Here is a 49,586-nt window from a genome sequence, read left to right on the forward strand (position 1 = left end):
GAACAAACGCAGTGTTTAGAAGTGCTTTATGACTTTAACCATACCAGACCATCTGAGCAGAAAAAGCGTCAAGAAATTATGTCCAAGCTCTTTGCTGAAGTTGGTCATGATTGTTACATCGAGCCACCGCTACACGCAAATTGGGGTATTCATACCCACTTAGGAAACAATGTGTATGTGAACTTTAATCTCACTCTGGTTGATGATACTCATATCTATATTGGTGACAACGTTATGATTGCCCCCAATGTGACCATTTCAACTGCTGGTCATCCCATTGAACCAGAGCTTAGACGAAAGGTTGCTCAGTTTAATATTCCTGTGACTATAGGAAATAATGTCTGGATTGGTGCGCATTCCGTAGTGCTACCAGGTGTCACTATTGGTGAAAATTCGGTAATAGGTGCCGGTAGCATAGTAACGAAAGATATTCCCGCCAATGTTGTGGCTGTGGGCAATCCATGTCGCGTAGTGCGAGAAATCGGTGAACATGACAAAGAGTTTTACTTCAAAAATCATAGACTAGAAGTACCAGAAGTATAATTTAATTTCATATTCTAGCTGTTCACTACGATGGGTTCGATATTTGTGGCCTACCTTTTAAGTTAGTGGCGAAAAAGATTCGACGAAGTAAGATATGTCATTAAAATACTAACTAAATCGACCAATAAGAAGTACAAACCCATGTCATTTCCTCCTTGTCTAAATTGTAACTCGGAATTTGTTTATCAAGACCAAGCAAACTTGGTGTGCCCAGAATGCGCATTTGAGTGGAATCCAGCAGAAGAAGCTGAAAATCAATTTACGGTATGCGACATAAATGGGAAGCCTTTAGAGCAAGGCGATAAAGTCACTTTGGTTAAAGATCTCAAGGTGAAAGGCAGTTCATTAAACCTAAAAGTGGGTACAAAAGCGGTTATAAAGCGAATTATGGAAGGAAAAGACCATCAGTTAGATTGCAAGGTTGATGGTGCTGGTGAAATCCTTGTGACGGCTAAATACGTGAAAAAAGCTTAAGTAGCATACTGCTTAAGTTAAGGTTAGTTGAATTTAATTTGGATATAGTCTCAATAGCTTGAGGTGATAGGATTTTCCACTTAAATATTGAGTGGGATTCCTGCTTTGTAGCTTATTGAATTAAAATGTGGTTTGTCTAGAGATAGAGTAATTAGAGGGATTTATGATTTTAGAAAGTATTCATCACGTTGCTATTATTTGCTCCGATTATGACAAATCAAAGGCGTTCTATACCCAAACACTTGGTCTACGGATTATTTCAGAAATCTATCGAGAGCAAAGGGATTCTTATAAGTTGGATCTTGAACTTCCTAATGGTAATCAAATTGAGCTATTTTCATTTCCCAATCCACCAACAAGAGTGAATAGCCCTGAAGCTCAAGGACTTCGCCATTTAGCTTTTGTTGTTTCGTCAGTTAAAGAAGCAGCGCACTATTTACAATCGCAAGGTGTGGCTGTCGAAGAAATACGAGTGGATGAGTTGACTGGTAAAGACTATACATTTTTTAAAGATCCAGACGGACTTCCACTAGAGCTCTATCAAAAATAACGAACATGGCGAGACTTTGCCTTATCTCGTTGTGATTGATGATGACGGTATTCTATGTGAGGAGCAGTCTTGTGGTTATCAATAAGTGCCTTAAAACGCTATTGTGTTTGCTGAGTAATGTATTGATAAAATTCAGTGTTTTCGCTGATGGGTTTGATTTAAAATAGGCCTGTTTGGCACGCCATTTGCGTGTTGCTTGTAGCTATGAATTTTGAGGGGCTAGAATGAAAAAATATATTACTGCGTTAATGTTAGTAACAGCGTTGTCTGGTTGTGATGATGCAACTAAAGTGATCGATCAAGCCCAAGAATCAGCGAATAAAGCAGTAGATTCATTACAAGAAAAAATGGACTCTGTTGATTTAAGTAAACTCAACCTGGATGATCTTGGAGAGGCAGCCGAATCGGCGAAAGAACTCGCGTCGTCGGTTGATGAAGCGTTAAATGTTGATTTTAGTGATTCTGAAGCTTTAGCTGACGTGAAAGACCATATTGCTAACGCATATAGCTGCTTAGTTGATGCTTCATCAGAGTCAACAGCAGAGAAACTGCTAGATAAAGTCCTCGCGACTATCAGTAACGAAGAAGCGCAATCTTTGATTGAGAAAGGCATTGATAAAGCCAAAGAAGCAAAAGAGTGCGTGATGTAAACACCTGATATGCAGTGAAAGCTTGTGTCTAACCGAAAGCTTTCACTGTTCTATTTAAGAAACGATGAATTGAATTGAATTGATGTGATGTGATGTGATGTGATTTGTTTGCTGTATTTAAGAGGCAGATTTTTAGCGAGTTAATTCGCTCAATAGAATGATCTAGTTGTTTCGCCTATTGTTGTATACCAAGATTCTCAGGGAGAGATGATGGACATTTGGACGTTACTTTTTTTTATTCCAGCCTGTTTTATGCTTAACTTGACCCCTGGTCCGAACAACCTATTGTCGATGAACAACGCAAGGTGTTACGGATTTAAATCCGCTTTTATCGCGGGTCTTGGACGAATTACCGCATTCTCAGGCATGATTGCGTTGGCCGCTTCAGGCTTGGCGGTCGTGCTCTATGCATCAGAAACACTATTTTTCTTAATTAAACTCTTTGGCGTTGTTTATCTGCTTTGGATTGCATTTCAACTTTGGAACTCAGAGTCTAGCCCAATCTCTGAAATCGATAGTCATAGAAATCATTTTGAACTCGCAAAGCAAGAGTTTGCCTTAGCGTCAGGTAACCCTAAAGCCATCTTAATTTTTACTGCTTTCTTACCTCAATTTGTCGATGTTTCAGCCGACGTTAATCAACAGTTTTTCGTATTAGGTAGCACATTTCTCTTATTGGAAATGTTGGCCATTGCTATCTACGCCGTATGCGGAATATATTTAAGAAAATGGTTTTCACAACCAGCAGTAACAAAGCGGTTTAATAAAGCTTGTGCTGCATTTTTGGCATTTTCGGGCGCTCGTTTACTAATGAGTCGACAGTAGTTCATTATTCGTGATGTATTTGTCGTGATGGATAGATGCTAATGATTTCGTGTCATGTAATAGTGTCAATGTACGGAAATATGAATGTAAGAATAAGGGTTGTTAAGGAGAGCGTGGATGTTAGATAGATCAAAAACAGGGCTTATCGTTGTCGATATTCAGGGAAAACTGGCGCGTTTGGTTCACGATAGTGACGCATTGATTACAAACTGTAGTAACCTGATTCAGGGTTTCCAAACTCTTGGTTTACCCATTATCGTACTAGAGCAAAACCCAGAGAGGTTGGGTGCAACGGTTGATGAGTTGCGTCCATTATTGGCTGACATTACGCCCATTCCCAAGCTCACATTCAGTGGTTGCCTAGAACCAAAATTTGTTGATGCGCTCAATGCTGAAAACGTTGATACGTGGTTAATTTGCGGGATTGAAACGCATATTTGCGTCTATCAGACCGCAATGGGCTTGCTTGATCTTGGGTATAAAGTGGAACTGCTTGGTGATTGTGTTTCTTCTCGAACGCAGGAAAATAAGCAGCTTGGCATCAATAAATTGATGACGCATGGTGTGGAAATTTCTGGTGTAGAAATGGCGCTGTATGAATTACTGCAAGATTGTAAAGCACCGGAGTTTAAGCGGATTCTGACTTTGATTCGCTAACTGGTTTGTTGTTTTAATCACGTTTACCAGATTATTTTAGATAAGAGAGCGGATAGTAATAAGGCAGCACGAAAATCGAGTGTTTTCGTGCTGCCTCAAATGAACCATCGGGCATGTCTATACGAGCTTATGCACAACACTTCTTGTATTTTTTGCCGCTACCGCATGAGCATGGATCATTACGGTTTGGAGTTTTATCAAACGTAGTTGTTTTAGGCTTGTTAAATAGAGCGTCAAACTCAACCGTGTTCTCTGCTTGATCAGCATCCACAACCATATCAATGACAATTGAGTGCTCAGCAGCTAACGCTTCGATTTCAGCTTTACGTTCGTCAGTGTTGACGATAACTGTCACAGGTGCCGCTTTTGTTCCAGCCTTTACCACTCGGTTAACATTGTAGCCAGCAAGAACGTGGTTTTGTCTTGCATCTATACGGCCTTTGAAAAATAATTTCGACATGAGAGACTCACTAAAAAAGTAGATATGACGCTATAAGGGTGGCGATTATACCCACTTATGCCAATTGATAAAGCAGCAATCAAAGAAAGAATCAAAGAAAGGATAGAGCGGGTGTTTGGAGTGCTCTTTTAGGAACTAAACGTGAAAACACATCACTAATAGCGAGAAAATAGAAAGAGATTTATATTGAGTAGAAATAGAGGGTTAGAGAAGAACCACGCCAATAAAATCAGCGTGGTTAAGAAATTTTACCACATCAAATCATCAGGAACGACGAAATCAGCATATGGGTCATCTTCTGCTGGGATTTCAGTTTCAGGCGCTTTTAGTTCAATGACACAATTTTCATCGCGTAATGAAATCTTGTTCGCTACGCCGCTTGGAATCAACACGTAGCTATCTTCATAACGTGCAATAGCCAAAATACCTTTGATTAGCTGCTCGCGGATCAGTGGCTCAACGTATAATGACTTCACAAGCGTGCCGTCAGTAAAGTTGTATTTAATGTCACCTTGTTTTTGGTCAAGCTTGTTCATTTCAAGTAGTTGCTTGATTTGAGCTCGTACTTCTTTCGTCAATAACTCTTCTTTTTGCTGAGAGCTGAGCAACTTATCACGTTCTTGTTGTAAGCGTTTGTTTTCTTCAACTGCCGCTTTTACTTCACGAGCTTGAACACGTGATTTTTTAGAGCCTTTCTTTGCTTTTTTTAGCTTCTTCTCGTTAACCAAGCCAGCTTTTAGCATTTGCTCTTGAAGGGTTAGTTTTGCCATGATCTTTCCACATTATTCATACTGACGATATTTTAACGTTTAAGTTTGAGCAAATAAAGAATCGTCTTGTTCGATTCAACCGTTATCCAGATGTTTTTGTCGCAAGCTCAACTTTCTCTAGGTATGCTGTGGGAAATATCGCTGTTTAGTCAGTTTTTAGTTATGAATTTTCAAATAGGTGGTAACCGTGATGTACGAAACGCAGCGATTGCAAATACGTGAATTTGCTCTTAGTGATACTGAATTTATCGTTGAGTTATTAAACGATCCCTCATTTATCCGTTATATCGCGGATAAGCAAGTCCGAACGAGTGAGGATGCAGAACAATATTTACGCAACGGGCCAATATTGAGTTACCAAACCTATGGTTTTGGTTTGAAATTAGTTTGTCTTAAAGCGACTCAAGAGGCTATCGGTATGTGTGGCATTCTTAAACGCGCAGAGTTGGATTCGCCAGATCTTGGCTATGCATTCTTGCCTCGTTACTGGAAGCAGGGCTATGCATTGGAGGCGGCAACTGCCGTGATGGAGCACGAAACAAAACAGCATTCGTTAGCTTGTGTTCAAGCGGTAACGCTGCCAGATAACCTTGCATCGAATCAATTATTGCATAGATTAGGTTTCACTATGATGGAGACGATTTCGCTTTATGGGCAAGAAAATAACCTTTACCAACATGCGTAAAGGTTATTTAAACGAAACTAAAGCAACTAGTAACTGGAAACTAGCAACTAGCAGCTTCAGTGTCTAGTCTCTGTGGCTTTTTCGTAATACGCTGTATGTATTATTAATATGCCGGAATTAATTTAGCTCGATACGCTTAAATACTAGGTTGATAGTGACAGGTACCGAGGTTGAAATTGCAATGTCACCAACCGTTGCGGATAGTTCATTGAGGTTGTCTTTAGGAATGCCAAAAGTATCAGCAGAAACGATCACTGATTTACTGCTGTATACCATGACCCACTCGCCAGTGTTGACGATACTTACTGGGAATACGACAGGTTTGGTGCTGCCATAAAGGGTTACATCTAAGGTCACTGAGGCTTTTGAAATAGGCGTTGAACCTTTTAAGATCTCAAGAGGAATCTTTCCGCCGACATGTACCGCAGGGTATTGGGCTACATGGAAAAACAGATCTTGAACGCGAGTATCTCGAATTTCTACGCCAGTATTGATGTTATCAAGATTGGCTGAGATAGACACCAATCCCTCATCGTCGATGCTGCCAGTCAATTGACTGATCGTTGCCGGCTCTACAATGTATTGCTTTTTAATTGTGGCAAAGTTGATAACAGAGGCATCACTATCAACGAGATAGAGATCGTCAGCTAGTGCTGAGCTTGACAGAAGAGCAAGAGCTAAGGTTCCAAGTAGAGTCCGCATATGAGTTCCTTATCAGTAAGTTGTAATGGATATGGTTAGAATAAAATATTGGCGTGTAAGCAAAGATTAGTTCATCAACTCTCGGTTTACCTGATAAAAAACAATGAGGCTATGGGTACTTAGTATTTTCTGGTGGGAATCTTTAAAGTGAGCAAATTTTCACGGTTGGTTAATAATTGTCGGGCTCTAACCGTGTTTTGTTTGAAAAAAACCAGCGCTGATGCGCTGGCTATTATTGGTAAGGGGCCTGGAAATAAGCCCCTTACGCTATATAAGCGGTTAGCTTATAGCTAGATGAGCGATAAACCGCTTGGTAGCGCATCACCAAAGACGCGCTTTGATTCACTCTCTGATAAGGCTTTTACTTCCTCGACGAGAGAAATCCACGCATCAGGTACTTTGCTTTGCTTTAACTTAGCTAAAACTTGTTCACGATAGTCATCTGAAATATCAAATAAACGATCACCGGTTTTACGGCAAATCATCACAGCGGCAAACGCGATCATTGGTTCTTTTAGCCAATCTTGCTCAAGTAATTTTGGTAGCCATTGCTCGGTTTGTTCACGGGATATCACATTATGCTGACTGCCATAAAGTGGTGTGCGCGACGCTAGACGTCCAACCGCCCACCAATGCGCTTGTTCAAATTGGTTACTGTTTAATGCTTTGCTTAAGAACCAACTGGTGAGCAGAACCTTATCCTCCACATCTAAGTGTTCGAGAGATGCAGCTAAACGCACCATGGATTCATAACCCATATCTTGTGCCGCTTTCGCTGATTGCGGGTTTTTCATTGCACCAGGATGCAAATATTTCGCAATATCGGCCAAGATAGTTTCTTGTTGTTCTTGATTTAGGCCACCGGAAATACGACGCCAGAATACCCACCAATCAGTCCAGCCTTGGTGGTTTTTAAACTGAATACCTTGTTGGTATAAGCTCCAAACCTGCTCCATTCGCCATGAATCTGTCGCATCGCCAAACCCGGGGCGTAGCGAAAAGCCAGCTAAACGTAGCCAGTTCTTTTCATGCTGCTCTGAACGACGGCGACGCTTTCGACCTTGAGAAAAAGTATCGAAAAGTTGACGTAGTGTGGTGAAGTCCCATTCGTCCCGTTTGCCCAATTTCTTTTCAAGATCTTTGGTCAGTGTTTTGATTTCTTTGGTATCAGCACTCTTTTTGTTACCGCTGTAAAGACGGGCAATAAGCTCCTGACACTCTTCAAGACGCGGATGTTTTTTATGGGTGTCAGCATCGATGGCTTGTTGATTTCGAACTTCAAACTCCAACGCCCACCGCTTGTCATTGTCTTGTGTGCTGACACACTCCATTTTTAGCGTGCCGACTTCGGTCAATTGGCAAGCCAGTAACACCTCTACACGTTCTTTTTGGTTCGCGAGCAACTCTACATCACTGCCTTCAAGGGTCGAAATGTAGGGTGGTAGGGGTGAAAATAAGTCAGGATCAACATCCACCATCGCGCCATTTTGAATTACAGTATTGTTGACTAAGGTGTCATGTGTTGAAGTGAGCAGGTTAAAGCGTACAGGCTCACCGAGAGTCAGTGAGAATCGACGCCCACTTAAGCGGATTTCATGACCTTCTTCAGTCCCTTTTGCCAGTAAACACAGCGCTTTGCCCATTTTGTTTTTTTCTTGAAGATGCAAGAAGTAAGAACGAGCGGCACCACCGCCAATTTTTAGCTGAGCGCCTCGACGCGCTTTACTAAATGCCACAGCTCCCAGTGCGACAGACCAGTCTGGGTGGGGGTTATCGAGTACAGATATCGGGGCTCCACGCCAGTTACTCATTAAGGTCGTGATACGTTGGGTGACTAAATCACTGTTAAATACACCACCGTTAAGCAATAAACCTACAGGAATGGCAGGTTGTTGTTCATCACTGCTATTCAGTGCAGCATGGGAAACCTGTTGGTGCTGAGTTAAGAATTCCGCGACATGTTTACTCACTGCTGGATCGGCTACATAGGGCAGACCGAACTCAACCACGGCGCTACGGCGTTTATCAGGTAATTCTGAAAAATCCGAGATCGGGAAGAAACCATCAAGGGCTATTTGATGCACTTCTTGCTTGCTTAAATTGACGCTTTTGGTCCCACCAAGTAGGCGAGAACCACTACCTAGCATAGTAATTTTCACATCGTCAGGCGCGTTTTCAGACAGCAATTGTTCCTTAGCTTTACGGGTTTGCTGAATGAGCTTGGTTAGACTTGCTGCGTTTAGTTTTTTGTTTTGACTGAAACGTTGTTCCGCTAAGTGGGCGAGGGCGAGATCAAGGTTATCCCCCCCAAGCATTAGGTGTTCACCAACACCAATGCGATCAAGTGATAATTCACCACCGCCGTTATTTTCGTTCTCACTACTATTATTATTGAAACGTGCAGCAATCAAACTTAAGTCAGTGGTACCACCGCCCACATCACAAACCAGAATCAATGGTAATTGTGCAAGTTCTTCATTTGCGGTTTGCTGGTGTCGAGCGTACCAATCGTAACAAACCGCTTGTGGCTCTTCGAGTAGTACTATTCGCTGTAAGCCAGCTAAAGCTGCTGCTTCTAACGTTAGCTTTCGTGCAGTTTCATCAAAAGAGGCAGGAACAGTCACCACGACATCTTGGTCTTCTAATCGATTGCTTGGGTTACGATAGTTCCAAGCTTGACGAATATGGTTTAAGTAACTGGCGCTGGCAACCACGGGGGAAACTTTTTCAACATCCGCTGCTGCTGCCCACGGCAAAATGTCTGAATTACGGTCAACAGCCTGATGAGAGAGCCAGCTTTTTGCGCTGGAAACTTGTCGCCCTTCTACTTTAGCACCAAGTTCACGCGCCCATTCACCCACGATGACATTGTGTATGTCCCCTTTAACAGGAACCACATCCCATGGCAGTGTTAAATCACTGGCTGAGATTTGTGCTTCAGCTGGATGGTATCGAAACGATGGGAGTAGGGGTTTTCTAACCACTTCACCGGGGCCGATAAGTTGGTCTATCTCAAATAATGAAACCGGAGATTGTTGTAGGTCATCAGTAATTTCGCAAAAGGCGACCACAGTATTGGTCGTTCCTAAATCAATACCGACGAGAAAACGAGGAGATGCCATTTGTGCCTCTTTAATTTCACGTGCTTTACTGAGAGTGTCAGTAAAGTATTGGGTTCAATCTAATCAATAACGGCTGACCGTGTGGCACTCTTTGCTGAAGTCACAAGCTGAATCAGTGGACATAATTGACGCATGAAGTCATGTATACAGTCTATGCATGCGACCTATGTAGACAACCTACTTATACATCTAGGTGTGAAACAAAGGTATGAACATTGAAGTACAGTTTGTCATAAATACAGTATTAAACCGTTACAAAAGCAGTGCGCTATGAGTCGTCGCGATGTTTAGTTGGACAGATTGCTGTTCGATGAAAAAACGGCACCGAAAAAGGTGCCGTTTTGTTTTATTCTGCTTGAGCGTCGTTTTGTTGATCTTGTTCTACTTGACCATCTTCACGGACATCAAACTCAACGTGCCATTTTTGCCCGTTGTCTGCAGCGATCGCTTCTAAGTACAAAGTACCCAGTTCAGTTACGCGTGATGCTAATGTTACCGGAACCACTTCACCCTCACGACGTCCCTCTGAAACAGGAAGTGTCACTTGAATTTCAGGCAACTCTTCTAGTTCTTCTGGTGACCAGTAATCAAGGTGAGTACCTGCGATATCGTCACGACGTACTGTTGAACCGAAGAATTGGAAATGAACAGGTTGACCAATAACAAGACCAAACTCTTGGCTTGGCACAAGAACGCTAGAGCCCTCTTCCATACCAAATGGTGCAACACAAAGAGCTTCCATTGGTGGTGCCATTCCCGGAATTGCTGGCATCGCACTTTCAATACCAACGTAGTAAGCAGATGCAATACCACCGCGAATGCGCACGCCTTGGCCACGACGAACTGCGCCGTAGTATGCCGCGCCGCTCGCAACCGCAAGATCAAGGTCAACGCCAGATAAGCGTTTTGCCATTTCTGCGTCACCATCGATGAGCCATTCATTGATGGTTTCTTCTAGACGGTTAGCAAGTAATGGTGACTTAAGTACACCGCCGTTAAACAAGATTGCTGTAGGCTTAATGAACTCTGCCGCCGCAGCTTCCATCCCAGGCATGCCTGGCATATTAGCAAATGGGTTGTATTCAGCCGTTGAACCGTTTGACTGTGAATCTAACGCGTTAGCTTGCTTTGATAAGAAAGCCGCAATGTGACGAGTGATGCCTGCATCTTGTGCGTATGGCAAACCCATTTGTGTTAGTGCACCACGCGGTTTTTGAACCGGGTGATCAGTCACATTAACTTGCGGAAAGAAGCCGTCGACTAAAGTCTGTTGTACTTCTTGTTGCGTTAACTCTGTCTTCAATGTTGCACCAAGCAGTTTTGAACCACGGCTTGGTACCACGATTGGAACTGTTTGAAGTTCGCTATCTTTTAGTAGCGCTTCTTTCGCATCTCGGCACGCGTGCGTCATTGCTTGAACTTGCCAAGGTTGTAGATCTTTACCTTCTTGTGCCAGTTTCATTTTCAAGCGGAATGCGAGGGCTAAATCCATGTTGTCGCCACCCAATAGGATGTGCTCACCAACAGCGATACGATTTAGCGTCAAGTTGCCATCTTCTTCAGTCACTTCAACTAAAGAAAGGTCGGTCGTACCACCACCGATATCGATCACTAAAACGATATCACCGACAACCACTTCATCACGCCATGTGTCGTTGCTGTTATCGATCCAGTTGTAGAGTGCCGCTTGAGGTTCTTCAAGCAAGGTTAGATGGCTAAAACCAACGTTACGCGCCGCTTCTGCGGTGAGATCACGAGCTGCAGGATCAAATGAAGCTGGTACTGTAATCGTGACATCTTGCTCAGCAAGTGGGTGGTTAGGGTGTGCGTAGTTCCAAGCATCTTTTAAATGCTCAAGATAGAGTTCAGTCGCGCGTAACGGTGATACTTTTTCTACTTCTTCAGGGCTACCTGCTGGAAGAAACGCATCGCGGCGATTAATACCAGAATGACATAACCAAGATTTTGCACTCGCGATTAAACGAATCGGTGTTTTTGCACCAAGGTTACGAGCAATGGCACCGACTAACGCTTTTGGTTCTGTAGACCACGGTAGTACACACGAATCCGAATTAAGTTCGTTTTCATGTGGTTGATAGAGGAAAGAACCTAGTTGGCTACGAGTTTCGACTGTACCCGGTGCGGTCAATTGAGGAATTGGCATCACTTCTACGCGAGCGTCTTCATCTTGTGTATCAAGGAAAGAAAGCACACAGTGTGTTGTACCTAAGTCGATACCAACGCTATATTGTGGTGCGCTTGACTCTTGGGTCTCTTGTTCTTGACTCGTTTGTACTTGAGTATTGTGTTCCATTACAGCTCAACCTCTGCTGGGGCAATAACAGATGCATCATAGTTTTCAGCTAGTTTAGGCAGGTTCATTGCTGTTGCTTTCCAACCTTTATGAACTAGCGTGCCATTGAATGGCGCATGACCTGTTACGTTGCCGGTTAAACGGATTTCTTGTGGGTTGAAGCCCTCTGCAACAACAATACGTGTTTCTTCATCTTCATTGCGAATGTGCGCAAGAGTGATGTAGTCGTTTAGTACTTTTTGACCACCAGTGTGAATCACACGTGCTGCTGCGCCTACATCTTCATCAGAGAACGATGTTAGGTCTTCTTTTAAGAAGTCGATCAGACGCGCTTCTTGTTGCATGATTGATAGCAATTGCATTGCAGAATCCGTCGATGCTGTTGCCAGTTTCGATTCTACTTCAACTACCTTTTCAATAACTTTTTCTACTTCGACAATCTTTTCGACTTCAATAATTTTTTCGACAGGTTTTTCTACTTCGATGATTTTTTCAACCGGTTTCTCAACTATTTTCTCGATAACTTTTGATTTGCGAGAAACGGCGATAATGAGCAACAACACACTTGAAACCGCAAGGCCAGCGTGGAGCATATCGAATGTTTGAGGAATCATTTGTAAATCGAAAGTCATGATAATTCTCTTATTCCGTGTAATTAATAGTGAGTTTAGCTCTAACTCACTCGGGGCATATTGCCGATTTATAGGATAAATAGGGGCGAATAGTATCACATTCAAGTCTATAGGCTTGTAGAAAACCGTTATTCCAGCAGGGAAAACGAATCAACTGACGCCATTTTAGGCGTTCCGCAAGCGACTTTGCCGCGTTTACCAATAAAATGATAATAAAAAGGGTGGGTTAGATACACTTGGTAGAGATTCGCTAACTTGTGTTAGGTCAGGCGCACAGAGTATTTATTTCTTGTAACTACACCGGAGTTTCATTGGAGAGCATGAGCCCATGAATGAAAAAATGTGGCGCAAAGTTGCTGGATAACTCAGCAGTCGCACCTATAGGGGTTCGAAATTTTGCCTCATTTGGGTTAGAATCCTCGGCTTTCAATCTTTAGAACCAAATTTTTATATAGGCGAACGATGAACCATAACCGTATAGTTTGTTTCGATTTAGAAATGTGCTGTTGGAATGTTGATGGGGTAGGTACCACGGGCGAAATTATTGAAGTGGGGCTAGCTGAGATCGACCTTGTACGTGGCGAAATCGTCAAAAGGGCGCAATATTATGTCAAACCTGAACATGATGAAGTGTCGCTATTTTGCTGTGAGTTAACCGGAATCTCGCCAAGAAAGATTGAGAAGCAGGGCCGCCCACTTGCGGCTGTACTGAAGTCTATCATTAAGAATTTTGGTGGTGCGAACAAGATTTATGCCTCATGGGGTCGTGATGACCTTATTTTGGCAAAAGAGTGCGCGGACAAAGGTCTTGAAATGCCGTTTAATGAGTTCATTAATCTTGCCACGTTATACCGAATTCAGAATCGACTAAAAGATAAAAGAATTGGGCATAAGGCAGCACAAGAAGCAAAAGGCATAGATTGGGAAGGTCGCCAGCATTCAGGTTATGTTGATGCGCACAATCTAGCAAAATTGGCGTTAACGATGCTTTAAGTTCAATTTTTTAGTTTAACGTTTTCAATTAGAGCTTGGTATTTCAATATTTGTATTTCAATAAAAAGGCGCGTTAGCGCCTTTTTACGTATCGATTTAAAAATAAAGCTTAAAGACAAAGGTTACGGATTATCTACGTAACGTTTATACCTATATATTCAGTCCCTTGGCGATAGTTTCCCCTTGGCGATAGTCTCGCTACTTCTCATCTGCACCGTCTTGTTTTTCCGTTGCAGACTGCTTTTCTGTGACAGATAGCTTTGCACGAATAAAATCACGGTGATCTACATAGAGTAATTCTGCAGTTTTACGGATTACGGCTTCTTCAAGCGGATCAATATCACCGTCTGCATGAGCAACTTCCCACATCGCTTGAATAAGTTGATAGCGTGTTTCTTGGCTGAGTTCACGCAGTTGTGATGTGAAATCATATAATGAAGCGGAGTCTTTCCGATTGACTTCGGCTTTTCCCAACAATACTTGAGCTTGTTGTTCATTTAACGCCAGTAAGCGAATCAATAACTGTTGTTTCGCTTGTTGCTCCGAGAGATCAATTTGATGATCAGCTCCAGCAACTTCGCACAGTAAACACGCTATCGCTAGATTCGGGTCATTGTGGCTGTGGTGGCCAAGGTCATTGCCATCTAACAGTTGTTTAAACAATTTGGTGATCGAATTGAGCATCAGTCGCGCCTATCTTTTAGTTTATATTTTCGTTTATCTCTTTTTGCTCAAAATGCTGAGCTAATGAGTAGCCTTAAGAACTCGGGCTACTCAGTATATATAGTGTTATTCGAGCGCGTTCTCAACCTGTAGATGCTGAGGTTTTGTCTCGATTGGTGGAAAATATATTTCCATACCATCACCAGTAAGAATTGAAATTTGACTTGGTTTTCCTTTGCTATCAAGTTTCAATTCACCAATGGCGCTGGCATTGACTAGGCGTCGGTGGCCGGGAATATCCGGGTCTCGTTTGCTGATTTTTAGGCGCTTACGCTTAGTCAAATAGTTGAGTGGCGAGCGCGGTGAATAGAGTGCTCGGTCAATTCTATCGAAGATAGCTAATAGCGGCTCAGGAAACTGATTTTTAAAGCCACTGCATGTGATTTGGAAAATATTCGGACTGCATTTTCGAAAACGCAGTTTGATGTCATAAGCAAATGAGTAATGCACGTCACCAGACAAAATTACAAAATTAGTCGGGGTTTTGGTATGGGTAAAAATACTCAGTAAAGTATTGGCGCTGCCCGGATGTGCCATCCAGTTTTCAGCGTCAATAAGTAAAGGTTCCCCTAACCAAGTAAAGGCACGCTGCATGGTTTCAATAAACTTCACCCCAAACATTGGCGCTGCAGAAACAATGATAACCTTGTCTTGATGCATCAGTTCTTGGTGAAACTCAATTAATGCTTCCCAGTCCATTAATCCTGATGGCTTATTCATACGAGACTCTGAGCGCCAGCGGCGAGTACGAGTATCCAATACCACGACTTTTGGTGATGTATGGATGGTGTAGTGCCAGCGTTCAAAAGTGTACAAATAGCGAATCAAATCATCTTGTCGATGAGCCGTTTCCTGTTGTACTGAGACGGCAATTGAATGGGGGCTAGTTGACGCAATATCGAGGGTCGGATCGGTCACCGCTTGTGTTAATAGCTGCTGTGAGGTCGCATGTGAAAAGTAACGCTCAGCTAAAGGTAATAACTCGAGCTGGAAGTTATCCGGCTCATTACCCCAACCTTGGCATAGCCAGTAGGCAATCATCCCATTGCCGATCAATCGTTTGGCAAATGGGTTCTCATGAGCGGCCTTTTCCCAACCAATGGTGAGGTTCCAATCATCGGTAATATCATGGTCGTCAAAAATCATGTACGTCGGCACGTGGGCAAATAATCGCTGCACATTAGGTAGGCCAGCAATAAAATCGCTAATGGCATCGCGTTCATCTCGCCATTGCTGTTGTAAGCGTGGCGTTAGTGTTTTTCCACCGTGGGTAAAACGGTTATCAGCTAGGCGAGTTAAATTGATTCTCGACCACAATTGCGGCGACCAAACCAAAATGTACATAGCAAAAAATTCAGCAAACGTGATGAGGTGGTTATGGCATTCGCGTGAGCTAAAAATGGGTTTATGGCGCGCAGGTAGCCATTGCATTACCCCATCTTTCTGTTCTTGATAACGTGGCAAAATAGACTCACGGCCATAAAAACAATCAGGGTGCTGATATAGAACAGTGCTGTTAGGAATTGAAGTACTTGCTTGCCATTCATCGCTGACGAAGCTTTCATCGGGTAAACCTAATAACTCAATGACTTGATGAATGGCATCAAGCATCGGTCCTGCTACGTGATCAGCATAGATTTGATCGCCACTCATCATCAGCATGTCAGGCCTATCTTGAATAGCGAGTTTTGCTATTTTAAGGTCAGCTTGAACTAAAGCGTCTTTACTCGGGTGGTGGGGATTACGACATGAACCGTGCAATACATAATCGGCTTTGGTTGAGATGGTAAAAACTGGATTTACTTCATCTTGATAAACCAAACTTGGCACTAAATCAGTCAGTAAGCCTTGCTGAGTTTTAAATTGATAACTGAGTGCAACATTGGTGGGGAATGCGCTCTTAAATTGAGCCAAGACGACGTAAGCTTTATCACCCACTTTTAATTGCTGACATTGTGCTAAATCGGCCTGATAAATGAGCGCCTGTTCGGGTTCATCAAAAAGCTGAAAATGACCAATGAGAGGTTCACTGGTGACAAACCAAAATACCAACTCATCTGGGGTGGTTTTTCTTAAAATTGGACCTGCCAGAATTAAAGGAATGGGTGAATCTTGTATCATGCATTTACCACTGTGTTTTCTGCTTCGGCTGCTTGTTCAAATATTTCGATCATCTCTGAGCTAGTCAATTCGTGACCCATTAAAAAAAGTGCCAACATCGCATCAGCTTTGGCCTGACTCTCTGAATTTTCATCCAGTAATTGAACGAAACGTTGACGAATCATGTCAATTTCATGTTCAACAAACCCTCGACCTTCTTCCTCCCCAAGATCTTCATCCGGAGCATTGTCAAAGGACATAAGTAAAATATTGCCGTGTAAAGAGGCATCGAGCAAGCGCTCAGGTAGCCACTCATCACCGGTAGCAATGTCGGGGTCGCACCCTTCTGGTAGGGCATCAAGTAGTTTTTTTAATTCAGATGCTTTCACAATATTCTGAGCTTACGTATGGTTGTTTGGTATTTTAACGGCGAAATGAAGAGAAACATAAGCATTTACTGATTCAATTGGCTATAAATTTAAAGAGATAAAGAAAAACAGCATAGGATGTACTGGAAAATGAAAGGGAATTGGGCTCGTAGTAACGTTGTGGGTTCTTATATAGTGTGGTGTTTTTTGTGTTCAGATCTGGCATTAGCGAGTGAAGATTTTGACCAGAGAATAAAAGACCGATCAAGAGAAGAAGCTGATTGGGGGATCGCAGCAACCTACCGGGTTGCATCTATTCCATTTAGTGTTGCAGATGGTGACCAAAGTGTAAGTACTTTTGTCCCCATGATGTTTTTTGAAAATGAGTTCGTTTTTGTCGATGGGCTAGAGGGTGGTGTTTATCTATACCATGATGACGAGCAGCGGTTCGATATTAGTGCGGTAACGCGTTTGCGTTTTGTTGATATTCCGGCATCGCTGCAAAATGCCAATCAAGGCGATGCTGCTGATTTTGGCTTTCAATGGCGAATGAACCTTGACCCAAATTGGCATGCGGATATTGAAGTGATGAGTGATGATCAGTTTCGATTTCATGGTAACTGGCGTCTTGGTAGTGAGTGGCAAGCTGGTGATTGGCTATTGGAGCCGACCATGACGTTGCGATACAAAGATGCCGACTTCAATAGTCAATATTACGCATTTTCAGAATTCACTCATCAACGTATCGGTGCGGGGCTTGATTTTAACGTGGGCTTAGATTGGCGCTACCACGTTTATTCGAATTTGTATTTGCTAGGCTCAACCAGCGTGACGCGATTAGACAGCAATGCTTACAATGCAGATATTGTTGATGACCGATATCAAGGGGAGTTCTCATTGGGATTTGGTTTTTTCAATGCCCCTCATTCGGCCAAATCATCGATGAGTGACTCAAAAGTCATTGCTAACCAACCGTATTTTCGCCTTGCTCACGGTTGGGCAACACCGTCAAATATCGGCGATATCATGCGTTTCAACCGCGAAAAAGATCCATTCAATAATCAGTTAAGCTCTCTGTTTTATGGTCATCCATTAACTGATGAACTGTTTGGGCTGCCTCTTGATATTTACCTGACGCCGGGAATTGCTCATCACTGGTCTTCCGAAGTGCAATCCGCTAGCACCGAGTGGGTGTTAGCCGTGAAAGCTTACTACACCTTTAATTGGCCAACACCATGGCGGGTGGGTGTTGCAGAGGGGGTGTCATATATTGACAATATTACTTATGTAGAGGGCTCAGAGATGGAGGAAAAAGGGTATACCCCAAGCCATCTTCTTAACTACCTCGATTTTTCAGTCGACGTGAACATTGGACAGTTACTCAATATTAAAGATTGGCGTGATGTCTGGCTCGGTTACTCATTACATCATCGTTCAGCGATATTTGAGAGCGCCTCACAGTTTGGCCGAATCAAAGGGGGCAGCAATTACAATACGGTTTATTTGCAAGTGGATTTTTAATCCCAAAGTCGTGCGGAAATGAGATGCCACTCTAAACACCCGTAGGGAAGACGTTTTTTGTGATTATGTGATACAATCCGCGCAGTTTTTTGTAGTGAAAATAATAGGAATTGCTTTGACTTCGTCACAGCCAGAACAACAGACAAATGTGGCAGCGACTGCTAATAACGCTGCTACTCTGCGCAAATCACTTAATGAGTGTATGTTGCGTGACCGATTTCGTCTTAGCAAACGCATTTCAGGTGCAAACAAAATAAAGAAAGACGCAGCTCGTAATGCTGTGTTCGATGAAATTGCTCTTGATATCGCTAAGTCGATGATGGAAGCCGAGCAGCGTAGTAACGCGCCCGCGACCATTGAATATCCAGAAATCTTGCCAGTCAGTCAGAAGAAAGATGACATCGCCAAAGCGATAGCTGAAAACCAAGTGGTGATTGTAGCGGGTGAAACTGGCTCGGGTAAAACGACACAGTTGCCTAAAATCTGTGCGGAATTAGGTCGCGGAAAATATGGTTTAATTGGTCATACTCAGCCTCGTCGTCTTGCTGCACGTTCGGTTGCTAACCGTATTGCTGAAGAGATGGAGACGCCTCTTGGAGAGTATGTCGGTTATAAAGTTCGTTTTAATGACCAAATTTCTGAGAATACGCATATTAAACTGATGACTGACGGTATTTTACTGGCAGAGATTCAGCACGACCGTTTTCTTAATCAGTATGACACCATCATTATCGATGAAGCGCACGAACGTAGCTTAAACATTGATTTTATCTTAGGTTACCTAAGAGAGTTGCTGCCTCGCCGCCCTGATCTAAAAGTGATCATTACTTCAGCGACCATCGATCCAGAGCGTTTCTCAAATCACTTTAACGGTGCGCCGATTATTGAAGTGTCTGGTCGTACTTATCCGGTGGATACTCGTTACCGTCCTTTAAGTGGCGACGACGATTCGGACCGAGATCAGCTTGAGGGCATTTTTGAAGCGGTTGATGAGCTTTGTGATGAAGGGTTAGGCGATATCCTAATCTTCATGAACGGCGAGCGTGAAATTCGTGATACTGCAGATGCGTTGAGTAAACGTAATCTGAAAAGTACCGAAATTGTTCCGTTGTACGCAAGGCTTTCTGCTGGTGAGCAGAACAAGATTTTCCAACCCCACACGGGGCGACGCATTGTTCTTGCGACCAACGTTGCGGAAACTTCGTTAACCGTACCGGGAATTAAATACGTTATCGATCCGGGTACGGCACGTATTAGCCGTTATAGCTATCGTACTAAGGTTCAACGTCTACCGATTGAAGCGATTTCTCAAGCGAGCGCCAACCAACGTAAAGGCCGTTGTGGTCGTGTTGCTGAGGGTATTTGTATTCGTTTGTATTCCGAAGAGGATTTTAATTCTCGTCCGGAATTTACCGATCCTGAAATACTACGTACCAACTTGGCATCGGTTATTTTACAAATGACCGCATTAGGCTTGGGCGACATTGATGCATTCCCGTTTGTAGAAGCGCCAGATAAGCGAAATGTTCAAGATGGTGTTCGTTTACTTGAAGAGCTTGGAGCTCTTAACGAAAATGCTAAGGATCCGAAGAAGCAATTGACGCCGATTGGTCGCCAACTTGCTCGTTTACCAATAGATCCACGTCTTGCTCGTATGGTGCTGGAAGCGCCAAAAGTTGGCTGTTTGAAAGAGTTGATGGTTATCGCAGCCGCGTTGTCGATTCAAGACCCGCGTGAGCGTCCAAGTGACAAACAGCAAGCTTCTGATGAAAAACATCGTCGTTTCTTCCATGAAGATTCAGATTTCTTAACGTTTGTGAATCTTTGGGAATATATCCAAACTAAGCAAAAAGAACTGACGAGTAACCAGTTCCGTAAGCAGTGTAAGCAAGATTACTTGAGCTACTTACGTGTTCGTGAATGGCAGGATGTTTATTTCCAAATTCATCAATCGATGCGCGAGATGGATTTTAAACTTAACAGCGAGCCTGCGTCATACGAAAGTGTTCACGGCGCTATTTTGGTGGGTCTGTTATCGCATATCGGCGTTAAAGATCAGGAAAAGAGTGAATATCAAGGTGCGCGAAATGCCCGTTTTCATATCTTCCCTGCATCTGGACTATTTAAGAAACAGCCTAAGTGGATCATGTCGGCTGAGTTGGTTGAAACCTCAAAACTTTGGGGACGAATCATCGCCAAAATTCAACCTGAGTGGATTGAACCGTTAGCTAAGCACTTAATTAAGCGTAGCTACAGTGAACCTCATTGGTCGAAGAAACGTGCTGCCGTTATGGCTCATGAAAAAGTGATGCTTTATGGGATTCCGATTGTACCGAAACGTTTAGTGAACTACGGCAATATCGACAGTGTCGTCTGTCGTGAGATCTTTATTCGCAGTGCTCTTGTTGAGGGTGATTGGGAAACCAAACATGCATTCTTCAAACAAAACCGTAAATTATTGGCGGAAGTCGAAGAGCTAGAACATAAATCTCGTCGTCGCGATATCTTAGTGGGCGATGATGAGTTGTTTGATTTCTACGATCAACGAGTCGGCACAGAGGTTGTTTCTGGTCGCCACTTTGATACCTGGTGGAAGAAAGCCTCAAAGCAAAATGCTGAACTGCTGAACTTTGAAAAAGAGATGCTGTTCAAAGGGGATGCCAGTCATATTACTGATTTGGATTATCCGAACTTTTGGCATCAAGATGGCTTAAAACTGAAGCTAAGCTATCAGTTTGAACCAGGCGTAGATAGTGACGGTGTAACGGTACATATTCCGCTGCCTATTTTGAACCAAATTGAACCAGCTGGGTTTGATTGGCAGATCCCAGGCCTGCGCCATGAGTTAGTGGTGAGCTTGATTAAATCCTTGCCGAAAACATTACGTAAAAACTTTGTGCCAGCGCCAAATTACGCGGACGCATTTTTAGCGCGAGTTACGCCGTTAGAATTGCCATTGCTAGATGCGATGGAAAAAGAGTTACGACGTATGACAGGCGTTGAGTTGTATCGTGATGACTGGAACTTAGCGCAAGTGCCTGACCACCTGAAAGTGACATTCCGTGCTGTTGACCATCGTAACCGTAAGTTGAATGAAAACCGCGATCTGTTTGAATTAAAAGAGAGCTTAAAAGATAAGGTTCAAGAGACTTTATCAAAAGTTGCGGATGACGATATCGAGCAAAAAGGACTTCATACTTGGAGCTTTGGTGAGTTGCCTAAAGTGTATCAGCAAAAGCGTGGCGGCTATGACGTTAAAGCATACCCTGCGATTGTTGATAACAAAGACAGTGTTGAAATCAAGCTATACGAGACAGAGTTTGAACAAGCATCTGCGATGCGTGCTGGTCAGCGTCGATTGATTTTACTCAACGTACCATCACCGATTAAGTATCTTCACTCGAACTTGCCGAATAAGTCTAAATTAGGTTTGTACTTTAACCCTTACGGTAAAGTTCTTGATCTGATTGATGACTGTATTTCTTGCGGCATCGATAAGTTAATCGAAGAACGTGGTGGCATGGTGTGGGAATCGGCTCAATTTGAAGCATTGAAAGAGCATGTTCGTGCAGAGTTAGGTGACACCGTGGTGGATATTGCTCAGCAAGTTGAAACGATTTTGACAACTGCTTTCAATATTAACAAAAAGCTTAAAGGCAAAATTGACTTTACGATGGCGTTCGCATTATCAGATATTAAGGCGCAAGTTGAAGGGCTTATCTTTAAAGGCTTTGCGACGGAATGTGGTTGGAAACGCTTGCCAGATATTTTGCGTTACATGCGCGCGATTGAACGTCGTATGGAAAAATTGCCGATCGATCCGAACAAAGACCGATTACACATGCTTAAAATTGAATCCGTGGTGAGCAGTTACAAAGAGCTGTTGAACAAGGTTCCGAAAGGGGTCGAAGTACCAGAGAATATTAAAGAAGTACGTTGGATGATTGAGGAGCTTCGTGTCAGTTTCTTTGCACAGCAACTTGGAACGCCATATCCAGTGTCAGATAAGCGTGTGAAAAATATTATCGACTCATTCTAATTAGCGATGTATACCGGTCTGCAACCCTGTTTTAGCTGAGATTATTTTAGCTTACATATGTTAGCCAGATCGGTATGTTAATTGCATGAGTGAAACAAATTCTGGTTTTAGACAAATAGTTGGCACAGTTTTGCCGCCGGCAAGCTGTGTCGAATAAAAAAGAGAGAAAGTTGAATATGAAAAAGACACTATTAGCGTTAGCACTTCTAGGCGCGTCGGCATCGGCGTCTGCAGATTCATGGATTTATGGTGGTGCAAACGTAGGTACTGCTGACTTAGCAGGCGACTCAGCAACCTCTTACGGTGTGCATGTTGGTACTGGTATTCTGCCATTCATCGGTTTAGAAGCGGGCTACCAAAACCACGGTGAGTTTAACTACGGCAATAGTGCAAAAGTTGAAGGTGATTCAATTTACTTTGCGGTTAAGCCAAGCATTGATTTTGGTCCTCTTCACGTTTATGCACGTGGTGGTGTTCATTCATACAATCTTGATGGTAACAACTTTAGCGAAGACGAAGTTGATCTAATGTATGGTGTGGGCGCGGAATACTTTGTATTTGGTCCAATTTCAGCAGGCGCAAGCTACACAGTGTTTAACACGAAAAATGATGAAATTAAAACACTTTCTCTAAATGCAAGTTTCCATTTCCTATAAACTTTTGCATTTAGTTAGAACAACTTGTTCGAAACAGTTAAATAAAAACCCAGTTGAAAAACTGGGTTTTTTATTAGCTAAATCATTCTGAATTCGATGATCACTATTTTTGTGTTGCGGCTTTCATTGGTGTCACGAATTGAGCCAGTTGTCCCAGCATTTTTTCTGGCTGGGTTAGGTTATTTTCAATGATTTTCACCACGGCTGAACCAGAGATTGCACCTGCTGCGCCGCTTTTCACCGCTTGCTCAACTTGTTCTGGTTGAGAAATACCAAACCCTAATAATGCTGGTGGAGCATTAAATGCTGTTAATCGGTTTAACATATCTTCAACTGGCATATTTGCCTTGGTTTCCGCGCCTGTTACTCCGGCTCTAGAGAGTAGGTAGGTGTAACCGCCTCCTAGTTGTGCAACCGACTGGAGAGTCTCATCACTCGCGGTTGGCGGAGCAATGAAAATTGGGTGAACACCGTATTTTTCAGCAGCGGCAACAAATTCAGTACTCTCGTTAGTTGGAACATCAGCAATCAGCACTGAGTCGATGCCTGCATTAGCACAGCGTTGATAGAAATCTTCTATTCCACGTGAATAAACTAAGTTGGCGTACATCAACAAACCAATGGGTAACTCAGGGTATTGGGCTCGAATTTGACTGATGAGTTCAAAGCAGATATCTGGAGTGGCACCTGATTGCAGCGCACGGATATTTGCCCCTTGTATCGTTGGGCCGTCAGCTAAAGGGTCGGAGAATGGCATACCCAGTTCGAGGGCATCAGCGCCGGCTTCAACTAAGGTTTGCATGATCTTAAGTGATTGCTCAGGATTAGGATCGCATACCGTTACAAATGGGACAAAAGCACCTTGGTTTTTCGCTTCAAGACGAGCGAACAGTTGTTGATAGCGGTCCATTAGATCACTCCCTTTTCTTCTAGAATGGTATGTACAGTAAAGATGTCTTTGTCGCCGCGACCCGATAGGTTAACGACGAGCAGTTGTTCTTTCTCTGGATTTTCACGCGCCATGCGCAGTGCATGAGCCAGCGCATGTGATGATTCTAATGCTGCAATGATGCCCTCGCTACGTGCAATTTCTTGGAACGCATCCAACGCCTCATCGTCGGTGACGCTATCGTACTCAGCGCGACCAATGGCGTTTAAATGGGCATGTTGTGGCCCAACAGATGGGAAATCTAGCCCAGCAGAGATGGAATAAGACTCTTCAACTTGGCCGTTTTCATCTTGCATTAAAGGGGATTTCATACCGAAGAATATCCCGGTTTTGCCATGTTTGAGAGGTGCGCCGTGTTGGTCAGTATCAATTCCTTTGCCAGCGGGTTCTACCCCAATTAAGCGCACGTTTTCTTCTTCTATAAAGTCAGCAAACATACCAATCGCGTTGGATCCGCCCCCAACACAAGCAATCACCGCATCAGGTAAACGTCCCTCGCGAGCGAGAATTTGATTCTTCGTTTCTTCACCAATCATACGCTGGAAATCGCGAACGATAGTTGGGAATGGGTGAGGGCCAGCTGCCGTTCCGAGTAGGTAGTGAGCTTCTTCGTATGAACCAGACCAGTCGCGAAGGGCTTCATTGCACGCATCTTTTAATGTGGCGGAACCAGAATGAACTGGAATGACTTCTGCTCCCATTAACTTCATACGAAAAACATTCGGGCTTTGACGTTCCACGTCTTTAGCACCCATGTAAACACGACACTTTAAGCCTAACAAGGCACAAGCTAAGGCAGTGGCAACACCATGTTGACCTGCGCCCGTTTCAGCGATGATTTCTTCTTTGCCCATACGCTTGGCCAGCAGGGCTTGTCCTAGCACCTGGTTGGTTTTGTGCGCGCCACCATGCAGCAAATCTTCACGTTTTAGATAGAGCTTAGTTTTTGTGCCTTTGGTCAAATTACGAACGCAAGTCAGTGCGGTTGGGCGACCAGCATATTCTTGCAGTAGGGTCATAAACTCACTGCGAAATTCAGGATCTTCTTGCGCATCAATGAATGCCTGTTCAAGTTGATCTAATGCAGGGACGAGAATTTGCGGTACGTATTGACCACCGAATTCGCCAAAATAGGCATTAAGTTTTGCCATGATTCTATTCCTTAGTCTCTAATTTTGTCTTCATCTCGTCTCAAAGAAACGAAATGGTAATTTGTTAGTTATTTCGCATCATCAGCCACATCTTATCTTTAGTCATTCTTTATAATTTGTGGCTGGTTTAATTGGTATTTTGCTTAATATTGGCGAATTGCTGTGAAAGCTTGTTGTAATTTAAGGGCATCTTTTTTACCCGGAGCATTCTCTACACCAGAATTAAGATCTAAACCTAAGCAAGCGAGTTGTGCTGCTTGTTGGGCGTTTTCCGGAGTCAGGCCTCCGGCTAACATGGCATTGTTCGTATCACCAATCAGTCGCCAATCGAAGACTTGCCCGGTTCCCCCAGTCTGATTACCCACTTTGGCGTCCATTAAGTGGCGGTCGATATGCTTAGCCAGCCGTTGTGGTGCTTGGCCACAAACCCCATAGGCTTTCCAAATTTCGGTATGTTTTGGTAGCTGTGCTTTTAGTGCGTTGACGTAAAGCTGATCCTCATCACCATGCAACTGCACGGCACTTAAATGGAGCGATTGAGCGGTTTGAATGACCTCTTCAATCGAATGGTTTTGGAAAACACCCACGTAGCGAAGTGGGGCGCCACTCATGGTTAGCCGAGCGGATTCTAAATCGATATGGCGCTTTGAGTTCTCGACGAATATTAGGCCACCAAATACGGCTCCGGCTTGATAGGCTTTAGCAGCATCATTGGCTTGAGTTAGCCCACAGACTTTGTTTTCACCCAAAATCACTTTGCGCGCAGCGAGCTCCAAATCCTCTTCTGCCATTAAAGAACTTCCAATTAAAAAACCATTGGCAAATTGGGCTAAGTCTCGAACCTGTTGGTGAGTGTAGATCCCAGATTCAGAAATGATGATGGCATTGGGAGCCAATTGGCGAATGATTGGTGCAAGTTGCTTGCTGCGATTTAAGTCAGTGCTGAGGTCGCGCAGATTACGGTTATTGATGCCAATCACTTTGGCCTCCAAGCTCACTGCGCGATGCAGCTCTTCTTCATTGCTCACTTCGGTTAATACTCCCATATTGAGCGAATGAGCGAGATCGGCTAAATGGCGGTATTGTGAATCATCAAGAACAGAAAGCATCAGCAAAATAGCGTCTGCGCTATAATGACGCGCTAAATAAACTTGGTACTCATCGACCATAAAGTCTTTACACAAAACCGGTTGTGAGACTTGCTTGCGAACTTGGGGGATGAACTCAAAGTTACCGAGGAAATATTTTTCATCGGTCAATATCGAGATGGCACTGGCGTGTCTGTTGTAGACAGAAGCAATGTAATCGAGGTTAAACTCTTCGCGAATCAGTCCTTTCGATGGCGATGCTTTCTTGCACTCTAAAATAAACGCGGTTTGCTCGCTGGCAAGTGCTTGATAAAAATCACGATCAGACGGTAAAAGCGATGCTGTAAATGACTCAAGTGGCTGTGATTGTTTACGTTCAGCGACCCAATGATATTTATCACGAACAATCTTGGCTAAGACCTCGGCCATTTGAGTTTCTTGGACTGAGATGTGCTGTGAAAGCTTATCGGAAGATGATGTCATGTTCGTTTACCTTATCCACGTTGCGCGAGTTGTTGAACCAATTTGAACGCCTGACCAGAATTCATCTTACTGATGGCAGTTTGAGTGTTGGCTTTTAAGTCTTCGTAGCCAAATAGTCGCATCAAGAGTGCAACGTTGACAGCGACGGCGCTCAATTGAGCCTCTGTGCCTTTCCCCGTTAAAATATTTGTTATGATGGCTCGGTTTTCTTCTGGGTTTCCACCCTTAATAGCTTCAAGGGGATGGTTGTTGACTCCGAAGTCTTCAGGATTCAATGTGTACTCAATGATTTTTCCGTCTTTAATTTCTGCAACGGTAGTTTCACCATGAATAGCGACTTCGTCGAGCCCGCTGCCATGGACTACAGCAGCACGCTTCATACCCATTTTCAGCATGGTTTCTGCAATCGGACGAACAAGCTCTTTGCTGTAGACGCCCATCAATTCGATGGTTGGGCGAGCAGGATTAATCAGCGGTCCTAAAATATTGAAGATGGTTCGCGTTTTCATGGTTTGACGCACAGGCATAGCATGTCGAACACCACCGTGATATTGCGGTGCGAAAAGAAACGCGACACCAATATCGTCAATCGCTTTGCGGGTATCTTCTGCGCTCATTGCTAAATCAATCCCAAATGAATCAAGCAAATCAGAAGAACCAGAGCGACTGGATACGCTGCGATTACCATGTTTTGCTATTTTCAGCCCACAAGCGGCAGCAACAAACGCGGCAGTTGTTGAGATGTTAATAGTGTCATGTCCGTCACCGCCGGTACCGACAATGTCAGCAAAGTCATAATCAGGGCGAGGGAAATCACTGGCATTGGCGAGTAACGCTTTTGCAGCACCAGCAATTTCTTGTGGTGTTTCCCCTTTGATTTTCAATGAGGTTAGTGCCGCAGTCATTAGAACAGAGTCAAGCTCACCACGGATGATGGCATCAAACAGTTGGTGGCTTTCTTGTTCCGTTAGAGATTGCTGTTCGTAAAGCTTGTTAATGATATTTTCCATGTGCTTATCCCTAATTTGTCATTATCCGTGAGTGTGGCTCGAAATGTGGCTTGCAAGCGCCCATTCAATGGCGTTAGTGAGTAACGTCGCGCCATAGGTGGTCATGATTGATTCCGGATGGAATTGGAATCCACACACTTTGTCTTGTTCTTGTACGACAGACATAACCAGTCCATCGACTTGCGCTGTGACGGTCAGCACATTTGGTACTTCCGTTGCGACCAGAGAATGATAACGAGCAATGGCAAGCGGCGAGGGGAGGTTGGCGTAGATAGGATGAGCATCATGAGCCATCATAGACACTTTGCCATGGACAATTTCACCAGCACCCTCTACTTTGCCCCCGTAGGCTTCAACGATGGCTTGGTGACCAAGACAGATTCCTATCATAGGCACTTGCCCTTTTAAGCGTTGAATCACCTCAGGCATTGAGCCGGCATTCTTTGGCGCTCCTGGGCCGGGTGACAACACCACCACAGGATCGCTTAGTTTTTTTACTGCGGCCTCAATAACTTCTGCCGCGATGTTATTTCGATAAATCGTTACGCTATGGCCTAGTGTGCGAAATTGGTCTACGAGGTTGTAGGTAAACGAATCGAAGTTATCAATGAAAATGATATTTGCCATAGCCAGTTACTCCTTATGTGCCATTTGAATGGCAGAAATAACCGCCTGTGCTTTACCGCGTGTTTCATCAGCTTCGGATTGAGGATCGGAATCGAATACCACACCCGCGCCAGCTTGAACCTGAGCGACACCGTTTTCTACGTAAGCAGAACGAATCACAATACAAGTATCAAGTGTTCCTTCACCGGTTAAATAGCCGACGGCGCCGCCGTAGCTGCCACGACGAGCCCCTTCGACATCCCGGATTAACTGCATGGCTCGAATTTTTGGCGCTCCAGTTAGTGTGCCCATATTCATGCACGCTTGATAAGCGTGCAGAGCATCAAGATCATCACGTAACTGCCCCACAACACGTGAGACTAAATGCATCACATAGCTGTAGCGATCGACTTTCAATAAGTCAGCAACATGGCGTGAACCTGCGCGAGCAATGCGCGCAACATCATTACGAGCTAAGTCCACTAGCATCATATGCTCGGCGTTTTCTTTTGCATCACAGCGCAGCTCTAGCTCGATGCGGCTATCGAGATCAAAATTTATCGACCCATCTAGATTCTTACCTCTACGGCGTGTTCCTGCGATAGGGTAGATTTCAACTTGATTGGTTTGGGTTTCATACTTAAGCGCGCTTTCAGGCGATGCCCCAAATAGAGTGAATAACTCGTCTTGCATGTAAAACATGTAAGGGCTTGGATTGCTTTGCTTGAGCTGTTTATAAGCTGCAAGAGGAGACGGGCAAGGTAATGTAAAGCGGCGCGACGGTACCACTTGGAAGATATCGCCATTCACGACATATTGTTTAAGGTCACGAACGATCTGACAAAATGATTCATCAGCAATATTGGTCGCGACATCAGTGCTACTCAACTTAACGGCTGGTGGCAACATTTTTGGAGCTGCGCATTGTTGATGTATATCGTTAAGTCGCTTAGTCAGTTTCTCTTTCTGGCTGTTATCAACATATAAAGAGGCTTGTAAATGACAAGACTCTGTTTGGTGATCGACAACCAATAGTGTTTCTGCAACATAGAAGACGTAATCTGGGCACTGGTTTGTGGTGTCGGCATGGCCAAGTGGTTCGAAATTCGCGACAAGGTCGTAAGCAAATAATCCGCCAAGGAAAATAGCGTGTTGAGGCTGGCCCCTAAGTTCAAAGCTGTGTTGAATTAAGCGCAGAGCATCAAATGAAGAGGCCTCTCTTAAGCGAGAATCTTCATCCAGAATATTGTTTGGTTCAGAGAATTCTAATGTTAATTTTTTGCCATCAAAGCTGTGAGCAACATCGTCTTGAATATTGAATTGAATATGATGAAGTAAATTTTGACCGTTATCCGTCAGCGCAGTCATCGTCACTTGATGACCAAAACAAATGATGCGAACGGCAGAATCGACGATCAATAAGCTCTTTAAGTTTTGTTTTGAGTCTATTTCAGCAGATTCAAGCAAAAGACTGTCAGACTTATCGCCACAGAGTGTATGGAAAAGTCGAGTCGGATCTTGAGCGTATGGGACCGTCGTACTCAGTACGTCGATCTGACCTTTCTGGCGAATTTCAATGGTCTTGTTCACAAGACCTCCTTTTGAATTTTTCTTCCTGCCTGACATAGTCGCATAAAGCAAACGTTACCCCAATGGTCTAAATGAGTAATTGGTGGATAATTGAACAACACAGTGGCGACAATATCGACATAATAAAAAAGCCCGCTAAGATTAGCGGGCTATGTGAGATTCTTTTATTTGTTTCAAACGAAACTAAAAGTGCACAGTGGCCCGCCACGAATTTGACCAAATACGCCACCAGCTAAGCACAGTAAAACGTTCCATTGAGGAATCTACTGTAACTTTCACTTTCTGGTTTCGGTTAAATTCTTGTAACATAGGGCACCGGAATAGGTCTTTTGTATTTGCGTACTAGTTAACTAGTGCAGCGTTAAAAAGTCAACCCCTAATAAAATTTTAAGTAAAAAAATGAGAATAGACTTACACAGCCACACAACGGCATCGGATGGGCGACTATCTTCTGAAGAACTGATTGAACGCGCAATGGGTTTTGATTTGGATGTGTTAGCTATTACAGATCACGATACGATTGATGGTTTAGCCGCCGCGCACCAATATGTAAAAGACAACCAGATCGCGATGAAAATCATCAATGGCATTGAAATATCGACGGTTTGGCAAAATAAAGACATTCATATTGTTGGTTTGAATATCGACCCGACAGCTCCACAACTGACACAGCTTATTCAACAACAAAAAGAACACCGTAAAGGGCGTGCTCAGTTGATTGCTCAGCGATTAGAAAAAGCAACACGCGAGGGCGTTTTAGAAGAGGTTCAGCTACTTGCTGGCGATGCTCCTATTACACGCGCTCACTTTGCTAAATGGCTGGTGGAAAATGGTTTCGCTAAAAACATGCAGCAAGTGTTTAAAAAGTTTTTGACCCGCAATAATCCCGGCTACGTGCCACCGACATGGTGTTCTATGCAAGACGCGGTGAGCGCTATTCATGCTGCTGGAGGGCGCGCAGTACTAGCACACCCAGGACGTTATGACTTAACTGCAAAGTGGATAAAGCGCTTGTTGACGGCGTTTGTTGAGGCTGGAGGCGATGCGATGGAAGTTGCGCAACCTCAACAAGCGCAACAAGAAAGGCGCAACTTGGCAGATTATGCGATACAATACAAACTATTAGCTTCTCAAGGTAGTGACTTTCACTATCCATCCCCTTGGATGGAATTGGGAAGAAATCTCTGGTTACCCTCTGGGGTCGAGCCAGTTTGGAAAGATTGGGGTATCGAGCCTTCTTTAGATTCGAACGATACACCAGAATAAAATAGTCGAAAGACTGATACCAATACCACTGACTTAATCTTTGACTGCGTGTAGAGCATGTTGTCTGAGCAGCGCTTTTTCGTGTGTAACGCACTGCTTTAAATAAGAAATTGTCGCCTGCTTGTCCCATAAGGATGAGCACTAGTATGAGGTGGTCGATGGGGTTGGTATTACATGAGGAATTACAATGAGCCAGTTTTTTTATGTTCATCCAGAGAACCCACAGGCTCGCTTGATCAGTCAAGCCGTAGCAATCATTCGTAATGGTGGCGTTGTCGTTTACCCGACCGATTCAGGTTATGCACTAGGCTGCCAACTTGAAAACAAACAAGCATTAGAGCGTATCTGCCAGATCCGTCGTTTAGACGAGAAGCATAACTTCACCTTGCTGTGCCGTGATTTATCTGAAATTGCACTCTATGCACGTGTTGATAATACTGCATTTCGCTTGTTAAAAAATAATACACCTGGTCCTTACACCTTTATTTTTAAAGGAACAAAAGAAGTGCCGCGTCGTTTAATGAATGCTAAGCGTAAAACGATTGGTATTCGTGTACCGGATAACCGCATCGCTTTGGATTTGCTTGAAGCATTAGGTGAGCCTTTAATGTCGACATCGCTGATTTTACCAGGTAACAGTTTCACTGAATCTGACCCAGAAGATATCCGCGATAAACTAGAACATGCCGTTGATGTTATCCTTAGTGGTGGTTACCTTGGTGAGCAACCAACGACAGTAGTTGATTTTAGCGAAGACGAAGCTGTGATAGCGCGAGTTGGTTCAGGTGACCCTGCTCCATTCGAATAGTTAAAATTTGATGCTTTTGCGTTGAGAATTTAATATAATATGCGACCGCGATTTCCGGTCGCATATTTCATTCGACGTCTGAGAAGACGACACATAGGTAGTTAGATGAACGAAAAATTACAGAAAGTATTGGCACGTGCCGGTCATGGCTCTCGTCGCGAATTAGAAGCTTTAATCAAAGCTGGTCGCGTGAGTGTGAATGGTATGGTAGCCAAGCTTGGTGAGAGACTTGAAGACGAAAACGCCATCGTGCGCGTCGACGGTCATGTTGTGTCTGCGAAGGCGCAAGAAGAAGTAGTTTGCCGCGTATTAGCTTATTACAAGCCAGAAGGTGAACTGTGTACTCGTCACGATCCAGAAGGTCGTCGTACTGTTTTTGACCGTTTACCAAAAATTCGTGGATCACGCTGGATTTCAGTTGGTCGACTAGATGCGAATACATCTGGCTTGCTTTTATTTACAACGGATGGTGAATTAGCTAACCGTTTGATGCACCCAAGTCGTCAGGTTGAGCGTGAATACCTAGTACGTGTATTTGGTGAAGTTAACGAACAGAAAGTGAAGAACTTGGTTCGTGGCGTTGAACTAGAAGATGGTACGGCACGTTTCGAAGACATCGTGTACGCGGGTGGTGAAGGTATGAACCACACGTTTTACGTAGCGATTAACGAAGGCCGTAACCGTGAAGTTCGTCGTCTTTGGGAATCTCAAGATACGACAGTAAGCCGTCTGAAGCGTGTTCGTTACGGTGATATCTATCTAGACAAGAAACTGCCACGTGGCGGTTGGATGGAACTGGATCTGAAAGAAGTAAACTACTTACGTGAATTAGTAGAATTACGCCCAGAGAAAGAAACGCTACTAGATGAAAACAAAGCGAATACATCACGTAAACGTGAACGTTCTCGTAGCCAAAAGATCCGTCGTGCGGTTAAACGTCACGAAGAGCGCGTAAGCACTCCTGGCGGTCGTAGCAACAACCAAGCTCGTCGTAAGCAACCACGCAAAAATGCAGCGGGTGAACAAGGTTCACGTAATAAACACCGCTAATTAAGCATAAGGTGATGAATTTCATCTAACGCAGTGGAAAAAATTAAAAAAGCAGCCGATTGGCTGCTTTTTTCTATCTATCTATCTATCTATCTATCTTTGCTATCAATAGCACAGTCTAAAATTAGCTTGGTACTTGTCATCGAATCTCGTTATAAGCCTTTTATTAAGCGGCTCTATAATGATAATTGGTTATCAAGAGCCGCTAAAAATAAAATACTCTGCTGTCGTGACAGTCACTTCCCGTTGTATTAGTTTGAGCTTATCTGAGCTTTAACTAAATTAAAGTGTTTGATTAAGCTCAAAATAGCGCCCTTGAGCGGCAATCAGATCATCATGAGTACCATGCTCGACAATCTCACCTTGTTCAATAAGGCAAATCGAGTCCATCTTATCGAGGTTAACCAGTCGGTGGGTGATAAACACCACGGTTTTCCCCTCAAAGTGCTGTTCAAATAACTGCAGAATTTGTTGCTCTGTCTGTTTATCAAGACCTTCAGTTGGTTCATCTAACAGTAGAATCGGAGCGTTATGTAATAAGGCGCGAGCAATACCCACACGACGTTTTTCACCGCCGGAGAGTTGTCGTCCACCTTCACCCAACCAAGTATCGAGAGCTTTATCTTCAAGTAAGCGTTCAAGACCAACCAGTGTCAGGGTGTTGGCAAGCTTGTCATCATCTGCATCCGGTGAAGCCATTAACAAGTTGTCCCTTAATGACCCGTTAAGGATGTCAACTCGTTGGCTAACTACGCTAATCGCTTGACGCAATTGACTTTCACTCCAAAGAGTAATGGGTTCTCCAGCTATGGAAATAGAGCCTTGCTGAACATCCCAATAGCGAGTGAGGAGTTGGAGAAGCGTGGATTTTCCTGAACCTGTTTGGCCGACAATCGCAATACGATGTTGAGCTGGAATATGTAGATTCACATACTTAAGTACCGTTTGGTCACTATCAGGATACTGGAACGAAACATCTTGATAGTGAATATCGTAGCATTCGCTGTGAGTAATAGGCGTAGTAGCAAACTGAACATCAGGTTCACTCAAAATAACATCATTGAGTCGGCGTGCTGACGTGAGCGTTTGACCTAGGTGTTGGAATGCTCCTGCGATAGGCATAAGCAGCTCTACGCTTGCCATTGTGGCAAACGCAACTAAAGCAATCATAGGATTAGGCAGTTGACCACCCACGCCATCCGCTGCCAGCCAAAGCATCAATACAATAGTCCAGCCGTTAGCGAGTAAAAGTAACCCTTGAGCCAATCCAGAAAAATGCGCGTTAATAAACTGATTTTTCAAAAGCTTATTTTGCGCCGTTAAAATCGCTTCGCGATAGCGAGTTTCTGCGCCAAACAACATTAATTCACTGTAGCCTTGAATCCAATCCAAGGTTGATATTCTTAGTTGAGCTTTGTGCAGGGTTAACTCGCTGCCGTTGCGCTTACCCATTTTGTAGAACAACACTGGCCAAGATAGCAACAGGACTAAGAGGATACCGCCAAGCGTTAAACCCAGCGTCATATCGAACCAGCAAACAAGTGCGGTTAAGCCAGCAATACCGAGTGTTCCAACGACTACTGGGCTGATAAGGCGAAGATAAACGTGATCCATTGCATCTACGTCAGCCACTAGGCGGTTTAGCAAATCTGCATCGCGTAAATTGGAAATTCGACCCGGAATGAGAGGCGCCAATTTAGAGAAGAAGAAAATACGTAGGTCGGTAAGCAACTTGAATGTCGCGTCATGACTAACCACACGCTCGCCCCAACGACCTGCGGTCCGCCCCATTGCGAAGCCACGAACGAAAGCGCCCGGTAACATATAGTTAAAAGTCTCTCGAGCGATGGTCAAACCGGCCACTGCCGCCGCTGATAAAAACCAACCGGAAAGGGTTAACAACCCAATTGAAGCGAATACGGTAAGTATTGCAAGTAACATTCCGAGCGATAAGCCAAACCAGTGTTTTTTATACAGTTTTAGATAAGGGAGTAAATCACGCATCTAAATTCCCCTTATTTGTTTGTTTTAGAACCTTATTCGCGTTTAGCATGGTTTGGAAAAGTCCCTCTTGATGAGAAAGTTCGTCAAAATTACCGGATTGAACCACAACACCATCTTGCATCACCAAGATCTGCTGAACGTGCTGAAGAGGGGAAAGCTGGTGCGTCACCATCAATGCGGTTTTCTCTTGAATTTGATTACTCAAACCTTGCATAACGAGACGTTCACTTCGGGCATCTAAGCTGGCTGTGGGTTCATCAAGTAGCCAAAATTGTCCATCTTGAATCATGGCTCTTGCGAGAGCAATTCGTTGTGCTTGTCCAACAGAAAGGCCACCAGAGCGGTCAGTAATCGGATATTCCAAGCCGTGTTGGTTGACGAACTCCGCGGCGAACGAGTCATTAAGTGCTTGCTGAATTTGTTCGTCACTAATGTTTTCTCTGCCCATCGTGATGTTGTCGCGGATAGAACCATGCAGTAGCAAGGGATTTTGACCAACCCAACTGATGTGTTTACGCCAATCATCAAGGTTGAGTTCAGTACGTTCAATGCCATTGATCGTTAATGAACCAGAGTAAGGTAAGAAGCCCAGAATTGCATTGACTAGACTTGTTTTGCCTGCGCCACTTGGCCCCACCAGTGCTGTGGTTTCATTGGTACGGATGGTGAAGTTAACAGGCCTGAGTAGGCGTTTCCCCTCTGGACTGAATACTTCAAGATCATGCGCTGAAATGGTAATACCTTGAGCTTTAGGTAGAGGGGTGTCACCAGAACGAACTGTGCTAACATCTGTTTCTAGAAATTCTACGATGCTCTCTGCTGCGCCTACCGCTTGCTGTTTGGCATGGTAGAAAGTGCCTAAATCTCGCAGCGGTTGGTAGAATTCAGGCGCTAAGATAAGGATAAACAAACCCGCAAAGAGAGTAACACCAGTACCGTAATCTCCAAAATTCAATTCGCCTATAAAAGCAAAGCCAAAGTAGACCGCCGTTAGAGCAATAGAAATTGAGGTAAAGAACTCAAGTACAGCTGAAGAAAGGAAAGCAATCTTCAAAACATCCATGGTTCGGCTACGAAATACTTCTGACGCGCCTCGCATGACTTCAACTTCTGCTTGAGTGCGATCAAATAGTCGAATGGTCGTCATTGACTGTAAGCGGTCATAGAAATGGCCCGACAAACGTTGTAGAGCTTTAAAGTTTTTACGGCTTGCATCAGCGGCTTTCATACCCACCAGAGCCATAAATAAAGGAACCAGTGGTGCCGTAATAAGGAAGATTAAACCCGCGGCCCAGTTGACAGGGAAGACAACAATTAGAATAACGAACGGAACCAATACCGCCAACGACATTTGTGGTAGATAGCGAGCGAAGAAGTCGTGCATGTCTTCAACTTGTTCCAATAAAAGCGTTGCCCATGAACCAGCAGGCTTGCCTTTAATATAAGCAGGACCAAGCTCTCGTAATTTATCGAGAATTAACTGTCTAATATATAAGCGAATTTGTTCGCCGCAACGAAAACCAGCAATTTCTCTTCCCCATGAGCATAGGGCGCGAACTGCTATAGTAGCGGCAAGTGCAAAAAAGTAGCCGACAAGTTCCGACTTATCAACATGTTCCATGATGAGCTGATGGAGAATAGTGGCGAGCAGAGCGGCTTGCGCTAACAAAAACACACTTGATAATACGCCAAGGCCAACAGCAATCATTAACCAGCGTTTCGCTAGTTTACTCTGCTGCTTAAGCCACTTATTCAAGCTGCGTTGTTTCTTTTTATCCATTATGAAAGCTTAATAATAATTATTTTCGGTATTAAGCTCAGCATTATACAAAAGAAAGCCCCATGGGAATACCACGGGGCAGTAGGGTTTTGATTTTAATCGTGACTAGAGGTTGCAAACTTAGATCTAACTAGCCGATTATCACCGTCTGGCGTGTAATTATGCGTTGTCTGCGAGAGAATCTAAGTATCGCTCAGCATCCAGCGCCGCCATGCAACCGGTACCTGCAGAAGTAATCGCTTGGCGATAGTTATGATCCATCACATCACCAGCGGCAAATACACCCTCAATACTCGTTTGAGTCGCATTACCATCAAGGCCTGATTTCACGACAATATACCCATCCTTCATCTCAAGTTGACCTTGGAAGATGTCGGTATTTGGTTTGTGACCAATAGCAATAAATGCACCCATTACATCGATCTGCTCTACGTTGTCAGAACGAGTATCTTTGATTCGAACGCCTGTTACGCCCATATCATCGCCAACGATCTCTTCTAATGTACGATCGGTATGGAGAACAATGTTGCCGTTTTCAACTTTATCCATCAGGCGATTGATGAGGATTTTCTCTGCACGGAATGTATCACGACGGTGGACTAAGTGAACTTCCGCTGCGATGTTAGAAAGATACAGTGCTTCTTCAACGGCCGTATTACCACCACCAATAACCGCAACTTTCTGGTTACGATAGAAGAAACCATCACAGGTAGCACAAGCTGAAACTCCGCGACCTTTAAACGCTTCTTCTGATTCTAAACCAAGATATTTTGCAGAAGCTCCGGTAGAAATCACCAAGGCATCACAGGTGTATTGTTGGCTATCGCCCATCAATTTGAATGGTCGAACACTTAGGTCAACTTCATTGATGTGATCAAATAGAATCTCAGTCTCAAAACGCTCGGCATGCTCTTTCATACGGTCCATAAGAGCAGGGCCAGTTAGACCTTCAGCGTCCCCTGGCCAGTTCTCAACTTCTGTTGTTGTAGTTAACTGACCACCTTGCTGCATACCTGTGACTAGAACCGGTTTTAAGTTCGCTCGTGCTGCGTAAACCGCCGCGGTATAACCCGCAGGACCGGAACCGAGTATTAATAAATTACAGTGTTTTACGTCGTTCATTCGTGCTCCATTAGCAGTATCACAGATGATAAGAATGCGTTGTGATGATGAATTTCATCGATTGTAAGCAATATATGGTGAATGTAAAAGGGCTTCAATAGTGACGAGTATCCAATTGGTTATAGGATATACCGTTACAATCAAATTAGGGCTTTTTTGTCACATTTAACCGTTCTATTTGTTGTATGTTGATTTAGCAGAAAGTGAGGTATGTATCGCGTAATTGTACTTAAATAATGTTGAGTGACAATTTAAGTTGTTGAAAATATTTAATTAAATTGCTTTTATAGCGAACTAAACTGCTTTGAGTAAACCATGCTTTCGCTATCTGGACTTATCAACCAGTAATTTTGATTAATAAGGTTGATAGTATCGATTTGATTAATTTAACAGTTTCAAATGCCAAAATATATTGATCTTACAACATAAGTGCGAAATGATGGTGTTAATGAATTGTTAATAAAGAATCGTAAGCAATGTATTTTCATTAAGGAGTCGATGATGTTACATGGTCACGTTAATACGCTACAACTCACGCAACTTAGTACAGAAACGTTAAACCAGCTTTCCCCCTCTTTTTCCCAGCTTCCTCATACCGAACACGCTGATGGTCAATATCGTTTGAGACGGTACTCAGTTATCAATTTCAGTGATGGCATTGTTTCTGCTGTTGATGATCGAACTTTCGTCCAATCCGGTGATATTAATCGCTTTCAGGGTAATGTGGTTCGTAGCTTTGAACCTCTACTGAGTACCACGCTAAACAGCGCTGGCTTAAATGAAATGTGTCGCTTGTTTGTTGAAACAAACGGTTTACCGAATGGCCAAGAAATTGAGATACACCAAATGCGAATTTCAGCGGTATTTGATGAAACCGCAGTTGCACCAGAGGGGGTTCATCAGGATGGTTTTGATCATATCGCATTGATTGGTATTAAACGACATAACATTGTTGGCGGTGAAATCATGTTGTATGCCAATAACAACGAAGCGCCATTTTTTAGGAAAGTGCTCGAAAATGGAGAAGTAACCATGTTGGCAGACTCAAAGTTGTGGCATAACGCCTGTCCAATCCGAACTGTCGTTGATGGAGAGCTGGGTTATATGGATTTGTTCGTATTGACCGCGAAAGGAGAGAAAAATGCGCTTCACTCCTAATGCAGTTCGCACGCAGTTTAGTGCTCTCAATCAGCAGTTTAATGACTTAATGGCGATTTTTCTTGATGGACCTGGAGGATCGCAAGTTCCTACGCAGGTGCTGAATGAAATGACGCATTACCTTGGGCACTACAATTCCAATTTAGGTGGACACTATTTTTCAAGCCAATTGACCACTGAATTGATATTAAACGCTCGTCGGGCAGCACAAAGCCTGTTAAATACAGAATCGCCAGACAACATTGTGTTTGGAGCAAACATGACGTCGCTGACGTTCCAGTTGAGCCGTGCTATTTCTCGTGATTGGAAACAAGACGATGAAGTTATCGTGACGGCACTTGATCATTATTCAAATGTTTCAAGTTGGCAACAAGCAGCGGAAGATAAAGGAGTTTTGGTTCAACAAGCGCGTATAAATGTGGCGGATGGAAGTTTGGATGTTGACCATTTACTCTCCTTGTTGACAACGAAAACCAAAGTAGTGGCGTTGACCTACGCGTCAAATACTACGGGATCGATTGTGGATATTAAAACCATTATTGACGCCGCCCATTCCGTTGGAGCAATGGTCTATATTGACGCAGTCCATTTCGCGCCCCATCAATTGGTTGATGTTCAACAGCTTGGGTGTGATTTTTTGGTTTGCTCAGCGTACAAGTTTTTTGGTCCCCATGTCGGTATCGCATACGTAGCCCCTAAATGGTTGCAAACTTTGCGCCCTTACAAAGTTGAGCCAGCGACAGATATTGGCCCTGGGCGCTTTGAAACAGGTACCCAAAGTTTTGAGGCACTGGCTGGATTGATTGCTTGCGTAGATTATCTCGCTCAGTGGGGAAATAAAGACGATTCATTGCGACAGCGACTAGTGACGTCGTATGAGCAATATAATCAACATGAAGCTGCTTTGAGTGAACGTTTTTTGACGCGTCTGAGTGAGCTAAATGGGGTTCGACTATGGGGCAAAAATATAGCCGACCCAGCCAAGCGGACTCCTACGTTTGCATTAACGTTTGACCATCATTCTCCTGAAGCAGTGGCTCAATATTTAGCACGTAGCAATATCTGTGTTTGGAATGGCCACTTTTATGCCTTAGGTCTTATCGAACAGTTGGGCTTAACAGCAACGGGTGGAGTGGTCAGAGTTGGATTAATGCATTACAACACTTTAGACGAGGTTGATGCATTATTTGATGCGCTAGCCGGTTTGTGAACAGTGCAAGCAACTAGATAAAGACAAAACCCACCAATCAATTCGGTGGGTTTTGTCTTTAGATGGCGATTTGAGCTGAGACGCTTATTCGCTGACTTCAACTTCATAGGACGTGAATTTACGCACGTTAATCACACCGGTATCAAAAATTAGATATTGCCCTTTGATACCTTGGAGAAGCCCTGTCACGATGGGGTTCTTATCAAAATTGTGTGATGTAATTTTCGTTGGATGTTGAGTGACCGGATATTGAATCGTTGTTGTCTCCGCGGAGAGAATTTCAATCGCATCTTCACCAAACTGTTGACGGATTTCGTCAATTTTAGCTTGGACTAAAGGCAATAGTTCTGCGAAACGTTCCTCTAATGCAATAGGTGCACCATCCCCTTTAAGTAGAGTGCGCCAATTGGTTTTATCCGCAATATGTTTAGCTAACTCGACTTCAATTAGTCCAGATATTTGACGCGTTTTGACTTTGAGGATCGGTAAACCTTGAGTCGCCCCTTGATCAATCCAGCGTGTCGGAATTTGGGTGTGTCGTGTGATCCCAACTTTTAGGCTCGAAGTGTTTGATAAGTAAACATAGTGATCGACCATACAGTTGGCTTCGCCCCATGCAGGCTCACGACAAGTGCCTTGATCGTAGTGGCAAGTTTCTGGCTTTAGGATGCACATATCACAACTAGCCAGTTTTTTCATACACACAAAACAGTGGCCTTGTGAGTAGCTTTTTTTGGTTTTCTTGCCACATGAACAGCAAAATATGTTGCCAGTATGAATAAGGGTAATGCTTTTACTAATAAACGGTTTTAAGTCAACTAGCTCATCACCAACCGGGAGTTGATAGTGGACTTGATTGTCTAAACTGGAGTGCAGTTTTTTAAGCGTTCCTTTTGCAATGATTGACATGACATAGCTCTTTCTATTGTTGTTGGTGTCGACGCACCATTTATATCGACATTTTAACAGAAATTAATGATGAAACGGTGTTGTTTCGCCACTTATACGCGATTTGTGTAAGGGGAATGTTGCTTGTTGCTACAAAATAAAGCTGATATGCGTCATATTTATAATGCAACAATAAATTAATTAGTCGCAAATGTGCGACTATGTGTTTTTGTTAGCTCGAATTAATTATTCGCCGATCGTTGACAGGAATTAACAGTGAAACCAATACATAAAATGATCCTTATACTAGGTTTTATCACGACCGTATTGGTGTTGTTGTATTGGTCTTATGGTCATACGAAAACAATGACGGTGTCACCAAAAAAATTTTCTTATTTAGCGGATAACGATCAGATTCAGCGTGGCCGTTCAGTTACTTCTCTTACGGTGACAAATGATACAGCACTTCTCCAATGTGAGCTAAAACCAAGCCCTAACTTCAAATGGCCTTACTGTGGACTTTCTATTCAAGTTAACAATGATCCGACTATCGGCATAGACTTATCTGATTATCATACTGTTCGATTAAATGTGGATTTTGAGCGACTTGATAGCCATGACTTGCCGACAATGCGCTTCTATTTACGTAATTTTAACCCCGAATATTCCGTCAGAGAAAATGAATACAGTTATAAATATAGTGGTTTAGAGTTTACCCCAGAACGTAGTAATCCTATCGTAGATATTTCGATGCATGACCTTCAGGTTAAGCCTTGGTGGATAATCGATAATAATATTGCCGCTCACCACTCGGCACCTGAGTTTTCCAACATTACGATTATTGAACTCTCGACAGGTGCAGGCAGTCATTACGGTGAATATCAGATGGAAATTCGAGGTATTGAGTTCGTAGGTCATTATATTTCTGGTCAATATTTTATCCTGCTCTTATTGTTTATATGGGTAGTCTCTCTTACGGTATTTTTTATTGTAAATAGTTGTAGAAGTCATAAGTTAATATTGAATGCACGAACGCGTCAGGAACATTTACATAACCTGATTAAAGCGATTGGACGACGAAACGCTGAGTTTACTGAATTTGGTTATAGGGACACCTTAACAGGAGCGATGAATCGCAAAGCAATCTGGCATTGGCTGGAACAAAATTTTGAAGTTGATTTGTATCAGGAGCGCGACCTCTCGGCAATTTTCATTAATATTGACCATTTTAAAAAGATTAATGATCACTTCGGTCAAAAAGTAACTAACGATATTTTAAAAGAGTTTACACTAGTTATATTGGAACTGCTGAAGCCCACACATCAATTGGCGCGCTGGGAAAGTGAGGAGTTTGTTGTGTTCTGCCCCGACACTCCTTTGGAAGAAGCGATTCAATTGGCGGAAGTGATTTGCGAGAAAATAGAAATCTATGTTTGGGCACATAAGAGTACGCTAACCGCCAGTCTTGGTGTAACCAGTTTAGGCGATGAGCGTACCAATGATATGTTAGTTAGAGCGGGTGAAGCGTTACATCTAGCCAAACATAATGGCTGTAATCGTGTCGAAGTGGGGATCGCTATTCCGTAGTTGCTTGAGGCAAAGATGTTGGTTGATTTTCGATAGCCTCACTTTCGACAAGTGTCTCTGTCGCGATTTCTTCTATTGCCGTATTCTCATTGACAACATTCTTCTCAATCGCTTGATTCGTTTTAGTCACTACTTTCTCTTCAATTACCGTGCGTTCATCAGTCAGTCGGCTATCTTTTGACGGAATCGGCTCTTTAGGCCCAAGAAAACGTGGCTCGGTTTGCGTGATATATAAATCAAGGACGGCTTTCACCCGTGCAAATACTTCTCTAAAACGCACTTTGAAACCGGAATGTTTTGTTGGTCCGGGAACCGCTAAGCATTTTGCTTGAATATCATAAAAATTCGCGATAAATAGGGCTCGTTCACAGTGAAACTTCTGCGAAATGATCAGAAAGTTATCCGTGTCGAAAATCTCTTTGGCTCGAACTACCGAATCGAGTGTTCTGAAACCAGCATAGTCGAGAAAGATATGTGTATCAGGCACTTGTGCTCTTAATAAATCACGTTTCATTGTCCAAGGTTCATTGTAAGAGCGATGGGCATTATCTCCGCTCAATAAGAAATTATTTACTTTCCCTTGGTCATACAAACCGATGGCGGCGTTGATGCGATTGATGTAGTACTCATTAAGTGTTCTACCAAGGTATTTACTGGTACCAAGGACAACCGCTACATCGAAAGCGGGTATTTTTTCAATCGAATGGAATAACTGGTCCTGAGTAGAGTAAGTGACCCAACGATCAATCGCGAATATGGCAAAGCCACCAAGAATAATACAAATAGAAAAATAGCGTAGCGCTTTGCGCGCTCGGGCTAAATAGGATGGATGATGCTTCGGACGATGTAACATATTTCGCACTAAGTTGGTTGATTCCTTTGGGCTTACGCACCCGCCAATATAAAACAGGTAACGGCAACACACAATATGATGCAAGTATTGAACGTGCTGATTGTCCGAGTTAGGTAAGGTGTCGGCTCTAGAGTGATTGCTTTATGAGCAAATAAGTCATATTCATCAAGATGTTGGCCTAATTGATAAAATTATTACTATTGACCTTATTCAAAAGATAGCAGTTATTAAGTTGATAGGCACCATGATCAAAGGACTCTTTGGAACAGATAAATGCGCCTGTCCTGAAAATTATGCCGAAAAGTAGACATGCGCCTAAACGTAGCCAGTTCGGAAAAGTAGATAAAAAAAGCCCCTGAATAGTTCAGGGGCTGTATGTTAAAATGCAGTACGCTTATAGCGGCGATAAACCGGCTGCCAGAAATGGGCTTCGATGGCTTCTTCTAGAGCTTCATCTGTGATTTCTAAAGCGACACCTTGTTCGATAGCTTTCTTAGCGACTGCGAATGCAATCTTCTTCGATACAGTGTGAATGGCTTCGAGCGGTGGCAATAAAGCGCCTTGACCATTAATACCAAGTGGAGAGCAAGTCGCAAGTGCACGGCTTGATTCCATTAACATCTCGTCAGTAACACGGCGAGCTGACACCGCAAGAACGCCTAATCCAATGCCAGGGAAGATGTAGCTATTATTACATTGGGCAATAGGGTAGCTCTTACCGTCATGAATAACTGGTTCAAATGGACTACCTGTTGCGACAAGCGCTTCACCGTTTGTCCAACGGATTAGGTCAACAGGTGTTGCTTCTACACGACTAGTTGGGTTTGATAATGGGAAGATGATCGGACGAGGACAGTGTAGGTGCATCTCTTTGATGACTTCTTCACTGAACAGACCCGGTGCACCAGATACACCAATCAACACAGTTGGCTTCGCATTTTTCATTACATCAAGTAATGAGAAGCCATTGCCGTCAGCTTCATTTTCCCAATCAGCAGTTTGAGAGGCGAGTTGAACAAGGCGTTGTTGGAAGTCTAATAGATTAGGCATTCCCTCTTGTAGTAAGCCCCAACGGTCAACCATGTATACTTGCGAACGTGCTTTCTGATCTGAAATACCTTCAGATACCATTTGTGCGATGATTGCTTCTGCAATCCCGCAACCTGCAGAACCTGCGCCTAAGAAAGTAATACGTTGATCAGATAGCTTGGTGCCTGCGGCTTGGCAAGCGGCTAACAATGAGCCTACTGTTACGGCAGCAGTACCTTGAATATCATCATTGAAGCAGCAGATGTTTTCTTTGTAGCGCTCTAGCAGCGGCATCGCATTTTTTTGTGCGAAATCTTCAAATTGAATTAGTGCATCTGGCCAGCGACGTTGAACCGCCTGGATAAATTCATCAACAAACGCATCATAATCAGAGCCCGTAATACGAGGGTGACGCCAACCCATATACATGCGGTCAGCTAGGCGTTGTGGATTGTTGGTGCCAACATCTAATACAACAGGCAGCGTGTACGCTGGGCTAATACCACCACAAGCGGTATAAAGAGCAAGCTTACCGATTGGAATACCCATCCCACCGATACCTTGGTCACCAAGGCCAAGAATACGTTCACCATCAGTGACAACGATGACTTTTACGTTGTGGTTTGCTGCGTTGTTAAGAAGGTCATCAATGCGGTCGCGGTTTGGGTACGAGATAAATAGGCCACGTCCACGACGGTAGATATTAGAAAAGTTTTCACACGCAGCACCAACTGTTGGTGTGTAGATGATTGGCATCATTTCAGTGATGTGGTTTTGCACCAATCGATAGAAAAGTGTCTCGTTAGTATCTTGAATATTGCGCAGATAGATGTGTTTATCCATATCACTTTCAAAACTGCGATACTGTTGGTAAGCGCGTTCAACTTGTTCTTGGATAGTTTCAGTTGTTTCTGGAAGTAAACCTTCCAAGTTGAATGAAATGCGTTCTTCAGTGGAGAAAGCACTGCCTTTGTTGAGCAAAGGAGTACTCAATAGCGCAGGGCCTGCGAAGGGGATATAAAGCGGACGTTTATCGTTATTCATCACGAACCTATTGTCAGGGAGAAAGGAGCCAAAAAATCTACCAGTCGATATTTAGGCATAGCAGTCATATTGTAAACTGAATCTGCCTGCATCTGAAAACGGTTTAGGTATATACTTTGCCACCTTTCAAAAAAAGTTTGTCAAAAATGCATTGCTTACCTATTGATAGCCTTAAAAATACCGTTCTTGATAACCTTCGTGTCGGCAATCTGGTTGTAGAAGCGGAGACTGGGTCGGGAAAATCTACTCGTTTACCATTATGGGCAAGTCAGATTGGTCGAGTGTTAGTTATCGAACCGAGAAGAATCGCTTGTACCTCTTTAGCTCTATTTTTGGCTGAACAAAGTGGTCTAGGTTTAGGTAAGCAGATTGGTTATGCGATCAAATTAGATCAAAAATTTGATGAAAAAACTGAGATCGTATTTGTTACACCCGGAATTGCATTGCGTTGGTACAGTGAAAATCAATTGACCGATTTTGATGTGATTATCGTGGATGAATTTCATGAGCGTCGCTGGGATATCGATCTTCTAGTTGCATTACTTAACACAGAGCAACATCGGTCAAATTATTCACATCGAGTGGTGATCACTTCTGCCACCATCGAAGGTGGAAAATTGGCTAGATACGTCAAAGCGCAGAGGCTTCAAGCTCAAGGACGAAACTTTCATGTGTCACTTCAGCATGTGGCGACCGAGTCTAGACAACTGCCTGATATACGTAGACTTGAATCACGGGTAAAACAGGAGGTGGAGCGGCTTAGCCTTGAGCTCGAGGGGGATATTTTAGTATTTCTGCCTGGGCGTAAAGAGATCAATGCATGTCAGCAAGCATTAGCTGGTCTCGACCGGCTTATTGTTCCGCTTCATGCGTCAGTCTCAGAGCAGGAGAGACAATGGGCATTGAATATCCAACCTCAACCGAAAGTGGTGTTAGCAACAAACGTAGCGGAAACATCATTGACGATTCCAAATATCGTGGCGGTAGTAGATTCTGGTCTAGAAAGACGGACTGAGCAAAGAAATGGTCGAACAGCCCTTAGCTTAAAACATATATCCAAAGCCAGCGCAAAACAGAGAATGGGACGAGCAGGGCGTGTAATGGACGGTGTGTGCGTTCGATTATATGGTGAGCATGCTGCATTATCGGAAGTGACACCTCCAGAATTGCAGCGCGAATCATTAACTGAAGCGATGTTGGCTGCTGCAAGTTGTGGTGCTGCGTTAAATCAGCTTGCTTTTATTGATCCGCTGCCTGAAAAGTCACTTCGACAAGCAACCGATATTCTTCGCGCGATGGATGCTATTGATGATAACGGTTTGGCAACGGCACATGGCCATTTAATTTATCCACTACCTATCGATGCTCTCTACGCCGATTTAGTTACCCGCATGCCAACAAAAGCACTTCGTGAAGCTATGGTGGATTTGACCGCAGTGTTAGCAACACCAGCCAATTTTTATCGGTGTACTGGGGATGAAGAAGCACAGCTACGTCTAGAGCAACAAGAACCTCTTGGTTGTGATGGTCAGTTATCGATTCGTCTATTGAGAGGTGATGAGTTTGATGGCGTAGTCGTTGATCAGGACGTAATGAAAGAAGCACAAGCACTCTCACAACAAATGCGCGAGTTATTTGAATTACCCCGGTTGAGTGTGGCTTCCCGTTATCGTCATGCAGATCTTATTTTAGCGATTGGTAGTTTACACCCTGAACTGGTGTTTGTTCGTCGTGAAAAGCGCCGAGAGGCATTTGCCAATGGGGAACTTGAAGTGATCTTAGGTCGCGATAGTCGCTTTAAATCCCAGTCGGAGGCCGCGTTAGTTTTAGATACTCACAGTGTCCCCGGTCGAGGGGTAAAACAAACACTCACCTTAGCAACAAGAGTGATGCCAATACCATTAGAAATGATTGAGAAAATAGGGCTAGGGGAGTGGCAGCAAGGTGAAGCTACTGTCATCGGCGATGAGACATTCGTTGAGCTAAGCTTGCTCTATGCAGGACGTAAGATACTCACGCGTCAGCAAGAGGCTCAAGGTGAATTGGCGATCAAGCCTATGATTGAAGCAGTGAAAGCAAATAGTTTATTGCCAGGACTCTATCAGCAAAGAGAAAAAGAAATTAGACACTGGAAGCTATGGATTGAACTAGGAGAATGCGAGGAACTTGTTGATCACGATGATTTAACATTCGAATATTGGTTTGGTGAACAATTAGCATTGCTCGAGCTCACCGATATGGATGAATTAATGTTATTTGAATGCGATGATTTTATGTTCGACGGCATACCCGATTGGCAGTACATGGATTTTGCAGAGCGCTTTCCACTCGAACTTGCCTTAGGAGACTTGAATCTCTCTGTTGAATATTTCGCCAAAAAGAAACTGATATACGTGGTTTACCAAAATGGGTTGCGTAAAGGCGATCCAAAACGATGGGAATTACCTCGCTGGAGTGGTTGGAGAATCCAATATAAGAAAGCAAGCCGCATTCTTGATATTAAATAATGAGAATATTACGCAACGGATCACCTATATGATTATTTTGTAGGCGACATGTTATAGGGTTGATTTTTATATAGCTTTTCATGCTTGTTTTTGGGAATAAAAGACGAATGTTTTATATCCTATTGCTATAAAGAATCGGATAGATGATAGTTGACTTGAACTTTGGGTATCGAGTGTCTGGCTAGTACTTAATATTATTCAGATAGATTGTCCCAAGCTCTGGTTGGTTAGATAAACTGTGTTGCCGAGGCTACGGGGGATGATATGGAACATCAAGGCAAGGCATGTGTGATATTCGACTACACCTCTTTTTTGGGGGCTTCTTGCAATAAAAAGTGGACGTTTTTGGAAGCAATGAGTTCTTTTGCTCCGATTTTTAGCGTGGCGTGGAAAGATACCGTTAATAGGGGGTTATCTCCTGAAGACGAGTTATGGGATTTGGCGATGAAATCAATGTCGGCAGGTCGTAGTGACGAATCAAACTTACGTACACTAGTTAAATTGGCAAAGGATCAGGGGATTGCTGAGCTTAAATTAGTGATGCCCTATGAGTTAGATAATCAACAGTTAGAACGGATTCAAACAAAATCAAAAGTGGTTATTAAGCGTTTACAGCAAGACGAATTAAGCATTACTTTTTAAGGGCCCTCGCGGGCCTTTTTTGTTATACCCCTTAAATTTCAACCTTGATTGCAGAAAATTAGCGTTTTTTTGTCTATCATCAGGGAGTTACATTTTTAATGGATTAAAGAGGTATTGAATGGAAATAAAAGCAACTTGGCTCGCGATTCCTTTTCTTTGTTTTGCCCCTTGGTATGCCAGTGCCGAGCAAGATACTAATAATGCGTATTACCGTTTTTTGTACGCTGATCTCAGTGCTGGTTCACTAAATGAAAATTTAGGTACAAATAGCAATGTAACTGCGTTAGATGTTGGTGGGAATTGGTTGCCAACCGATAACGTGATTGTCTCTTTTGATTACTCAGCGCGTTTTATCCACCCAGATATCACGACAACGGAAATCTATACCCTGTTACCAGGTGTCGGCTACCGATATGGGATCGCTAATAATTTTGATGTTTATGCTATTGCGAAAGCCGGGTTTGTTTGGGCTAAGCAGACTAACGATATCACTGACGAAAAATTAGAAAGTGATGATGAGTTTATGCTCGGCGGAGAGCTTGGCGTAAAGTATGCGCTCTCTTCTGCATTACAACTCGGTGCATCGGTTGAACTAAATCGCAGTGATTTAATTGACGAAGATGTCTATACGCTAGATGCAAACTATCTTGTTTCAACCAGATTTTTACTGGGTGGATTTTATCGTCATAGAGAGGGCGATGGTACAAATAGCACCAATGAGGGTGGTGTTTCGATTAAATTCCTCTATTGATTCTAAACCCCCTCAATTACGTTCAATGATTAGTTAGTGAGGGGGATGTTCTTATAAACGTTCTTATAAAGTCTTATAAAGGACAGGCACTGAGGGATCCCCACAAACTTAAATCCTAAGCTCTTGAGCCAACTGTATTTTTTGGCAGAAGGTATTTATAGTTCTTCGCCAAGATGACATTGTTATAACTAGATATTTGTTTTTTAATACTCGTTTCCCAAGGGTG

42 protein-coding genes and 1 other annotated feature (1 of these 43 only partly in view) are annotated in these 49,586 nt (G+C 43.4%); of the genes, 20 read left to right on the forward strand and 22 right to left on the reverse strand.

Annotated elements, in window-relative coordinates; translation table 11 throughout:
- From DZ860_RS15115 to DZ860_RS15140, 6 genes are all read left to right on the forward strand, one after another.
- Positions 1-543 carry the 3' portion of a sugar O-acetyltransferase gene (locus tag DZ860_RS15115; RefSeq protein ID WP_120032763.1) on the forward strand. 66 nt of this gene lie to the left of the window's left edge, so the window shows 543 of its 609 coding nt (coding positions 67-609); the start codon falls outside the window, past its left edge; the stop codon is at positions 541-543.
- Between the two features lie 141 nt (positions 544-684).
- Positions 685-1,017, forward strand: a complete 333-nt coding sequence (locus tag DZ860_RS15120) for a zinc ribbon domain-containing protein YjdM (RefSeq protein WP_120032766.1) — start codon at positions 685-687, stop codon at positions 1,015-1,017.
- 166 nt (positions 1,018-1,183) lie between these two features.
- Positions 1,184-1,567 (forward strand): SMU1112c/YaeR family gloxylase I-like metalloprotein, encoded by a 384-nt coding sequence (gloA2, locus tag DZ860_RS15125; protein ID WP_207890643.1) that lies wholly within the window; start codon positions 1,184-1,186, stop codon positions 1,565-1,567.
- Positions 1,568-1,791: 224 nt separating this feature from the next.
- On the forward strand, positions 1,792-2,217 hold the full coding sequence (locus DZ860_RS15130; RefSeq protein WP_120032772.1) for a hypothetical protein: 426 nt from the start codon (positions 1,792-1,794) through the stop codon (positions 2,215-2,217).
- A 210-nt stretch (positions 2,218-2,427) separates the two neighbouring features.
- Entirely contained in the window at positions 2,428-3,042 is a 615-nt protein-coding gene (locus DZ860_RS15135) for a LysE family translocator (RefSeq protein ID WP_120032775.1), read from the forward strand.
- Between the two features lie 117 nt (positions 3,043-3,159).
- Positions 3,160-3,699 (forward strand): hydrolase, encoded by a 540-nt coding sequence (locus DZ860_RS15140; protein WP_120032778.1) that lies wholly within the window; start codon positions 3,160-3,162, stop codon positions 3,697-3,699.
- A 127-nt stretch (positions 3,700-3,826) separates the two neighbouring features.
- Here DZ860_RS15140 and DZ860_RS15145 read toward each other — a convergent pair whose 3' ends face one another.
- A complete protein-coding gene (locus DZ860_RS15145; protein WP_120032781.1) occupies positions 3,827-4,159 on the reverse strand; it encodes a PBPRA1643 family SWIM/SEC-C metal-binding motif protein in 333 nt (110 codons plus the stop codon).
- Between the two features lie 248 nt (positions 4,160-4,407).
- Positions 4,408-4,929 carry a DUF2058 domain-containing protein gene (locus DZ860_RS15150; RefSeq protein ID WP_120032784.1) on the reverse strand — a complete coding sequence of 174 codons (522 nt, stop codon included), beginning with the start codon at positions 4,927-4,929 and terminating at the stop codon, positions 4,408-4,410.
- Positions 4,930-5,119: 190 nt separating this feature from the next.
- Here DZ860_RS15150 and DZ860_RS15155 point away from each other — a divergent pair, with 190 nt between their 5' ends.
- Positions 5,120-5,614 (forward strand): GNAT family N-acetyltransferase, encoded by a 495-nt coding sequence (locus tag DZ860_RS15155; protein WP_120032786.1) that lies wholly within the window; start codon positions 5,120-5,122, stop codon positions 5,612-5,614.
- A gap of 117 nt (positions 5,615-5,731) precedes the next feature.
- On the opposite strand, the gene DZ860_RS15160 is transcribed toward DZ860_RS15155, so the two are convergent.
- From DZ860_RS15160 to DZ860_RS15175, 4 genes are all read right to left on the reverse strand, one after another.
- Complete coding sequence (locus tag DZ860_RS15160) at positions 5,732-6,316, reverse strand: YceI family protein (RefSeq protein ID WP_120032788.1); 585 nt, start codon at positions 6,314-6,316, stop codon at positions 5,732-5,734.
- A gap of 290 nt (positions 6,317-6,606) precedes the next feature.
- Positions 6,607-9,438 carry an Hsp70 family protein gene (locus DZ860_RS15165; protein ID WP_120032791.1) on the reverse strand — a complete coding sequence of 944 codons (2,832 nt, stop codon included), beginning with the start codon at positions 9,436-9,438 and terminating at the stop codon, positions 6,607-6,609.
- A 346-nt stretch (positions 9,439-9,784) separates the two neighbouring features.
- Positions 9,785-11,752 (reverse strand): Hsp70 family protein, encoded by a 1,968-nt coding sequence (locus DZ860_RS15170; protein WP_120032794.1) that lies wholly within the window; start codon positions 11,750-11,752, stop codon positions 9,785-9,787.
- Entirely contained in the window at positions 11,752-12,384 is a 633-nt protein-coding gene (locus tag DZ860_RS15175; RefSeq protein ID WP_120032797.1) for a DUF2760 domain-containing protein, read from the reverse strand. The genes DZ860_RS15170 and DZ860_RS15175 overlap by 1 nt, the downstream gene beginning before the upstream one ends.
- Positions 12,385-12,846: 462 nt before the next feature.
- Between DZ860_RS15175 and DZ860_RS15180 the strand changes: the two genes are divergently transcribed.
- Positions 12,847-13,377 carry a 3'-5' exonuclease gene (locus tag DZ860_RS15180; RefSeq protein ID WP_120032800.1) on the forward strand — a complete coding sequence of 177 codons (531 nt, stop codon included), beginning with the start codon at positions 12,847-12,849 and terminating at the stop codon, positions 13,375-13,377.
- A gap of 198 nt (positions 13,378-13,575) precedes the next feature.
- Here the strand turns inward: DZ860_RS15180 and DZ860_RS15185 are convergent, their stop codons facing one another.
- From DZ860_RS15185 to DZ860_RS15195, 3 genes are all read right to left on the reverse strand, one after another.
- The gene (locus DZ860_RS15185) at positions 13,576-14,061 is read right to left on the reverse strand and encodes a tellurite resistance TerB family protein (protein WP_120032803.1); all 486 of its coding nucleotides are present in this window, start codon (positions 14,059-14,061) and stop codon (positions 13,576-13,578) included.
- Between the two features lie 105 nt (positions 14,062-14,166).
- Positions 14,167-16,221, reverse strand: a complete 2,055-nt coding sequence (locus DZ860_RS15190; RefSeq protein WP_120032806.1) for a metallophosphoesterase family protein — start codon at positions 16,219-16,221, stop codon at positions 14,167-14,169.
- Positions 16,218-16,589: a VC1380 family protein gene (locus DZ860_RS15195; RefSeq protein WP_120032809.1), complete on the reverse strand. Its 372-nt coding sequence runs from the start codon at positions 16,587-16,589 to the stop codon at positions 16,218-16,220. Before DZ860_RS15195 ends, DZ860_RS15190 begins: the two co-directional genes overlap by 4 nt.
- A gap of 129 nt (positions 16,590-16,718) precedes the next feature.
- Here DZ860_RS15195 and DZ860_RS15200 point away from each other — a divergent pair, with 129 nt between their 5' ends.
- The 3 genes from DZ860_RS15200 (at position 16,719) to DZ860_RS15210 (ending at position 22,784) form a co-directional block, all read left to right on the forward strand.
- Entirely contained in the window at positions 16,719-18,089 is a 1,371-nt protein-coding gene (locus DZ860_RS15200) for a MipA/OmpV family protein (protein ID WP_120032811.1), read from the forward strand.
- Positions 18,090-18,204: 115 nt separating this feature from the next.
- Positions 18,205-22,128: an ATP-dependent RNA helicase HrpA gene (gene hrpA / locus DZ860_RS15205; protein WP_165862908.1), complete on the forward strand. Its 3,924-nt coding sequence runs from the start codon at positions 18,205-18,207 to the stop codon at positions 22,126-22,128.
- Positions 22,129-22,304: 176 nt separating this feature from the next.
- Positions 22,305-22,784, forward strand: a complete 480-nt coding sequence (locus tag DZ860_RS15210; protein WP_120032814.1) for an outer membrane beta-barrel protein — start codon at positions 22,305-22,307, stop codon at positions 22,782-22,784.
- Positions 22,785-22,887: 103 nt separating this feature from the next.
- Here the strand turns inward: DZ860_RS15210 and trpA are convergent, their stop codons facing one another.
- The 7 genes from trpA to trpL2 all read right to left on the reverse strand — a co-directional run bounded on the left by trpA (position 22,888) and on the right by trpL2 (position 29,970).
- The gene (gene trpA, locus DZ860_RS15215) at positions 22,888-23,694 is read right to left on the reverse strand and encodes a tryptophan synthase subunit alpha (RefSeq protein WP_120032817.1); all 807 of its coding nucleotides are present in this window, start codon (positions 23,692-23,694) and stop codon (positions 22,888-22,890) included.
- Positions 23,694-24,884, reverse strand: coding sequence for a tryptophan synthase subunit beta (gene trpB / locus DZ860_RS15220; protein WP_120032820.1), 1,191 nt, complete (start codon positions 24,882-24,884; stop codon positions 23,694-23,696). The genes trpA and trpB overlap by 1 nt, the downstream gene beginning before the upstream one ends.
- Positions 24,885-25,027: 143 nt before the next feature.
- Complete coding sequence (gene trpCF / locus DZ860_RS15225; protein ID WP_120032823.1) at positions 25,028-26,455, reverse strand: bifunctional indole-3-glycerol-phosphate synthase TrpC/phosphoribosylanthranilate isomerase TrpF; 1,428 nt, start codon at positions 26,453-26,455, stop codon at positions 25,028-25,030.
- Between the two features lie 11 nt (positions 26,456-26,466).
- Positions 26,467-27,465, reverse strand: coding sequence for an anthranilate phosphoribosyltransferase (gene trpD / locus DZ860_RS15230; RefSeq protein WP_120032826.1), 999 nt, complete (start codon positions 27,463-27,465; stop codon positions 26,467-26,469).
- A gap of 21 nt (positions 27,466-27,486) precedes the next feature.
- Positions 27,487-28,092, reverse strand: coding sequence for an aminodeoxychorismate/anthranilate synthase component II (locus DZ860_RS15235; RefSeq protein ID WP_120032829.1), 606 nt, complete (start codon positions 28,090-28,092; stop codon positions 27,487-27,489).
- 6 nt (positions 28,093-28,098) lie between these two features.
- Positions 28,099-29,661 (reverse strand): anthranilate synthase component 1, encoded by a 1,563-nt coding sequence (locus DZ860_RS15240; RefSeq protein ID WP_120032832.1) that lies wholly within the window; start codon positions 29,659-29,661, stop codon positions 28,099-28,101.
- 122 nt (positions 29,662-29,783) lie between these two features.
- Positions 29,784-29,898, reverse strand: a sequence feature (Trp leader region).
- Entirely contained in the window at positions 29,845-29,970 is a 126-nt protein-coding gene (trpL2, locus tag DZ860_RS24885) for a tryptophan operon leader peptide (protein WP_120032835.1), read from the reverse strand. It overlaps the preceding feature by 54 nt.
- Before the next feature lie 90 nt (positions 29,971-30,060).
- Here trpL2 and rnm point away from each other — a divergent pair, with 90 nt between their 5' ends.
- The 3 genes from rnm to rluB all read left to right on the forward strand — a co-directional run bounded on the left by rnm (position 30,061) and on the right by rluB (position 32,785).
- Entirely contained in the window at positions 30,061-30,927 is an 867-nt protein-coding gene (gene rnm / locus DZ860_RS15250) for an RNase RNM (RefSeq protein WP_120032838.1), read from the forward strand.
- Between the two features lie 187 nt (positions 30,928-31,114).
- A complete protein-coding gene (locus DZ860_RS15255) occupies positions 31,115-31,735 on the forward strand; it encodes an L-threonylcarbamoyladenylate synthase (protein ID WP_120032841.1) in 621 nt (206 codons plus the stop codon).
- Between the two features lie 105 nt (positions 31,736-31,840).
- A complete protein-coding gene (rluB, locus tag DZ860_RS15260) occupies positions 31,841-32,785 on the forward strand; it encodes a 23S rRNA pseudouridine(2605) synthase RluB (RefSeq protein ID WP_120032843.1) in 945 nt (314 codons plus the stop codon).
- Positions 32,786-33,067: 282 nt separating this feature from the next.
- Here rluB and cydC read toward each other — a convergent pair whose 3' ends face one another.
- The 3 genes from cydC to trxB all read right to left on the reverse strand — a co-directional run bounded on the left by cydC (position 33,068) and on the right by trxB (position 37,691).
- The gene (gene cydC / locus DZ860_RS15265) at positions 33,068-34,789 is read right to left on the reverse strand and encodes a heme ABC transporter ATP-binding protein/permease CydC (RefSeq protein WP_120032846.1); all 1,722 of its coding nucleotides are present in this window, start codon (positions 34,787-34,789) and stop codon (positions 33,068-33,070) included.
- Positions 34,782-36,569: a heme ABC transporter permease/ATP-binding protein CydD gene (cydD, locus tag DZ860_RS15270; RefSeq protein WP_120032849.1), complete on the reverse strand. Its 1,788-nt coding sequence runs from the start codon at positions 36,567-36,569 to the stop codon at positions 34,782-34,784. Before cydD ends, cydC begins: the two co-directional genes overlap by 8 nt.
- A gap of 159 nt (positions 36,570-36,728) precedes the next feature.
- Positions 36,729-37,691 carry a thioredoxin-disulfide reductase gene (trxB, locus tag DZ860_RS15275; protein ID WP_120032852.1) on the reverse strand — a complete coding sequence of 321 codons (963 nt, stop codon included), beginning with the start codon at positions 37,689-37,691 and terminating at the stop codon, positions 36,729-36,731.
- Between the two features lie 501 nt (positions 37,692-38,192).
- Here trxB and DZ860_RS15280 point away from each other — a divergent pair.
- Both DZ860_RS15280 and DZ860_RS15285 read left to right on the forward strand, forming a co-directional pair.
- On the forward strand, positions 38,193-38,849 hold the full coding sequence (locus DZ860_RS15280) for a 2OG-Fe dioxygenase family protein (protein ID WP_165862911.1): 657 nt from the start codon (positions 38,193-38,195) through the stop codon (positions 38,847-38,849).
- The gene (locus DZ860_RS15285) at positions 38,833-40,059 is read left to right on the forward strand and encodes a cysteine desulfurase-like protein (protein WP_120032858.1); all 1,227 of its coding nucleotides are present in this window, start codon (positions 38,833-38,835) and stop codon (positions 40,057-40,059) included. The genes DZ860_RS15280 and DZ860_RS15285 overlap by 17 nt, the downstream gene beginning before the upstream one ends.
- Positions 40,060-40,143: 84 nt before the next feature.
- Here DZ860_RS15285 and DZ860_RS15290 read toward each other — a convergent pair whose 3' ends face one another.
- Positions 40,144-40,968 (reverse strand): DUF2797 domain-containing protein, encoded by an 825-nt coding sequence (locus DZ860_RS15290; protein WP_120032861.1) that lies wholly within the window; start codon positions 40,966-40,968, stop codon positions 40,144-40,146.
- Positions 40,969-41,223: 255 nt separating this feature from the next.
- On the opposite strand from DZ860_RS15290, the gene DZ860_RS15295 reads away from it, so the two are divergent.
- A complete protein-coding gene (locus tag DZ860_RS15295; RefSeq protein WP_133305445.1) occupies positions 41,224-42,534 on the forward strand; it encodes a GGDEF domain-containing protein in 1,311 nt (436 codons plus the stop codon).
- Here DZ860_RS15295 and DZ860_RS15300 read toward each other — a convergent pair.
- Both DZ860_RS15300 and DZ860_RS15305 read right to left on the reverse strand, forming a co-directional pair.
- Positions 42,524-43,396 carry a SanA/YdcF family protein gene (locus tag DZ860_RS15300; RefSeq protein ID WP_439333144.1) on the reverse strand — a complete coding sequence of 291 codons (873 nt, stop codon included), beginning with the start codon at positions 43,394-43,396 and terminating at the stop codon, positions 42,524-42,526. The genes DZ860_RS15295 and DZ860_RS15300 overlap by 11 nt on opposite strands.
- Before the next feature lie 369 nt (positions 43,397-43,765).
- Entirely contained in the window at positions 43,766-45,460 is a 1,695-nt protein-coding gene (locus DZ860_RS15305; RefSeq protein ID WP_120032869.1) for an NAD-dependent malic enzyme, read from the reverse strand.
- A gap of 146 nt (positions 45,461-45,606) precedes the next feature.
- On the opposite strand from DZ860_RS15305, the gene DZ860_RS15310 reads away from it, so the two are divergent.
- From DZ860_RS15310 to DZ860_RS15320, 3 genes are all read left to right on the forward strand, one after another.
- Positions 45,607-47,967, forward strand: a complete 2,361-nt coding sequence (locus DZ860_RS15310) for a helicase-related protein (protein WP_120032872.1) — start codon at positions 45,607-45,609, stop codon at positions 47,965-47,967.
- 264 nt (positions 47,968-48,231) lie between these two features.
- Positions 48,232-48,609: a transporter gene (locus DZ860_RS15315; protein WP_120032875.1), complete on the forward strand. Its 378-nt coding sequence runs from the start codon at positions 48,232-48,234 to the stop codon at positions 48,607-48,609.
- A gap of 118 nt (positions 48,610-48,727) precedes the next feature.
- On the forward strand, positions 48,728-49,360 hold the full coding sequence (locus DZ860_RS15320) for an outer membrane beta-barrel protein (RefSeq protein WP_120032878.1): 633 nt from the start codon (positions 48,728-48,730) through the stop codon (positions 49,358-49,360).
- Positions 49,361-49,586 lie beyond the last annotated feature (226 nt).

It is taken from the genome of Vibrio sinensis, from assembly GCF_003605645.1.
In the GTDB taxonomy this organism is placed as follows: domain Bacteria; phylum Pseudomonadota; class Gammaproteobacteria; order Enterobacterales; family Vibrionaceae; genus Vibrio; species Vibrio sinensis.

Coding starts and splice junctions, on each gene's coding strand:
- DZ860_RS15305 (WP_120032869.1), bottom strand. CDS start 45,460: ATGAATAACGATAAACGTCCGCTTTATATCCCCTTCGCAGGCCCTGCG.
- trpL2 (WP_120032835.1), bottom strand. CDS start 29,970: ATGTTACAAGAATTTAACCGAAACCAGAAAGTGAAAGTTACAGTAGAT.
- DZ860_RS15310 (WP_120032872.1), top strand. CDS start 45,607: ATGCATTGCTTACCTATTGATAGCCTTAAAAATACCGTTCTTGATAAC.
- DZ860_RS15175 (WP_120032797.1), bottom strand. CDS start 12,384: ATGACTTTCGATTTACAAATGATTCCTCAAACATTCGATATGCTCCAC.
- DZ860_RS15185 (WP_120032803.1), bottom strand. CDS start 14,061: ATGCTCAATTCGATCACCAAATTGTTTAAACAACTGTTAGATGGCAAT.
- DZ860_RS15170 (WP_120032794.1), bottom strand. CDS start 11,752: ATGGAACACAATACTCAAGTACAAACGAGTCAAGAACAAGAGACCCAA.
- DZ860_RS15210 (WP_120032814.1), top strand. CDS start 22,305: ATGAAAAAGACACTATTAGCGTTAGCACTTCTAGGCGCGTCGGCATCG.
- DZ860_RS15280 (WP_165862911.1), top strand. CDS start 38,193: ATGTTACATGGTCACGTTAATACGCTACAACTCACGCAACTTAGTACA.
- cydC (WP_120032846.1), bottom strand. CDS start 34,789: ATGCGTGATTTACTCCCTTATCTAAAACTGTATAAAAAACACTGGTTT.
- DZ860_RS15255 (WP_120032841.1), top strand. CDS start 31,115: ATGAGCCAGTTTTTTTATGTTCATCCAGAGAACCCACAGGCTCGCTTG.
- DZ860_RS15120 (WP_120032766.1), top strand. CDS start 685: ATGTCATTTCCTCCTTGTCTAAATTGTAACTCGGAATTTGTTTATCAA.
- trxB (WP_120032852.1), bottom strand. CDS start 37,691: ATGAACGACGTAAAACACTGTAATTTATTAATACTCGGTTCCGGTCCT.
- trpB (WP_120032820.1), bottom strand. CDS start 24,884: ATGGCAAAACTTAATGCCTATTTTGGCGAATTCGGTGGTCAATACGTA.
- DZ860_RS15235 (WP_120032829.1), bottom strand. CDS start 28,092: ATGGCAAATATCATTTTCATTGATAACTTCGATTCGTTTACCTACAAC.
- DZ860_RS15160 (WP_120032788.1), bottom strand. CDS start 6,316: ATGCGGACTCTACTTGGAACCTTAGCTCTTGCTCTTCTGTCAAGCTCA.
- rnm (WP_120032838.1), top strand. CDS start 30,061: ATGAGAATAGACTTACACAGCCACACAACGGCATCGGATGGGCGACTA.
- rluB (WP_120032843.1), top strand. CDS start 31,841: ATGAACGAAAAATTACAGAAAGTATTGGCACGTGCCGGTCATGGCTCT.
- DZ860_RS15145 (WP_120032781.1), bottom strand. CDS start 4,159: ATGTCGAAATTATTTTTCAAAGGCCGTATAGATGCAAGACAAAACCAC.
- DZ860_RS15200 (WP_120032811.1), top strand. CDS start 16,719: ATGAAAGGGAATTGGGCTCGTAGTAACGTTGTGGGTTCTTATATAGTG.
- DZ860_RS15135 (WP_120032775.1), top strand. CDS start 2,428: ATGGACATTTGGACGTTACTTTTTTTTATTCCAGCCTGTTTTATGCTT.
- DZ860_RS15285 (WP_120032858.1), top strand. CDS start 38,833: ATGCGCTTCACTCCTAATGCAGTTCGCACGCAGTTTAGTGCTCTCAAT.
- trpA (WP_120032817.1), bottom strand. CDS start 23,694: ATGGACCGCTATCAACAACTGTTCGCTCGTCTTGAAGCGAAAAACCAA.
- DZ860_RS15190 (WP_120032806.1), bottom strand. CDS start 16,221: ATGATACAAGATTCACCCATTCCTTTAATTCTGGCAGGTCCAATTTTA.
- DZ860_RS15130 (WP_120032772.1), top strand. CDS start 1,792: ATGAAAAAATATATTACTGCGTTAATGTTAGTAACAGCGTTGTCTGGT.
- DZ860_RS15165 (WP_120032791.1), bottom strand. CDS start 9,438: ATGGCATCTCCTCGTTTTCTCGTCGGTATTGATTTAGGAACGACCAAT.
- DZ860_RS15150 (WP_120032784.1), bottom strand. CDS start 4,929: ATGGCAAAACTAACCCTTCAAGAGCAAATGCTAAAAGCTGGCTTGGTT.
- DZ860_RS15290 (WP_120032861.1), bottom strand. CDS start 40,968: ATGTCAATCATTGCAAAAGGAACGCTTAAAAAACTGCACTCCAGTTTA.
- cydD (WP_120032849.1), bottom strand. CDS start 36,569: ATGGATAAAAAGAAACAACGCAGCTTGAATAAGTGGCTTAAGCAGCAG.
- DZ860_RS15180 (WP_120032800.1), top strand. CDS start 12,847: ATGAACCATAACCGTATAGTTTGTTTCGATTTAGAAATGTGCTGTTGG.
- DZ860_RS15315 (WP_120032875.1), top strand. CDS start 48,232: ATGGAACATCAAGGCAAGGCATGTGTGATATTCGACTACACCTCTTTT.
- trpCF (WP_120032823.1), bottom strand. CDS start 26,455: ATGACATCATCTTCCGATAAGCTTTCACAGCACATCTCAGTCCAAGAA.
- trpD (WP_120032826.1), bottom strand. CDS start 27,465: ATGGAAAATATCATTAACAAGCTTTACGAACAGCAATCTCTAACGGAA.
- DZ860_RS15140 (WP_120032778.1), top strand. CDS start 3,160: ATGTTAGATAGATCAAAAACAGGGCTTATCGTTGTCGATATTCAGGGA.
- DZ860_RS15155 (WP_120032786.1), top strand. CDS start 5,120: ATGTACGAAACGCAGCGATTGCAAATACGTGAATTTGCTCTTAGTGAT.
- DZ860_RS15320 (WP_120032878.1), top strand. CDS start 48,728: ATGGAAATAAAAGCAACTTGGCTCGCGATTCCTTTTCTTTGTTTTGCC.